The sequence below is a fragment of the Cumulibacter manganitolerans genome (assembly GCF_009602465.1).
Classification (GTDB): domain Bacteria; phylum Actinomycetota; class Actinomycetes; order Mycobacteriales; family Antricoccaceae; genus Cumulibacter; species Cumulibacter manganitolerans.
Genome location: NZ_WBKP01000033.1, coordinates 1 through 43,370 on the forward strand (window position 1 = coordinate 1; position 43,370 = coordinate 43,370).

Genomic DNA, 43,370 nt, shown 5'->3' on the forward strand with positions numbered 1-43,370 from the left:
CAGCACCGGGCGGCCCACGCCGCCGACGGCGAACCGCTCGAGCCCCAGCCAGCCGCGCAGTGCGGCGAACCGCTCCAGCGGCGTGCCCGGCCGGCCGGCCCACATCAGCAGCACGACGGCGATAGCGAGGACGGCCGAGCCGGCGAGCTCCCAGCCGGTGGCCACCGGCTCGCCGGGAGCGCCGACGAGCTCGCGCAACCGGCCGGCCAGCGGCGGCAGGCCGAGCACGCTCAGCGTGGCCGCGGCGACGGCGAGCGGCACGAGCGGGATCCGCAGCAGGGTACCGATCCGCCGGGTGCCGCGCTCCTCCTCGTCGTACCCCGCCTCGGCGTCGGCCGGCGTCCGCCGCCACAGCACGACGAGGATCTTCGCGGCGTAGGCGGCCGACAGGGCGGAGGCCGCCAGGCCGACGACGTACAGCGCGACCGATTCGTGCAGCGCGCCGGCCAGCACCGAGTCCTTCGTCGCCCACAGCGCGAGCGGCGGGACGCCGGCCAGCGACAACGCGCCGACCGCGGCGAGGACGCCGGTCGCGGGCCAGCGCCGGCCCACGCCGCGCAGCGCGGCGAGCCGCTTGGTGCCCAGCGCGCTGAGCCAGGCGCCGGCGACGAGGAACAGCAAGGCCTTCGTAGCGGCGTGCGCGACAAGCTGCGCCGTCCCGCCCGCCACCGCACCGACGCCCGCGGCGAGCACCACGAACCCGAGCTGGGCGGACGTCGACGCGGCGAGCAGCTGCTTGAGATCGCTCTGCGCCAGGGCGACCGCGCCGAGCAGGACCGCCGTCACCGCGCCGATCCAGGCGACCGTGGTCGCGGCCCAGGACGTCGCGGCCAGCAACGGCGCGACACGCAGCAGCAGGTACCCGCCCATCGCGACCATCGCGGCCGAGTGCAGCAGGGCGCTCACCGGGCTGGGACCGTCCATCGCCCGGGACAGCCAGAACGAGAACGGCAGCTGGGCGGCCTTGCCGAGCGCCGCGACGACGATGCCGGCGGCGACGACGTCCCGCCACGGCGACGCGGCGTCCGGCAGGTCGCGCAGGGCCAGGCCGGAGCCGCCGGCCAGGGCGGCCGCCGCCGCGACGTACAGCCCGAGGTCGGCGGCGCGGGTGGTGAGGAAGGCGATGAGGCCCGACGTGACCCGGCGCTCGGATCGCCACCAGAAGCCGATCAGGGCGTACGACGCGGCGCCCATCACCTCCCACGCGAACAACAGCGTCGGCAGCGTGGTGGCCGTGGCGGTAACCAGCGCGGCAGCGGAGAACAGCAGCATCAGCCCGTGGAAGCGGCCCGGCGCCGTCCGCACGTCCCCCGCCGCGAACACCAGCACCAGCAGCGTCACGACGGCGGCCGTCGGGACCAGCAGCACCGACGGCCCGTCGACCGACAGCCCGAACGCGCTGCCCGCGACGAAGGGAACCGCGACGGCGGGCCGTCCCGCCGCGACGACGAGGGACAGCACGACCGTGGCGGCCGCGGCGGCGATGCTCACCGGCGCGGCGAACCGGGCCCAGCGGCTCGGCGCGCCGGCCAGCACGGCGCCGGAGACCGCCGGCAGCAGCACCAACGCCCACAGCAGTGCCGTCACTGCTTGAGCTCCGTGGTCATGTCCGTCATGTCGGCGTTGCGCTGCCGGTGCAGCAGCGTGGCGACCGCGAAGCCGACCGCCATCTCGACCGTCATCGCGGCCAGCACCACCATCAGCAGCACCTGGCCGGACGGGTTCGGCGAGAGGAACCACCAGAAGCCGCCGGCGGCGAGCAGGACGCCGTTGATCATCAGCTCCAGGCCCATCATCACCATCACGACGACCTGCTGCGAGATCGCGCCGTACAGGCCCACGGCGAAGAGGGCCGCGGCGATGAGCAGCACCGTCTGCAGCGTCATCGGCCGGCACCTCCGACCTGCGGATCGCTGGCCGGACGGTGCTTGAGGTCGTCGCCGAGCCGGTCGTAGCGGGTGCGGGCCGAGGCGAGGACGACTCCGGTGATGATGGTGGCGAGCATGACGGGGCTGACCGCGATCATCACCAGCATCTTCGGGCCCATCAGGCTCTCCCCCAGCGCCACCGTCACGTCCGGGGCGGGCGCGCCGCGGCGGGACGGCCACGGGATGAGCAGCGCCCCGGCGCCGAGCAGCACGAAGGTGCCGGCGCCGATCGCCACAGCGGTGCGGTTCGAGTGCACCATGCTCATCGGCATCAAGGCGGGGTTCATGCCCATGTACATCACCATGTAGACGGCCATCACGGCCATCTCCATGACCATCATCAGGATGGTCACCACGCCCACGTATCCCTGGTGCAGCAGCAGGATCACGCACCCGACCGCGATGAACGACAACGCCAGCGCGTAGGTCGCGCGGGCCATCGAGTCGACGTAGAACACCGCCGCACCGCTGAGGACGGCGAGCGCGCTGAGCACCCAGAACACGACGTCCAGCAGCATGTCAGCTCCTTCCCGCGGCCACGACGGCCACCACGAGGTCCTGCAGCAGAACGGCGGGGAGCACGATCACCCACGCCGCCTCGAGCAGCTTGTCGGGCCGCAGCGCCGGCACCCGGCGGCGCACGGCCACCAGTAGCGCGAGCAGCACCGCGGTCTTGACCAGCACCCACGCCCACGCCGGCAACAGCGGCCCGGCGCCGCCGCCGAGGAACAGCGGTACGGCGACGGCAGCGCCCGCGGCCAGCAGCGCGTAGCGCCCGGCGAGGAACATCAGCCGGTCCACGCCGCTGAGCTCGGCGAGCACGCCGCCGGAGAGGTCTGGTCCGGCGGCGGTCGCGAACGGACCGCGCACCGAGAACGCCAGCACACCGAGGCAGTAGACGACGAACGCCACGGGCATCCAGACGACGTACCAGAGACCGGACTGGGCGGCGGCCACGTCGCCGATGCGCAGGCTGCCGGCCGCGACGGCCGGGGCCACCAGCGCGAACATCAGCGGCAGCTCGTACGCGAGTGCCTGGGCGAGGAAGCGGTAGCCGCCCACCAGGCCCGACACGGCGTTCGGTCCCCAGCCGGCGAGCCACACGAGCGCCCACATGACGACGTCCAGGGCGTTGAACCAGACGACGCCGATCGGGCTGTCGAGCAGCACCCGGGAGCCCAGTGGCACGACCGTCACCATCAGCAGCGCCACCGGGATCAGGCCGTAGACGCCGATCCGCCACAGCAGCAGGTCGGCTGCGACCGTGCGCCTGCGGCGCTGGCGCAGCAGCCGGGCGACCTCGAGGAGCGGGGCGACGGCTCCGCGGGAACGTCGCCCGGGCGCGGCGAGCACTCCATCCAGCATCGCCGCGAGCACTGCCGCGGCAGCCAGCAGCAGCGCGGCGGGCAGCACCCACCACGCCTGCTGCACGCCGGGGGCGATCAGTGTCGCGTCAGCCATTCAGGACCTCCCGCGTCGTCCGGCCGAGCGCCCCGGTCAGGTACGGAGCGACGGTCGCGACGACGATGCGCACCGACGCGAGCTCCAGCCCGTCGAGCAGACGAGGAAGCAGCGCCTCGACGTCGTACGCCGCGGTGTACGCGGGCAGCTCGTCGAGTCGCGGTACCCCGTCGAGTGCTGACGTGCCGCGTCGCGGCGGCCCAGACGTGGGTTGCATGCCGCGCGGGCCGAGCGCTGCACGGGCGTGATCGAGCAGACCGAGCAGCCTTTCGTAGGCATCACCGCCGAGCGCATCGGCGTACGGCGCGGGCAGGTCCTCGGGATCGAGGCGTCCGAGGTCACGCAGCATCCAACGCAGCGTGCGGGACCGCGCGACCTTGCCACGCAGCCGGTCGGTCTGCTCGGCCGCATCGGCTCGCCCCGTGTCGGTGGTCTCCGCGGCGAGGCAGCGGTCGCGGACGCGCCGAGCCAGAAGCCGGCCGGCCGGCCACTGCGCCAGGGCGAGCACCGCGTCGACCGCGTCGAGGTAACCCGCTGCCCTTTGCAGGTCGGTGAATCGAGCCGCCGGGTCGACCTCTGGAGTCTCGTACTCGACCTCCACGTCGCCGACCACGTCGCCGTGGAGGGTGCACTGCAGTACCAGCCCGGCCGGCCAGGACGTCAGGATGGGCCCCAGCTTCACGTGCAGGACGTCGAGCTCCAGGCCGTCGCGGTCGGGGGCGCCTTCGGCCAGGGGGATCCCGGCCGGCGCCATGTCCATATCCCCGTGGTCCATACCGCCGTGGTCCATGCCCTCGTGGCCACCGCTGCCGTGATCCATGCCCCCGTGACCACCGCCGCCGTGATCCATACCGCCGTGATCCATGCCCTCGTGACCGCCGCCGCCGTGGCCGCCGTGGTGCATGTCGCCGTGGCCACCACCGTCGTGATCCATGCCCTCGTGGCCACCACCGTCGTCCATGTCCCCGTCGTGCATGTCGCCGTGGTCCATGTCGTCGCGGCCCCCACCAGCGTCCATGTCCCCGTGGTCCATACCGCCGTGGTCCATGTCCCCGTGATCCATGTCCTCGCCCGCGGGGACACCGGCGCGGCTGCGGGCCGCAGTCCGTTGGGCCGCGTCATCGCGAAGCTGACCGAGGGCCTCGTCGAGCGCCCCGACGATCGCCTGCGAGGTCGGGATGCGGATACGAGCGCGGGGCCCGGGCAGCTGCTCGAAGACGGCATCCGCCCGCTCGGTGAAGCTCTCGTTGGGGTCTCCGCAGACGATGAGGACGTCGGCGTCCGCCGGAGACTCCGCGGCGACCCACCCGCGCAGCGCGAGCTGTCTCTCGGTGGCGGCGCGCACCACGAAACCACCCGGTGCCTCGACGAGCAGGACGTGCACTCGTGCCGTCGCCCCGCGAGTCAGCCAGGTTCTCAGGCCCACCTGAAGGCCCCCTCGCGCCGCGCCCAGAAGACCGCGACGAGCAGAACGCCGAGGAACACGAACATCTCGACAACGGACTCGATTCCCATCGTCCGCACCACGACGGCCCACGGGTACATGAACAGCATCTCGACGTCGAACGCCAGGAACACGAGCGTCGCGACGTACCACCGGGCATGGAAACGAGACAGCGCGTGCTCGGCCGGACGCCACCCGGACTGGAAGGGCAGGACGTCGATCGGGTCCGCCGACACCGCAGTGGCTCGACCTAGGAGCCACATGCCGACCACCGTCAGCACGGCGAGCAGCATCATCGCCGCCAGCCCGACGTACATCGCACGCCTCCCTCATCGTCCGTTGGCCCGACTCGCGGCGTACTTCGGTACCAAGACGCGGGTGTTTCGGTACCGAAGTACGCCGCGGGTCGGCTTGAACCACCCCGACCCTAGCGAAGAGGGGCAGCGCGACCCAGGGTCATCGAGCGAGCCACCTCGCGTCCACCGCCGCGCCGGTGTCCCTAGCCACGGTCATCGAGCGCCCGCGGGGTGCGATCCCGCCCAGGAGAGTGGGCACCAGAACGCGACGTCCGACCGGTCGTCCGGAAACCGTCGCGATTCCAGCTCGCTGCCCACCCGGAACGGCCAGCCGGCCTCAGCCGCGTCGTCTTCCGGTGGATCCGGAGCCGAGGACTCCTCGCGGCCAAGAAGAAGGTCACGTCGGTGGACACCCAGGGTCTCACCGGCTCGCTGGACTTCTCCAACGACGGCGCCCCGTCCGCGCGTGAGGCCTATATGCTGCGCCCGAACGCCGCGACGCCCGGCGGTCTGGACATCGAGAAGAAGCTCTTCGAGTCGCCCGAGGCCAAGGGCTACAAGGCCCCTCACCAGTAGCAGCAACCGGAAGGCTCGACAATGCAGTTTCAGATGGCGGAGCTGTCGCCGCGGCAGCGGTACAAGATCCTCGTCTCGACCGTCACTCCGCGGCCGATCGCCTGGGTGACGACAATCGGGCCGGACGGCGTGGTGAACGCGGCACCGTACAGCTTCTTCAACGCCGTCGGCGACGAGCCGCCGCTGGTCGTGCTGGGACTGCTGAAGGCCGCCGGTACCGGCGAGGACAAGGACACCGCGGCCAACGTCCGGGCCACCGGCGAGTTCGTGATCAACCTGGTGCGCGAGGACGACGCGGAGCGGATGAACCTCTCGTGCGTCGACGCGCCGCGCAACGTCAGCGAGATCGACTACGCGCAGATCGCCACGACAGAGGCGATCGAGGTCGCGCCGCCGTTGATCGCGACCGCCCCGGTGAGCTTCGAGTGCCGGCTGGTGCAGGCGCTGGACATCGGCCCGCGGCAGACCGTGGTGATCGGTGAGGTGCTCGTCACGCACGTCGGCGACGAGTTCATCTCCGATCCGGAGCAGCTGCACTTCGACACGCCCAGCATGAGCCTGATCGGGCGCATCCATGGGCCAGGCAACTACGTGCGGTTGACCGACACCTTCACCATGGACCGCGGCGCCTTCGACCCCGACCGGCTCGCCGCGCTGCGCCAGGCCGACGACGCTGAATCGGGACAGCCGGCCGCGATTTCCGACCAGGACGGTGGCCTGGCGCCGACCGCCGGCATCGTCGGCGACGGGGAACCCGCGTCGCAGCCCGGTCAGGCCGGCGGCCGGTAGTGGAGCACATCATGACCCTCGACCACGGCGACGGCGTCCGGCGGATCGTCATCGATCGGCCGGCCAAGCACGGGGCGTTCACGACGGAGATGATGGCCGCCGGTCTGCAAGCGCTCGAAGCCGCGGCCGCGGACGACGGCGTCCGGGTAGTGGTGCTCGAGTCGGTCGGCCGCAGCTTCTGCGCGGGCGCGGACCTGCAGTCCCTCGCCGGCGAGATCCCGGAGGGCGATCCGGGCAGCGTCCTGCTGCGCACGCTCGCGCACTACGACAAGCCGCTGGTCGCCGCGGTGCAGGGCGCGGCGATCGGGATGGGCGCCACCATGCTGCTGCACTGCGACTTCGTCGTCGCGACCGAGCGGGCGTCGCTGTCGATGCCGTTCGTCGACCTGGGCCTGACGCCGGAGGGCGGGTCGACCGTCGTCCTGCCGGACCGCATCGGCTACCCCCGCGCCGCGGCGCTGATGCTGCTCACCGAACGGATGAGCGCCGCCGACGCGGTCGCCTGCGGCCTCTGGTCGCAGATCGTCCCCGAGGTCGAGTTGGCCGATCGTGCCCTGGACATCGCCGGGCGGCTGGCCGCGAAGTCGCCGTCCGTCCTGCAGGCCGCCAAACGGCTGATGCGCGGCGCGTCGTTCACCGAGCGGTTCGACCACGAGACCGCCGTCTTCAACCAGTTCCGCACCGCCAAGACCTCCTCCTGACTGCAGCGACCGCCTCCCCGCGGTCGTCAAAGCACCGCCCGTCCCCACGGTCGTCAAAGCACCGCCGTCCCCACGGTCGTCGAGCGAGCGAGCCCGCTAGGGCGAGCGACGTCGAGACGCCGCAGGCCCGCGGTTCACGCACCACGGGCCTAACTCGTCGGGCGGCCCAGCGTCGGCGACTGGCTGTGGATTCCCGCTATCCAGCGGATCGCGTGATCGAAGCCGATCCGCCAGACTGGGAAGGAGTGTCCCCCGGTGGACGTCGTCTCGAAGCTCACCAGGTCGGTGGGCGGGATGTGCGAGGCGAGCAGGTCGGCCTGGCGGACGTCGCGCTTGTTGTCCTTGGCCGTGATCAGGTAGATCGACACCGGCAGGTGGTGCTGCCCGAGCATCGCGGTGACGTCGTACGCGGCCCCGTCGTGCCGATGCCGGAACAGCGGACCGGTCGTGCTGTCGAGGATCGGACGCACGTAGCCGGACAGGAAGATGATCGAGCCGAACTGGTCGTTGTAGTGCAGACCGACGTCCGCCGCGCCGAAGCCGCCGGTGGAGTATCCGCCGACGACCCAGTTCGCGCGGCCGGTCGCCGCCCGGTAGTGCTGGGCGATGTACTGCGGGACGTCGGATCCCAGGTAGGTCGCGGCCTTGGTGTGTGCCCCGGACGTCGCGTCGACGCACTCGCTGTCCCGGTTGGCGACCGGGTTCTGCGTCGGCATCACCGCGATCACCGGCGGCACCGATCCGTCGGCGATGCGCGCGTTGAGCTCGGCCTGCAGACCCATCGCCTGGGTCCACGACAGGATGCTCCCGGGGTAGCCCGTCAGCAGCTCCAGGACCGGGAAGGTCCGGCTCGGGTCGGCGAAGTACGCCCCGGGAAGGTAGACCTTGGCCGGCAGCTGATAGCCGGTCTGTGCGCCGTGGATGCTGATCGTCGCGACCTGCGAGCCGCTGGCGCTCGCCCGGTCCGCCGTCACCTGGTCCGCGGTGCGCGCCCACGCGCTGCCAGTAACCGCGTCGAGCGGCGGCAGCTCGGCCGCTCGCGTCCGGATCGCACTGACCTGCATGCCCGCGCTGGATCCGGCCATCGCCTGCCAGGTGGTGACCAGGTCGGAGCCGGCATTGATGAGCAGGCCGATCGCGCAGATCGCGGCCGCCTGCGCCGTGATCAGTCCCGTCGTCCGGCCGAGGAACCGCAGCCGCCGCCAGCGCAGCACGAGGAAGACCACGAGCAGCACCGGGATCACGATGCCGATCGTCAGGACCTCCCAGGACGCCGGACCGATGCTCACCACCCGCCCCCGATCTCGCGCCACTGCGCGTAGAACCCCAGCTGCTGGTTGAGCAGCACGAACATCGCGATGCCCAGCAGCACGAACCCGACGGTGACGCCGGCGGTGTGGCGCAGGAACCGCGCCCGGCCGGGGCGGTCCCAGGTGCGGACCGTGACGATGGTCGTCATCAGGCTCGCGACACCGCACAGCACTGCGGTGAAGGTGCTCATTGGCCCGAACACGGCTTGTTCTCCTCACGCTGCTTCCTTGGCTCAGAATCGCGCTCCACGCTGGGAAATCGCTGAGAACGCGGGCCCCTCCCGACGGGGCCCTCGTGGCGCTCGCGGGCGTCCGGGCGGGTGGTGCAGTGGGCCCTCGCCGGGCGTCCGGGCGGGTGGTGCAGTAGGCCCGTCCGGGCGTCCGGGCGGGTGGTGCAGTAGGCCCGTCCGGACGTCCGGGCGGGTGGTGCAGTGGGCCCCTCGGCGGGCGTCCGGGCGGGTGCGCGGCGCGCTCTTGGGGGCGCCTTAGGTTCGGCGCGCACAGTGGAAGTCCCCGACGAGACGAGGACGACGATGCAGGCCAGAACGCGACCCGAGGTGGCGGCACCGGGGCCGGGTGATCCGCCGTGGCGGCTGCCGGGCTGGGTGGCGCTGGTGGTCGGCGTCCTGCTGCTCGCCGCCACGGTGACGATCGGCGAGGTGGTGCGGTCGCAGGGACCGGCCCGCACCGGCGAGCTGGCGTTCGACGTGACCCTCTCGCACCACCGGGACGGCGTCGGGATCGTGCTCGCCGAGACGATCTCGATCGTCCTCGGCCCGATCGTCGGCCCGTTGCTGGTGATCGTGGGATGCATCGTGCTGTGGCGCCGCCATGCCCGGCAGACCGCGGCGCTGCTCGCCGTACTGTCGGCGTCCGGCTGGCTGGTCTCCGGGCTGGTGAAGGTCGCGGTGCACCGCAACCGTCCGCCGACCCGCGTCGTCCACGCACTGCTGCTGGAGAACGCCCCGGACAGCTTTCCGTCCGGCCACACCGCGTTGATCACGGCGGTGTTCGCCGCGATGTTCACGATCGCCTGGATGGTGGGTCGACCGATCGCGCAGCGCGTCGGGGTGGCGCTCGTCGGAGTCGTGGTCGTCGCAGCGGTGGCGACGTCCCGGCTGTACCTCGGCGTGCACTACTTCTACGACGTCCTGGCCGCCCCTCTGGTGGCTGTGGGGGGCGTCCTGGTCGCGGGCTTCGTCGCGCCTCGGCTGATGCTGATGCTCGCCGGTCGCAGCACGCACGCGGCGCGCTGGCTCAGCCTGGACGGGTTCGCAACCCGCCAGCCCTCGCGCTGAGCTCCCTGAGACTCCCTCCCTAGGCGCCGTTTCCGGCTGCAGCGGTGCTGCTCTTCGACCCGTCAGAGGGCGCTATCATCGCCGTATGACGATGCAACCGCTGGAGGACGCCGCAACGCCGCAGCCCGTGGAACGTTCCGCGCTCACGGCCGCGGCGTGCATGTTCCGCAGCCTGGGAGATCCGGCCCGGCTGGCGATCATCCAGCACCTCGCGCTCGGTGAGCACCGGGTGGCCGACCTGACCGCGCACCTGGGACTCGCCCAGTCGACGGTATCGGCGCACCTGGCGTGCCTGAAGGACTGCGGGCTCGTGACGTCCCGTCCGGTGGGCCGCGCCTCGGTGTTCTCCCTCGCGCGCCCCGAGCTGCTGACCCTGTTGTCGGCGGCGGAGACCTTGCTGGCCGCGACCGGCGACGCGGTCGTGCTGTGCCCGGTGTACGGCGAGGAGGCGTCCCGATGAGCGCCTCGGCCATGCCTGCGGCCCTGACCGACGAGCGTCGTCGCCGGCTGGGACGGCGGGCGCAGCTGCTGGCCGGCGCCAGCGTGGCCTACAACGTGGTCGAGGCGATCGTCGCGATCGGCGCCGGGACCGTCGCCGGGTCGGCGGCCCTGGTCGGTTTCGGGCTCGACTCGACCGTCGAGGTCTCCAGCGGGCTGGTCATCCTCTGGCAGTTCCGCCACCCCATGCCGGAGTCCCGCGAGCGGCGTGCGCTGCGGCTGATCGCGCTCTCGTTCTTCGCCCTCGCGGCGTACGTGACCGTCGATTCCTTCCGCACGCTGCTCCGCTCGGGCGAACCGGAGACGTCGATCGTCGGGATCGTCCTCGCTGCGGCGTCCCTGGCGATCATGCCGGCGCTGTCGTGGGCGCAGCGGCGTACCGGCCGGGCTCTGGCCTCCGGCAGCGTCGTCGCCGACTCGAAGCAGACGCTGCTGTGCAGCTACCTGTCCGCGGTGCTGCTAGGCGGGCTGTTGCTCAACGCCGCGTTCGGGTGGCACTGGGCCGACCCGCTGGCCGCGTTGGTCATCGCTGCGGTCGCCGTCCGCGAGGGCATCGAGGCCTGGAAGGGCGACGACTGCTGTGGGTAGCGCCGTCCCCCCTCGCGTGCTCGCGCCGCCACCTAGCCCCGGCCCGGGCCACCGGCCGACCGCACTCGTTCCCGAGCCGCCGCGTCCCCGCTCGTTCCGGAGCCGCCGCGTCCCCGGACGCTCAAGGTGCCTACCTGTGCACGCCAGACGCTGCACAGGTAGGCACCTTGGCGAGGGTCACCGTGGCTAGAGGTACCTGCGCGCGGGCGCCCGGGCGCTAGGCACCTCGCTCATCGCGGATCGCCGCGGCGGCTACCGCGAGCGCCGCACGCAGGACGGCGCTACTTCTTGCCCTCGTAGAGGACGCCGGGGATCTGCACCTGCTGCGGGTCCGGGGTCTTCTTGTCCTTCAGGTAGGCCTCGAGCAGGTCGGCGGTCTTGGTCGCGATGGCCGACCAGTCCTGCTTGATGGTCGCCTTGAACGGGCCCTTCTTGTCGATCTCGGCGATCGCGAAGTCCTGCCCGTCGACGCCGACGACCTGGACGCCGGAGACGTTGGCGGCGTTCAGCGCCTGGGTGGCGCCGAGGGCGGGCTCGTCCCAGCCGGCCCAGATGCCCTGGAAGCCGTTGGGATCGGACGTGATGAGGTCCTGCACCGACTTGCGGGCGTCGTCCACCGGGCCGGGGACGTTCACGTGCTTGGACGCGACGATCTTGATCCCGGCGGCGTCGAAGACCTTCTTCGCGGCCTCGGTGCGGGCCTTCACGCCCGGGTGCGGGTCGTGGGTGAGCATCACGATCGAGCCCTTGCCGCCGAGCAACTTGACGAGCTCCTCGGCGCTCTTCTTGCCGAGGTCGGCGTTGTCGCTGGTCACGTTGGCGACGATGCCGTCGGCCATCGCGGCGTCGATGGCGAACACCGGGACGCCGGCGTCCTTCGCGGCCTTCAGGCCGAGGCTCATCTGGGTCGGGTCGCCGCTGCCGAGGACGATCGCGTCGGGCTTCTGCGCGGCGGCGTCCTGCATCGAGCTGTTGAGCTTGTTGAAGTCGCCGGCGGTGTCGGTGACCGTGACGTCCCAGCCGCGCTTCTTGCCGTCGGCCTGGAACTTGTCGATGACGTCCTTGGTGGCGGCGTTGGCGAGGTACGGCGTGATGACCGCGACCGTGGTGGAGTCGCCGCCGCCCCCCGAGGAGGGCTCGCCGCTGGAGCAGCCGGTGAGCAGCAGCGCGGCGGGTACCAGCGCCGCCACGGCTCGGATGAAGACGCTACGCATGGTCGGGGTCCTTTCGGTCGGCCGCGGTCGCTGTCGACAGGCGGCGGAAGGTCTCGGCAAGAGTGCCATAGAGGTCGTGATGCACCGGCGCGAGGCGTCGATAGTCGGCGCTGCGCGACCCGGGGTCGGCGCGGTGCTCGTCGCGTGCGACCGCGTTGCGTGCAGTCGCGTCATGGGCGATCGAATCGCGCGCGGTCGCGAGAAGCGGTGCCGGGACGGGCTCGCCCAGCGCGCGGTACGCCGCCCGCGCGGCGCTGTGGGTGCCGGAGTCGACGTCCGCGATCGCGACGATCGGGCGGTCGAGGACGTCGGCGAGCACCTGCCGCCACGCCGCGGAGCGGACTCCTCCGCCGACGGCCGGCAGGACGCCGTCACCGACGCCGAGCTCGTCGGCGACGTGCCGGAACGCGAACGCGACACCTTCGAGCGTGGCGAGGTAGAAGTCCTCGGCGGTGGTGTCGGGTCCGGCGCCGACGAACGTGCCGCGGGCGTGCGGGTCGCGGACCGGCGAGCGCTCGCCGGCGAGCCCGGGCAGACAAAGCAGCCCGGAGGTGCGGTGGGTGGGCAGCTGCGCCTCGAGGTCGGCGAAGCTGCGCCCGGGTAGGAAGGTGCGGCGCGCCCAGTCGACCGCGGAGCCGGCGTGCAGGACGGCGGCGATCGCCAGCTCCGAGCCGCCGGGCATCGCGAGGCGGTGCATCGAGGGATGCGCGGTCCCGCGTGGACCGGGCTCGGAGATCTTCGCCAGCCAGCCGGTGGTGCCGAGGTAGAGGTACGCCGCTCCGGGCTCGTCACCGACGAGCCCGTCGGTCGCCGCGCCGGCGTCCCCCGCCGCGCAGACGAGCGCGATGCCGGCCGGCAAGCCGAGCTCCCGCGCCGCGGCCGCCGACAGCTCGGCGTGTACGGCGGGCTGGCGGAGCGCCATGCGCTTGCCGCGCGCCGTGGGGTCCTCGTGCGCCGCGGGGAGTAGGCCAGCCGCGTCGACGAGCGTGGGCAGCAGGGCGCGGTCGATGCTGGCAGCGTCGAGGACGTCTTCGTTCCAGTCGCGGGCGGCGAGGTCGAGCAGCCCGGTGGCCGAGGCGGTGGTGACGTCGCACAGCGCGGGCGCGCCGCAGCGCTTCAGCAGGTAGCCGGCCGGTCCGAACACGACCCCGGTGGCACGTGCCAGGGTTGCGGGCTCGTGGCGGCCCAGCCACAGCATCTTGGCGGCGACGTTGGACTGGTCCTGCACAGTGCCGGCGCGGTCGTCCCACCCCTGCAGCGCGGCGGCGAGCTCGGCGTGCTCGGCGCCCGCGCGCAGGTCGCTGTAGAGCAGCGCGTCGCGGACCGGCGTGACGCCGTCCAGGACGATCAGGTCCTGCATCTGCCCGGTGACCGACAGCGCCCGCACCTGCCCGACCGCGGCGCCGCACTGCGCAATGGCTGTGGCGCTGGCGGTCCACCAGTCGAGCGGGGACTGCTCGACTCCCCCGCCGCCCACCCGGTGGGTCGGGTACTCGGCGGTGCCGGAGGCGCGCACGGCGCCGTCCGGATCGATGACGGCAGCCTTGACGGCGCTGGTGCCGACGTCCAGGCAGAGGACGCTCATGCGGCACCCCTCGCCCGATCGGCCAGATCCTCCGGAAGCGGGTTCGCCGCACCCGGGCGGGCCAGGTGCTCCGGAAAACGACGAGATTGTGAGCCACTGGGCGTTCGGGGTGACCAGAGCCGCGGAATCGCGACGTTTTCCGGCGAGTTCGTGCGGTTCCCCCGCCAGATCGTGCGGTTCTCGGGCGAGCTCGTGCGGTTCTCCCGGCAGATCGTGCGGTTCTCCCGCCAGATCGTGGGGTGCCCCGGCCAGAGCGCGGGGCTTTCCGGGGCGGTCGTCCTCATCGGCGCTGCTTTCCGATCCGGCTGATCGCGACCGCGACGATGATGATCGCGCCGGTGAGCACCTGCTGGACGTAGTCGTTGACATGCAGCAGGTTGAGGCCGTTCTGCATGACGCCGAGGATCCCGATGCCGACCAGGGTGCCCAGCAGGTTGGCCTGCCCGGTGCGGATCATCGTCATGCCGAGGAACACCGCGGCGATCGAGGTGAGCATCATCGGGTCGCCGGCGTTCGGGTGCGCCGAGGCGAGCCGCGCGGTGAGCACGATGCCGGCCACGGTGGCGCCGAAGGAGCACAGCACGAAGGCGTAGATCCGCGAGCGGCGGACGGCGATGCCCGACAGCCGCGCCGCCTCGGCGTTTCCGCCGAGGGCGTACCAGCGGCGCCCGGCGGTGGTGCGGGTGGTCAGGAACCAGACGATGGCGGCGACCCCGAGCGCGATGAGCGCCGGGATGGCGATCGCGCCCACCTTGTTCTGGCCCATCGCGACGAACGACTCAGGGAGCCCGAAGATGGTGGTTCCCTTGCTGATCAGCAGGGCGAGCCCGGTGAAGGCCGTCATGGTGGCGAGGGTGGCGATAAACGCCGACAGGCCGACGTACGCGACGAGGACGCCGTTGATGAGCCCGGCGAGCAGTCCGACGGCGAGCGCGATCCCGATCGCAGTCAGAACAGGCATCCCGCCCTTGATGAGCGAGGCGGTGATCACGCCGCTGAGGCTGGCGAGCGCGCCGACGGACAGGTCGAAGTCGCCGACGATCATCACCACGGTCTGCAGGCTCGCGACGATGGCGAGGACGGCGACCTGCTCGAGGATGTTGAAGAAGTTGCCGGTCTTCAGGAACTGCTCGGGGCGCAGCACGCTGAAGGCGACCAGCAGCGCGACGAAGCCCAGCAGGGTTCCCGAGGCACGTAGCCGGGCCATCGCGGCGGCGCGGCGCATGGCGTACGTCGACTGCTTCGGCTCGTCCTGCGGCCCGTTGACCAAAGTGCCGTCGGGCTGCGTGTCGTTGTCGGTGGGGGTGGAGGTCACTGCTGGTGTCTCCCGTAGCAGTAGTTGAGGATCTCGTCTTCGGTGGCGCCGTCCGCGGGGACCTGCGCGACGAGGTGGCCTTCGTGCAGGACGGCGATCCGGTCGCTGAGCCCGATGAGCTCGGGGATCTCCGAGGAGACCACGACGATCGCGACGCCGTCGGCGGCGAGCCGGCGGATCAGCGCGTAGATCTCCGCCTTGGTGCCGATGTCGATGCCGCGGGTGGGCTCGTCGAGCAGCAGGACCGCCGGCTTCTGGGCGAGATACTTCGCGAGCACGACCTTCTGCTGGTTGCCGCCGGAGAGCTGCTCGACCGGCTGGGCGATGGACGTCGACTTGACCTGCAGCGCGGTGGACTGGGTAGTGGCGAGGTCGCGCTCGCGGCGTCCGGCGACCACACCGGCCGTGCTGACCGCAGCCAGGTTGGCGATGCTGATGTTCTCGCGGATGGTGTGGCCGGCGACGAGGCCCTGGGTGCGCCGCTCCTCGGGGACGAGCGCGATGCCGGCGCGTATCGCCCGCGGGACCGAGCCGGGCTTGAGCGGCCGGCCGTCGACGGTGATGGTGCCGTGCCGCGGTCGTTGGGCGCCGGCGACGGTACGCAGGAGCTCGCTGCGTCCGGCGCCGGCGAGCCCGGCGATGCCGAGCACCTCGCCGGCGCGCGCCTCGAGGGTGACGTCGCGCAGCCGGAAGCCGGTGAGGCCGTCGATGCGCAGCACCGGCGCGCCGGGTTGCGACGTCCGGTCGGGATAGAGGGAGTCCTGGCTGCGGCCGATCATCGCCGAGACAACCGTGTCGGGGGTCCAGTCGGTCATCGGCCGGGTCGCGACGACGCGGCCGTTGCGCATCACGGTGGCGGTGTCGCAGAGCGCGAAGACCTCTTCGAGGCGGTGCGAGACGTAGAGGATCGCGACCTGCTGCTCGCGTAGCTGGCGCAGGACGGTGAACAGCTGCTGCGCCTCGGCGTCGGTGAGCGCGGCGGTCGGCTCGTCGAGGATCAGGTAGCGGGCGTCCTGGGCGAGGGCCCGAGCGACGGCGACCATGGTCTGCTGCACCGGCGACAGCTCGCCGACCGGGGTGCGCATCGGGACGGTCTGGTTCAGCCGGGCGAGCTGCTCGGCGGCGTACGCACGCTGCTTCGCGGCGGAGACGATCCCGGCGCGGATGCCGACCCGCTGGCCGAGGGCGATGTTGTCGGCCGCATTCATCGTCGGGACCAGGCTGAGCTCTTGCGGGAGCGCGACGATGCCGAGCTGCTGTGCCTGGTGGACCGACCGCGGCGCGGGCTGCTCTGCCTGGTCGGGGCCGGTGGTGAGGTGGCCGGCGTCCCCGTGGACCAAACCGGACAGCATCTTGATCAGGGTGGACTTGCCGGCCCCGTTCTCGCCGAGGAGAGCGTGGATCTCGCCGGGACGCAGGTCGAGGTGGACGTCGTCGACGACGATCGTGCCGTCGTACGCCTTGGTGAGTCCCCGGACGCCCAGGGGCGCGCTCAGCGGGGACGTCGGCACGGCGGTTCCTTGCGGGGGCTCGAGAGGATGCGGCCCGGGGCCGACCTGGCAACACCTGATCTTAATTGGTGCCCCGGCGGCTCTCGGCGGCGCGGCCCTCAGCCCGGCCGGTCGGCGCCGCGGTCCCGGCGGCTCTCGGCCCGGCCGGTCGGAGCGCCGACCCTCGGCGCGCGGCCGCCGTCGTCGGCCCGGCCGGTCGCGGCTCCTACGGCGACGGGATCACGCGGCGCTGCATCAGCACCCGCAGCCAGTGGCGTACCGACTCCTCGGTATCCATCGTGTCGGTGAAGCCGGCCTGCTTGACCTTGATCGTGCTCACCAGCCGCGGCGCGGGCTGCTCGCGCAGGCCGTACCCGAAGTTGCGGTCGGCGAAGTGGTGCGACTCCCCCAGCACCTCGGCGATCTCCAGCGGGCGCAGCCCGTGCCGCGCGACGATGCGCTGCCACGTCTCGCCTGGGGCCGGCAGGAAGTCCGCGAGGCTGACCGGGTGATCGGGCGCGATGTCCACGCCGAGGGTGTCGGCGACCGCCGGCCACAGGTCGCGCCAGCTGAACACCTCCCCGTTGCTGAGGTTGAAGTACTCGAAGCGGGCCTGGGAGGCGTCGGCGGCCCAGAAAGCGGCGCCGGCGACCAGCCGGACGTCGACGGCCTGCTGCACGTAGCCGACGTGCCCCGGATAGCCGAACGGCGCGCCGGTCTCACGGCAGATCGCGGCGTACGCGCCGATGACCGGGATGACGTTCATCGCGACGCCGTAGTTGGGGCCCAGCACCGACACCGGCCGCAGGATGGTCCACGCGAAGCCGCGCCGATCGGCGAGCTCGCGCAGGTAGTCCTCCTGCAGCCAGTAGAAGTTGGCGTGATCATCGCGCGGGAAGCGCTCGCGCGCCGGGACCGGCATCGGGTGCAGGTGCCCGCCGTACGCCTTGGTGCCCTGCAGCAGCGTGACGTGCTCGAGCGCGGCGACATCGCTGAGCGGGCCGACGAGGTTGCGCAGCATCGCGAGGTTGACCTGCATCTGGTCCGGGTCCTGCCAGCCGGCGATCAGCCCGGGCTTCTCGCTGACCGCGGCGTACACGACGTGCGTGACGCCTGCGAGGTCGCGGACGGCGTTCCGGCAGTCCTGCGGGTCCTGCAGGTTCAGCGGCAGGTGTGTGAACGGCCGGTCGCTGGTCACCTCGGGACGGCGACGGGAGACGGCGACGACATCCCAGCCGCGGTCGAGGAACGCGTCGACGCAGGCGGTGCCGACCAGGCCGCTGGCCCCGGCGATGAGCACTGTCTTGGGCATCCGGGAGGTCTCCTTCGCAGTCGTCACAGCAAAGGCGATCATCCCGCATGCCGGCCTCCAGGGACACCCGATACGCCGCCCAAGCCGCAGGCGCGGCCGTCGGTCGGCGCGCCCCCGGCAGCCCGCGACGCCGGTAGCCCCGCTCGCCGTCGACGGCCGTCCGGACCTGCGCCGGACGAGCGGACGGCGGCGGGGACGCCGGCGCGGTCACGCGACGGGCACTCCCTTGGCGAGCGCCTGCACGTCCGCGGTGGTCAGCGGCTGTCCCCCGATCCCCCAGTCGCCGCTGGCGACCTCCTCCACGACGCACCAGGTGACCTGGCGCATGTTGTCGCCCTCGATCTGCACCATGGTGTCGGTGAGCTTGCGGACGATGTCCTGCTTCTGCTCGAGCGTGAACACACCCTCGATGACCTTGACGTTGATGAATGGCATGGCGTCCTCCCGGTGGCTGGATGCTCCTGACGCGGAGCACTTCTCACGCTAGGGACGCCGAGGCGCCGTCGCTTCCGTGCTGCCCGCCAACCTGCAACCGGCCGGCGTCTCCGCGATGGCGGGTACTACCCAACGCTGAAGCCATGCCGTGTCAGGTCAGCGACGACCGACGCTCCAGGTCGGGCAGCTGGGCGGCCGCGGCGGCGCGCGCGGACTTCCCGGTCAGCGCGAGCTTGGCGTAGATGTTCGACAGGTGCCGCTCGACCGTCCGCGGGCTCAACGACAGCTCGGTGCCGATCTCGACGTTGTTGCGACCGCGCGCGACGAGGCGCAGCAGCTCGAGCTCGCGGCCGGTGAGGACGGCGGCCGGTCCGCTCGGCGCGCCGCCCCCGACGAAGGCGGTCACCTCGGTGAGGAACTGCGGCCACGCGGGCTCGTCGGCGAGCAAGATGTGGTTCGCGCTGTGCAGCGGGACGAATCGCGCACCGGGGATGAGCCCGGCCAGCAGGCGGCCTGCTCGAAGGGCACGGCCCGGTCCGCGTCGGCGTGCAGGACGAGGGTCCGGCAGGTGACCGCCTCCGCCGCGGCGCTGACGTCGAGGGCGGCCCGCGCACGGGAGCTGGCAAGTGCGGCCTCCGGCGACATGGACCGCTGCTGCAGCTCGTCGAACCAGCGCAGCTGGGCCTCCGATGCGCCGGGGATGAAGGTCGAGGTGAAGACCCGGCGGTAGACCGAGTCGGCGCGGCCCCACCCGACCGCGATCAGCTGCTCGCGCAGCGCGTTCCGCACGCTGCTCCTCGGTGACGGCCCGCGCGGTGGCGCCGCGGGCGTAGGCGCCGTAGAGGACCAGGTTCTCGACCCGCTCGGAATGCGTGCGGGCGTAGTCGACGGCGACGGCCCCGCCCTGCGACATGCCGAGCAACGTGAAGGTGCCCAGTTGGGCGGCGTCCACGACGGCCTCGAGATCGGCGCGCCACGCATCGAGGGAGTACTCGGCGGGGTCGCGGTCGGACAGCCCGCTGCCGCGGTCGTCGTACCGCACGACGGTGAACCGGTCGCCGAGCTCGCTGAGCCAGTGCCGCCACAGCGGGCTGGACCAGTCGTAGTCCAGGTGCGTGAGCCAGGTGCCGACGCGCACCAGCGCCGGGCCGCTGCCGTGCCGCGACCACGCGATATGAGTGCCGTCAGCGGACGTCGTAAAGGACGCCTCCATCCTCATCGATCGAGTATCGCAGCAGAAGCTGCCCAGGCCCGACGTCCGACGTTCCACGTGCTACGCCGACGCACCACGACGGGCCGCGTCACCGCGGTGTCAGGCGGATGACCGGCAGCTCCCGGTCGGTCTTCTTCTGGAAGCCGGCGAACCAGGGCGCCTTCTTGGTGAACCGGCGCCACGCCTCGGCCCGCTCAGCACCGTGCAGCTGCACCGCGGTCACGGCGATAACGCGGCCGTTGACGTCGATGCGTACCTGGTCCGGGTGGGCCGCCATGTTGTGGTACCAGGCCGGGTTGGTCGCCGTACCGCCGGCCGAGGCCACGACCAGCCACCCCTTGTCCGCGTCACGGACCCCGTAGACCACGTGCGCGCGTTCGATCCCGCTTCGACGCCCGATCGTGGTCAGGACGATCGGACGAAAGCCGATCACGCTGACCACCCGCCGAACGGTCCGCTTCATCAGCTGCCGGTCCATCCACGCGTTGACCCGATCCGCGACCGGCCCGGCGGACGCGGTCACACCACGTGTTCCGGCTCTGGTGTCGAACCCGGGAGGCACGGCTATCACCTCTTCCCTACCTGAGAACCACGCTCCCGCGCGCAGGTAGGCGTGGGCCAGAGGCCAACGTCCTCCACTCCGAGGACCAGAACGCGGCCGGACGCCGACGCGCCACGCGGCAGCCCGTGCCGCAAAGGAGCGCCTCTACGAGGACCGCTGCAGGCGAAGCCCGCGAGCTAGGCCTGAGCGTGGCCGGTACGGCGTGACCACAGCAGGACCGGGACCAGCAGCAGCGCGAGAAAGCCGCCGGCGATCGACAGGCCGCTGTAGGACGTCGCGGACATGACCATGCCGGACGCCGCGCCGCCGCCGGCTCCGGCGAGCGCGATCAGCACGTCGATGGTGCCCTGGATCTTGGGCCGGTTCTCCGGGACGGTCGCGTCGACGACCAGCGCGGTGCCGGATATCAGCCCGAAGTTCCAACCGAGACCCAGCAGCGCGAGCGCGAGGATCAGTAGCCCGAGCGAGTCCCCCGGCGCGAGCGCGGCGACGACGCCGGCCAGCAGTAGCGTGATTCCCGAGGCGACGGCCATCGGCGTCCGGCCGATCTTGTCGACCAGGACGCCGGTGACCAACGACGGCAGGTACATCGAGCCGATGTGCACGCCGATCACGATGCCGACGTCGGCGAGGCCGTGGTGGTTCGCGCGCATGTGCACCGGCGTCATCGTCATGATCGCGACCATGGCGATCTGCGACAGGATCATCACCGTCGCGCCGACGTACGCGCCGACTCCCGGCTTGGGAATGACCACGGGCTCGTCGGTCGGCGGCAGCGACGCCTTCGCGTGCTCCTGCAGCCGGCGGGCGAGGAGGAACGGGTCCGGGCGCAGCAGGGTGACCAGCACGGTGCCGGCGGCGAGGTACGCGACGGCAGCCAGCAGGAACGGGCCGGCGAGCGCGGGGATCCCGAGCCGCACCGCCAGGCTGCCCATCGGCTCGATCAGGTTGGGGCCGGCGACCGCGCCGAGGGTCGTCGAGACCATCGCGATGCTGACCGCGGTGCCGCGCCGGGCCGGCGCGGCGAGGTCGGTGCCGGCGTACCGCGCCTGCAGGTTGGTGGCGGTGCCGGCGCCGTAGACGAACAGCGAGAGGAACAGCAGCGGGATGCTGGCGGTGACGGCCGCGACGATGACGCCTATGGCGCCGAGCCCGCCGGCGCCGAACCCGGCACCGAGCCCGAGCCGGCGGCCGGAGCGCTGGGTGAGCCGGCCGACCAGGAACGCGGTGAGCGCGGAGCCGAGGGTGAACAGCCCGGTCGGCAGGCCGGCGAGGCCCTCGGTGCCGAGCATCTGCTCGGCGAGCAGCGCGCCGACCGAGATGCCGGCCGCCAGGCCCGCGCCGCCGAGCACCTGGCTGAGCATGACCACGCGCAGCGTGCGCCTCTGGACGCGCTCGGGGTCGACGTGGACGCCGTCGATCGTCGCCGGCGAGAGTCCTTCGAGCGCTGCCACGGTGTCGGTGTCCTCCATTGGTGCGCCGCGTGTGCAGCGGCGTCGTCCCCCATCATCGCCGATGCGCGACCGGGCTCGGACGTGCAGGTGCGCTCACCCGCACCGGAGCACGACGCAGCTGCGCACCCTCGGCATGAACCGAACGCCGCGGCGGGTCAGGACTCCTGCAGCAACGCCGCGACGTCGCGGCGCAGTACCTTGCCCATCGGGTTCGTCGGGAGGGTCTCGAGGACGAACACGCGGCGCGGGACCTTATACGGGGTCAGCTCTCCGCGGACGTGCGTCCGCAGCGCGTCGGTGTCGACCTGTGCGCCCTCGGCGGCCACCACGGCAGCGACGACCTCCTCGGCTCCGTCGGCGCTGCGGATCCCGACCACCGCGGCATCCGCCACGGAGGGGTCCCGGCGCAGGACGTCCTCGACCTCGGACGGGTAGACGTTGAATCCACCGGTGACGATGATTTCCTTGATCCGGTCGACGATCGTGATGAAGCCGTCGGCAGCCATGGTGACGATGTCACCGGTGCGGAACCAGCCGTCGTGGAAGGCGGCCGCGGTCTCCTCGGGCATGTCTCGGTAGCCGTCGAAGAGCTGGGGCCCGCGGACCAGCAGCTCGCCACGCTCGCCGAGCGGGACGTCGCGGTCCGCATCGTCGGGGTCGACGAGGGGGACGTCGGTGTCGGGGAACGGGACGCCGATCGAGCCGGGTCGGCGAGTCGTCGCCATGGGGTTGCCGATGACGACCGGGGAGGTCTCGGTCAGGCCGTACCCCTCCACCAGCAGACCGCCGGTCGCAGCCTCCCAGCGCTCGACGAGTGGCGCATGGACGGGCATCGCGCCGGACAGCGACCACTTGATCCCGCGGATAGAGACGCCCCGCTTGTCCGCCTCGTCGACGATCTTCGCGTACAGCGGCGGGACCGCCGGCAGGAACGACGGAACCTCGCGCTTGATCGCGTCCATGACCACGTCGATCTCCGGCTTGGGCAGCAGCACCAGCTTGGCGCCGAGGGACAGGCCCAGCAGCACGCTGACCGTCACGCCGTACGCGTGGAACAGCGGGAGCGCGACCATGACGGTTTCCCGGCCGGGCACCATTCCTGGGACCCACGCCTGCCCCTGCAGCACGTTGGCCACCAGGTTGCGGTGCCGCAGCGGGACGCCTTTCGGCTGGCCGGTGGTCCCGGAGGTGTAGAGCAGCAACGCGACGCCCTCGGCGAACGGGCGCGGGTACGCATCGTCGAGCGGGTCGCTGGCCAGCAGGGTCTTCCAGGGCAGCGCGTTCGGGGCCGGCGCGTGCAGCTTGTCCCGGGCCGCCCGCGCCTTGGCGAGGGGCAGCCGCAGCGCCAGACGCTTGGCGAGCGGAAGCTCGGTCGTGAGATCGACCGCGACGACGTGCTCGAGCGCGGTGTCGGACCGCAGGGATTCGATGACCGGGACGACCTTGTCCCAGACGATCGCGACGCGGGCCGCGTGGTTCACGAAGGGCGCTCGCAGCTCGCCGGCGGTGTAGAGCGGGTTGTGCTCGACGACCATGGCTCCCAGGCGCAGGACGGCGAGGAAGGCGATCACGTTCTGCGGACAGTTGGGCATCACCAGCGCGACGTTGTCGCCGGCCTTGACGCCCAGCGCGCGCAGTCCTTCGGCGACCCGACGCACCGCGTCAGCCGTCTCGGCGTACGTCCTCGACCGGCCCAGGAAGTCCAGCGCCGGTCGTCCAGGGTGCTCGCGGACAGCTGACTCAACCAAATCGATCACCGTTGTGTCGCCATATTCCAGCGAAAGCGGGACGCCGGGAGCGTAGGACGCTGCCCACACGGGGACCTGAGCTGACATCGACAGGCCTTTCCGGCACAGGACAGATGGAGGATGACGACGGTTCAAAACTACCTCGGGTCGAGGGCGTCGCTTCCGCCGAGCAGTGCAGAGCTTCCCACGGTGCCGGCCCGCTGCGCTGCCTGCGCGCGTACGGCGGAGCTCGGACCCGGGCAGCGTCAGCGGACGCGTGCTGAGCGCGGTGGCCGAAGGCCGCTCTCCTTGAGCTCGAGCTCGCCGAGGGCCCGGATGATCTCCGGATCCTTGGCGCGCCAGCGACCGGCCGGGTCGTCGTCGATCCGGGCGAGGACGTGCATCGGCTGGGTGGCCAGGGCGCGCAGCGCGAACAGGTCGAGGTCGGCGTTGGAGTCGATGAACCGCTGGCCGGCGCTCGCCCGGCGGGCGAAGCGGTAGCGGCGCGGGAGGTAGTACGCCGCCCAGATAACGATCGGGATGGCGGCGATCAGCAGGCCCAGCCAGAACGCGAGGGTCGCAACGGCGTCCGCGGTGTTGCGGCCGGCGTCCGCGATGCCGTCGGCCGCGTCGCGGGCGGCGTTGAACGGCGTGGCGACCTCGTCACCGACGACCGGCACGCCCTCGAGCTTGTCGCCGGCGTCATTGAGCGCCTTGCTCAGCCCGGTGGCCGAGGCGTCGATCTGCTGGCCCGGGGTCGTCAGCGACATGGTCGCGTCGTGCACGACGTTGCCGAGCCAGATCCACAGCACGACCCACCCCACGAGGAGCAGGTCACCGGCGATCTGGCGGGTACGGCGGACCGGGGTGGCGGCATACAGTCTCATGCCCCCATCGTGCCTGGAGTGCGCCCGGTGGCGTGGCCACTCGTGCAGCCCGGGTTCATAGAGTGGGCGCATGGACGACGAGCTTCAGCAGCAGCGCACGACGTTGCTCGAGCTGCGCGTGGACGCGGCGGAGCGGCTCGCCACGACGTCCCGGATGCTCCAGTCGCTGCTCGCCGACCGGGCGGGCGCCAACGACGACGACGAGCACGACCCGGACGGCGCGACACTGTCGTCGGAGTGGTCGCGGCTCACCGGGCTCGAAGAGGCGGCCGCGGCAAAGCTCGCGCAGGTCGACGACGCGCTGGCGCGGCTGGACGCCGGCACCTACGGCATCTGCGTCAGCTGCGGGCAACCGATTCCGGCGGCGCGCCTGGAGGCGCGTCCGTTCGCCGAGCGCTGCGTGCGGTGCGCGGAGAAGTTCGTCGGCTGACGAGCGGCCTACCCCTGGCCGTCCTTGGCCTTGTCGCGCAGCTCGTTCTTGCGGATCTTGCCGATCGACGTCCGGGGAAACTCGTCGACGAAGTGCACCTCGTGCGGCACCTTGAACCGGGCCAGGCTGTCGAGGCAGTGCGCGCGGAGCTCCTCGGCGTCCACGGACTGCCCCGGCACCACCTGCACGAAGGCGACGATGCGCTCGTCCCTCCAAGTGTCGGGCACGCCGACGACGGCCGCGTCCGAGACGGCCTGGTGCGTCGTCAGCACCCGCTCGACCTCGGCGGAGGCGACGTTCTCGGCCTTGACCTTTATGACGTCCTTAGTGCGGTCCAGGAAGTAGAAGTAGCCGAGCTCGTCCATCATCATCGTGTCGCCCGTGCAGAACCGGCCGTCACGGTTGGTCGCGGCGGTGATGTCCGGGTCGCGGTAGTACTCCTCGAGCCGCGGGCTGCCGATGTAGCGGGCCTCCCCCGGCTGGCCGGCCGGCACCTCGCGGTCCTCCGCGTCGAAAACCGCGATGTCGATGCCGGTCTGCGGCAGGCCGATCGACCGCGGGTTGCGCGGTAGGTAGGGCGGGCAGCGGGTGCCGATCGTGGCGTCCTCGGTCATGCCCCACAGGTTGATCAGCGGTACGGCGTAGCGCCGTTCGAACTCGTCGATCTCCGCGTCGGCGAGCGCCATGCCGAACAGCATCATCCGCAGCGAATGCCGCGCGTCGCGGGACTGCTCCGGCAGCTGCATGAGCTGGCGGATCGGGTTGGCGACGAGGCTGCCGACGGTGATGCCGTAGGTGCGGACCTGCGCCCAGTACCGGGTGGCGTCGAACGCCTCGGCGAGGACGAGGGTGCTGCCGGTGACCACCGCGCACAGCAGCGACAGGCTCATGGCGTTGATGTGGAAGAGCGGCAGCACGCAGAGGCTGCGGTCGTCCGGGCGGAGCCGTTGGTGCTGCGCGTTGACCTCGCCGGAGAGCACGAGCGCCTGATGGCTGAGCACGACGCCCTTGGGGCGAGCCGTCGTCCCGGAGGAGTACATCAGCACGGCCGGGTCGCTCGCCGCGACGTCGACCGCCGGCGGCTCATCGTCCCTCATGTATGTGGCTAGATCGTCGGTGCAGATGACTTCCGGCGTCTTGCCGCTGGACAGCTTCGCGGCTTGGGTGGCAACCTCCAGCCGGCCGGGATCGCAGATGATCGATGCGACCTCCGCATGCTCGAGCACGTACTGCAGCTCGTCGATGGCGTACGAGGCGATTGTGGGTGTCGCGATCGCGCCGAGCCGCGCGATCGCGAACAGCCCCACGACGAACTCGGGCCGGTTCACCATGTGCAGGACGACGTGGTCGCCCTTACCGACGCCGCTGCGCGCGAGCCCCGCAGCCAGCCGGCCGGCTCGCTCGTGCAGGTCACCGTACGACAGCTCGGTCCAGCGGCCGTCGGTTGATTCGAAAATCAGCGCGATGCGGTCGGCATCCACCTCGGCGCGATGCGCGAGGACATGGTTCAAGGTCAGGTTGCCGGTGGCCAGCATGCGCGTGATCCTTTCGCAGAGTCCCGTTGCGCGCCAAGTTACCCAAGCCACATCCCGATGGCGAGCGGCGAACGATGTTAGCCATACGAGTCGCCGCATGATTTCGGCAGCGTCGCGAGGCGTCGCCAACCGCTCGGAGGTCGCGCCCGAACGCAGACGCCCAAGATCGGCAACGACACCTCATCCTCACCGCCGACCTACCGGGAGACGTGGGGCCGTTCCGGTTAGAGTGACCGAGTCAACGCGGATCGACGAGCTTCCAGTTACGGACACGCTCCCCCGCACGCTTATGTCGTGCTGCCCGGGAGTTTGTTGTGTCGTCGCTGCTGCGCTGTTCCGCAGGCAGTTTCTCCGCACTCGAACTGAACCTCGAGGCACGTCTTGCAGAGCAGATGAAGCACTCCACCGGGCGGTATCCGTCGCCTGGCGAGCGGCGATCCTGGGCTCGCAGCCTGCCGGTTCTCGCATCCGACCTGTGCGATGCGGGACTCGCTGAGGTGGAGATGCTTGTCGAGTTTCAGCTGCCACTCACGAGCAAACGCGCCGACGTGGTCCTGGCGGGGCTCGACCACAGCGGCAACCCTGCCTACATTGTGATCGAGCTTAAGCAATGGTCGGAGGCGGAGCGCTTTGAGGACAGCGAAGAACTAGTACTGGTGGGCGGATATGGAAGTCGGCCGGTCACCCATCCCACGCGCCAGGTTAGCAACTACGTCGAGTACCTCAGCGACTTCACCGCGACGCTGGCGGGCAAGGCCGACGCCGTTCGAGGGATTGCCTACCTCCATAACGCAACCGACAACGGCGTGAGTGATCTGCTCGAGGTAGCTCAGGCACCGGAAGGGCGATTGTTTACGGGGCAGCGCCGCGCGCTGCTACGTGAGTACCTGCAGCAGGTCTTTTCGTCCGCGAGTGGTGCGAGGGCCGCTGACCAGCTCTTGGCAAGCGCGATTCGACCATCCCGCCAGCTGATGGCAGTCGCAGCCGACGAAGTGCAGAGACGTGAGATGTTCACGCTGCTTGACGAGCAGAGGGACGCGTACAACTACGTGCTGCACCATGTCAAGAAGGCGTCGCATCTGAACACGAAGACGGCCGTGATCATCTCGGGTGGGCCTGGCAGTGGCAAGAGCGTCATTGCCCTTTCGCTCATGGGTGAACTGAGCCGGCAGGGACGGACGGTCATCCATGCGACCGGCTCCCAGTCCTTCACCAAGACTCTGCGCAAGGTCGCCGCAGCGCGAAACCCGCGTGTGCGAAAGACCTTCCTCTACTTCAACTCATTCATGTCGATGGAGCCGAACTCGCTCGACTGCGTGATCCTCGATGAGGCGCACCGAATCCGCGAAACATCGGTAAATAGATATACGCGCGCGGAATTGCGGACGGAACGCCCGCAGATCGACGAACTGTTGTCCGTCTCGCGCACCCCTGTCTTCCTTTTGGACCAGTTTCAAGTTGTGCGTCCGGGCGAGATGGGCACGATCGCCGAGATCCGGACGGCTGCGGCAGCCCAAGGCATCGATGTCATGCAAATCGACCTCGACGATCAATTCCGATGTGGTGGTTCCTTGGAGTACGTCCGTTGGGTCGAGGGGATCTTGGGGCTGGGCGGGGCGCCTATGCACGCCTGGCCAGGTGATGAGCACTTCGCCGTCGAGGTGATGGAAAGCCCCGAGGAACTGGAGGCGTGGCTCGCTGCGAAAAACTCCGCCGGCTACGGGGCTCGTATGAGCGCGGGCTACTGCTGGAGGTGGAGCGATCCCCGTCCCGACGGCTCACTAGTGCCGGATGTGCAGATCGGCTCGTGGTCGAGACCATGGAACTTGAAGGGCGACCGCTCGATCGGGGGCGTACCTCCTGCGCCGCTGTGGGCGACGGACGCGGCCGGCTTCGGTCAGGTCGGCTGCATCTACACCGCGCAGGGGTTCGAGTACGACTTCGCCGGTGTAATCATCGGCCCTGACCTCGTATGGCGTGACAACTCGTGGCAAATCGTGCGCGCCGCCAACAAGGACCCTGCGTTGCGGAGCCTGACCCAAGTCTCCGATGAGCAATTCGACCGACTCGTCAAGAACGTCTACAAGGTTCTCTTGACGCGCGGCATGCAGGGCGTCGGAATCTACTCACCTGATCGCGAGACGCTCGACCATATCGCCGGCCTCATTTAGCCGGACTTCTACTCCGTGCCCGGTCAAGGGTTACCTGCGATCACAAGCCGGAGGTACAAGTCGGCGACGACGTATCGGGTGAGCTTCATGCGATACGTTCGAGCGGAAGCAGCTAGATCGCGCGCCCTACAGCGCCCCATGTTGATCAACGTGGGCCGCATCGATCTCGACTTGCGGGAATCGACGCACGTCGTCTCTCAACGCAGCACGAAAGGCATTCCAGATGAAGATCGACGGGAACGTCGGCGGACCGGTCAACAGCGACGCGGTCGTCAGCCTCACCGACATCGCTGCGCAGGCCCAGGCTGCGGAGGAAGTCGGGTACGACGGGGTCTGGACCGCCGAGACCAGTCACGACCCGTTCCTCCCACTGATGGTCGCCGCGGAACGTTCCTCCAAGCTCACGCTCGGCACCTCCATCGCGGTGGCCTTCGCGCGCAACCCGATGACGGTGGCGACCACCGCCAACGACCTGCACGCCTACAGCGAGGGCCGCTTCATCCTCGGCCTCGGCACCCAGATCAAGGCGCACATCGAGCGCCGCTTCAGCATGCCGTGGTCCGAGCCGGTCAAGCGGATGCGCGAGTTCATCGGGGCGCTGCACGCGATCTGGACGTCCTGGGAGACCGGCGACCCGCTGCGCTTCCACGGCGACTTCTACCGGCATACCCTGATGACCCCGATGTTCTCCCCCGGCGTGAACCCGTGGGGGCGCCCCGCGGTCATGCTCGCCGCCGTCGGACCGAAGATGACGGCGGTCGCCGCCGAGGCCGCCGACGGGCTGCTCGCGCACGGGTTCACCACCGAGCTCTACATGCGCGAGGTGACCATCCCGCAGGTCGAGGCCGGGCTGCGGACGTCGGGCCGCACCCGCGAGCAGTACACCGTCAGCTACCCGGGGCTGATCGCGACCGGCACCGACGAGAGGTCCTTCGAGGCCGCCTGCCGCGGCGTCCGCGGGCAGATCTCCTTCTACGGCTCCACCCCGGCGTACCGGGGCGTCCTCGACATGCACGGCTGGGGCGACCTGCACGAGGAGCTGCACGCGCTCTCGCTGCGCGGCGAGTGGCAGACCATGGCCACCCTCATCGACGATGACGTCCTGAACACCTTCGCGGTCGTCGGCGAGCCGGAGCAGATCGGGCCGGAGGTCCTGCGCCGATTCGACGGCCTGGTCGACCGGTTCAGCATCTACGCGCCGTACGACCTCGACGACGCCGTCCGCGCCCGGATCGTCGCCGACCTGCACGCGTAGGGTGTGCGGTCATGGTTGACGACCGGCTGAAGGTCCGCTCGTACCCGCAGCGGGCGCGATACGACCTCCAGTTCGCCGCCGAGGTCCTGGACGCCGGGCGGATCGGCCACCTCGCGCTGACCCGCGACGGCTTCCCGCATCTCGTCCCGATGATGTTCGTGCGCGTCGACCGCGCTGTGCACGTGCACTGCCGCGCCGGCACCCAGCTCGCGACCGATCTCGCCGGCGGCGCGCGGGTGGCGTTCGCGGTGACGATCGCGGACGGCGTGGTGCTCGCGAACGAGGTGCGCTTCCACTCGATGAACTATCGGTCGCTAGTCGTGCACGGCGTCGCTGAGGAGGTCACCGACGAGGCGGCCAAACGGGCGAGCTTCGACGCGCTCGCCGAGCACGTCTGGCCGGGACGCCGCGGGCTGTCCCCCGCCACCACCGAGCAGCTGAGCACCGTCGCACTGTTCGCGATCCCGCTCGTGGAGTTCAGCGGCAAGCAGCGCACCGGTCCCCCGCTGGCCGGCATCACGCCGCGGCCAAACGTGTGGACCGGGCACGTCGACCTGCACGAGTCCCCCGGCGCCTTCCACCGGGCCGTCGACGGCGCCGACGCGCCGGAGCCACCCTGGCCGTTCTGACCGCACGTGCTGCGGGCGAAAGTCAGACGAGCTCGCTCAGCGACGGGGCGCCGGCTCGAATGGGCCGATCTGACGCTGGTGCAGGTGCGCCACGAGCTCGCCGCGCGTGCCGACGCCGACCTTCTCGAAGATCGACTTGATGTGATCGCGGACCGTGTGCGGGCTGAGGCCGAGCTCGCGCGCGATCTTCTGCGTGGTGCCGCCCTGCGCCACCCGGCCGACCACCTCGATCTCGCGCCGGGTCAGGCCGTAGCCCTCGAGGATCATCGGGATCACGTCGGCAGGCCGCGCGGGCTCCACCACGATGGCGACGTTGCCGTCCGGTCCGCTCAGCGGCGCCGAGGTCACCCGCAGCCAGCGACCGGCGGCGCCGTACATTCGCGTGGCCAGGGTCGACGAGCTGCCGCTCGAGCGGGCCCGGGAGGCGACGGCGCCGAGGATCGTCGGCAGCTCGCCGTCCATCCCGCGGGTGCGCAGCGCCTCGAGGAGGGGCTCGGCGGCCGGCGAGGCGCTCACCAGCTGGTTCGTCGGGCCGACCACGACGACCGCGCAGTCGCTGCCGCCGGCGTCCGGACCCATCGCGGTGACCGCGGCGCGAAGCAGCCGGGCCGCGACGGGAGCCAGCGCCTCCACGGCGGCGGCTTCGGCCTCCGGGAACGGCCCGTCCACGGCGGCGCGGACCAGCGAGGCGACTCCCCAGCAAGACGAGCCGACGCAGAACGCCACCCGCAGCTCGTCGGCCGCCCCGAGCGGGCCGTAGATCTCCCAGGTGGACGCGCGGGTCACGTCGCCGTCCGTGGCCTCCACGAGGGTGGCGACGTACCGCGGGCCGCGCGCCAGGTCGACGAACTTGTTGAACCCCGGCACCAGGATCTCGTGGTGCCAGTACGGCTGGCAGACCGCCGGCTCGAAGCCCTTGATGGCCGCACCGGATCCCGGCAGCAACGTCACCGGGTCGACCGTCATCACCGCCGCCCAGTCGAAGCGGGTGACCAGCTCCAGCGCGTCCAGCACCTCCCGGACGGCGGCGTCCAAGTTGGCGTCGTGCGCCCTGGCCAAGCGGTCGCGGGCCCGGGCGAGCGCGTCCTCCATGAACCGACGGTAGTCCCGCAGGCCGTTCGCCACACCCCCTCAATTGCGGGATTCAGCCGCCGGCTGTGCCGTCCTAGCGTCAGGACCACAAAGACCCTTAAGGAGGACCCGACATGACCCCGCATGCGATGGACCAGCTGATCGAGGCGCACCTGGCGGCCGAGAACGCCGGCGACCTGGACGCCGCCGTGGCCGTCTACACCCCCGACGTCGAACACGACGTGGTCGGGAACCCGGACGGCGCCAACCACGGCGTCGCGGCCGCCCGCGACTTCTACGGCCACCTGCTCTCCGACATCCACACCGAGACGATGGAGCCGGTGCGAACCCTCTACGGCGAGGACCACTGCACCATCGAGCACCTGTGGAGCGGGACCGTCCCCGGCACATTCATGGGCGTGCCCGGCAACAACCGGCACATCTCCTTCCGGCTGCTGCACATCTTCGAGTTCCGCGACGGCCTGATCAGCCGGGAGAACGCCTGGCTCGACGCGGGTGCCATCGTGCAGCAGCTCAGCGCACCGTAGAGCTACCGTCTCGCTGTCGGGGTCTCGGGTGAACCGAGGCGAGGAGGCGCGGACGCGTACGCTGCGGCCATGGATTTCCAGGGCTTCCCCGTCGCCGCGTTGGACTTCTACGAAGACCTGGAGCTGGACAACACCAAGTCGTTCTGGGAGGCGCACAAGCAGGTCTACCTGGAGTCCGTACGCCGGCCTATGGAGGCGTTGATCGAAGCGCTCTCGACCGACTTCGCAGGCGAGAAGGTCTCCGTCTTCCGTCCGTACCGGGACGTCCGGTTCGCGAAGGACAAGACGCCCTACAAGATTCACCAGGGCGCGTTCGTCAGCGTCGGGCCGCGCACCGGCTACTACGTGCAGATCGGCGCCACCGGCGTACGGCTCGCGTCCGGGTTCTACGACGCCACAGCCGAGCGGCTGCGCCTGATCCGCCGCGCGATCGACGACGAGCGGCACGGCGCCGCGTTGGAGAAGATCCTCGCGAGGCTGAAGCGCGCGGGCTGGGAGATCGGCGGGACGACGCTCAAGACGGCGCCGCGCGGCTGGGATTCATCGCACCCGCGCATCGACCTGCTGCGCCACAAGACGCTCACCGCGCGCCGCGACTACGGCTTCGACGACGTCATCCACACGCCCGAGCTCGTCGACCGGATCCGCGCGCACTGGCGGGAGACGACCCCGCTCATTGAATGGATCAGCACCCACGGCTGAGACACTCGGGCTGATCCGTTCGGTGGACTGGTTCAGCGCGGGCGTCCGCTACCCGATCGCACGCGCTCATATCTGCCTCCGATCAGATTTCGCCTGGTGCCGACGCGCCGTATGGTGCAGCTATGGCGAACTCAAGCTCACTCAGCGAATTGATAAGGACCTATCGCGCGGAATCACTCAACGATGACCCGACGGACACCGCACCAGCGGGCAGCGAACCGAGCTGGGACTACTGCTATCGCTGGTTCAACTTCGACGGCCGCGCGCCCCACGATGAGCGTCGTGACTGTCTAGAGCTCGGTTACTACCTGGCGAACTGGGGGATGTTCCGTGGTTCGGGAGTTTTGATGAGGACAAACCTCGCCGCATTGCGAAACACGATTTCCGTCATCGATAGTCACCACGCGGACATGCGAGACGTTGACATCGTAGGCTCCGACGACGAGTGGGCCGCGCTCGATGCCACGTATGAAGCGCTCGAGAGCGCGCTCCCGGGAAACCCGTCGCCTACGCTCATTACAAAGGTAATGCTCGGCGTTTGGGGATGCGTCCCTGCCATGGACACCTACGTTCTGGCCGGCATCAAGGACCTGAGGAGCCGCGCCCGCAAGACTGGGCTCGAAACCTTCAACAGACGGTTTTACGACTATCTAAGCCTTCTTCGTCATACACACGCCGACGAGATAGAGGAACATCGAAACGCCGACCTGCATTCGTTCGGCGAGCCTTCCACCTCGGCTACTCGGCTACCGGCTGGCAAGATCCTCGACATGTATCTCTTTCAGGTCGGCAGGAAGACCTCGTGAGTGCCTGATTTACCAAGAAGGGCTATGCCGCAACCCCCGAGGGATCATCGCCGATCGCCGACCACCATCGTCGGCGGTTCAGCGACCCGCCGGTCGACTTAATCCGCCACAAACAGTGCTGCATGGGCGCAGGCGAGAGTATCGCCTGAGCCAGTCCTGCAGCGTCCCGGAGACTTGCTCACCTCGCCGACCGACAGACCACCCTCGCCGTCGTAGCCTACTTCCCCGTCTGGGCTAGCTTCGCTTCGATCAAGCCGCGGCACAACTCCTCCGGCACATCCTGGTCGTAGGGAATCTTCAGGAATCCGGCGCCGTGCTCGTACCCGGCCTCGGTCACCTCGTTCTGGTGCTCGACGAAGAACTCCGGGTCGAAGCGCAGCGAGCAGTGCTTGCCGAACGCCTGCAGCATCCACTGCTGCCCTTCAGCGACGTACGCCGGTTGGTTGAAGCGCAGCTCCTCGCTCACCCGCGGCTGGTAGCTTCGGCTGATCTCCCGCAGCTTGTCCAGGTGCGGACGCTGGTGGGGCTCGAGCGAGCTGAAGAAGTCCTCGACGCTCTTTCGCTTAGGTGCTGGCATTCCCTGAGGTTAGCGTCGGCGACCTCGACGTGCCTAGTCGCTGAAGCTGGGCAGAGCAGAAGGGACCGGCGGCCTCCTGTCGGCTGCCACCGGCCCCCTCGGGGGCTCACTGGTCACCAGTCGTCCCCTGCGAACGACGAGTCGCCGTGCCCCCTCGATGCGGGAAAACATCGCGCGGCGACGCTCCATGGAATCCCCCGATTTCCCGGTGCTGTCGTTCTGTGGACTAGGAGCCGGCGCGGGGCGCCCTGATACGCGCATCGCGAAGTTTTTTCACAACCCGTCACCGTGGCATTGGAACGGCCCCACGATGCCGGTTCGCTCAGACGCCTCGCGCAACGCCAGCGCCGGCGGCCGACCCGCGGCCAACCCGTCATGGATCGCTCCCAGCAGCGCGCACGCGTCGTCATCGGCGACCAGGACCGGAGAGGCGATGACGCACCGAACCCCGGCATGCAACCACGCCTGCGTCATGCCGATTGCCTCGGCACCCCAACGCACTGTCGATCGTCCGAGCTCGCACGCAGAGAGGATCACGATGTCGGGTACGTCGCGGACCCGGTCGATGTCGTAGCCGAACAGGGCACCGTCGGCGAGCTCGAGCCCGGAGAAGAGTGCGTTATCGGCGGCATGACGGCCGTGCGCAGCGACATGCAGGACGTCAACCATGCCGGCGAGCTCGGCGACCCTCTCGACTGTCGCGTCGGCGTCCCGGATCAGCACCGGCCGCTCCCACGACCGCGCCGCCTGTTCCACCTCGGCCACGCCGCGATCGACGCGCACGCCCACCGCGAATCCCGCTCGCGCCTGCGCGCTCCCGCCGGCCGAGCGGCCACGCACCCACTGCGTTGCCGATGCCGCCAACGTGAACGTGCGACCTCGCATCGCCGGCAGCATCGCCCAGGGGATCCCGGACAGCAGGCCCGGGACGCAGAGCACCACTTTCGATGCGTCGGCCACCGACAGCGGGCCGTCGAGGATCGCCGCCGACAGACCATCAAGCCGCCGGGCCAGTGATCGCGCGATCACCGCAGCGACCGGACTGTCGCGCACGGCGGCGCTGACGTCGAGGTCCGACCGCAGCCCCGGTAGCACCCTGCGGATGCCCTCGACGTCCGGGATGTCGACCACCACATCCCTCGACGATGTCGACACGACACACACCATCCCCGCGGGGCTGAACACGTACGACAGCATCGCGGTGTCGTCATCGAGCGCGCGGCGTACGGCGTCGAGGTCGACCAGGTCGGCCGCCTGTGTCTCTCGGGACGACGACCAGTGGTGCTCGCGAACCCGGTCCGCCAGCTCGACGGCGCGCGGGTCGGCGAGCCAGTCGGACCCGGCGAGATCGGCGCGCAGCATGCGTAGCCCGGCGAGCTGCTCGGCGACCTGGGGATCGCGCGCAGGACGCAACGGCGCGTGGCGCTGGGTGAGCCGCCGTGCCCGCTCGGACCATTCGAACAACACCTGCGGCCGATGGGCACGGACGGCGGCGCCGAGCCCGGCCATCATCAACCCGTTGCCGTGCATGCGCAGCGACGTCTGCAGGTCCAGGCTGCCGAACCTCGACCGCCACGCCTCCAGCTCGTCCAGACCCTCGGCCGCGGCGCGCAGCGCGTCCCGGTCACGTCCGGCGCGGACCGCCCGCTCGACCCGGATCTCATGCCGAAGCAGGCGCACCTCCAGGCTGTCGGTCTTCCGCGGCGGCCGCGGTCGGCCGACAGCCTCCCCACGTCGCGCGCGCCACAGGTCGTGCGACAGGCGCAGCGCCGCCGCGTCGTTCCGCAACCGCGCGCCGTCCAGCTCCGCCGCGACCCGCTCGACGTCGCCCGCGCTCCATCGGCGGCGTCCGGCCGGGATCGTGCGCCCCTCGTCATCGGCGCCTCCGGCGGCCAATGACGCCCGCAGCGCGACGCCCTCCGCCCGAGCCCGCCACGACTGGTCGTCCACGGCAGCGAAATGGCGCGCGGCAGCCCGGGCGGTCCTGGCTGCGGCCGCCGCATCGTGCCGAAGCAGCGAACGCGCCAGGTGGAACTCGGCCTCGGCGCGGGCGTGCGCCATCCGGTTCGCGGCGAAGACCTTCGCCACGTGCGCGAGGGTCGCCTCCGCCTCCCGGACCTGACCGGCGTCCCGCAGGACCTCCGCGCGGTCCATGTCACCGATGGCAGCGTTCCCCGGCGAGATCGCCGCGATCACCGGTCGCGCGGCGAGCATCTCCTGCAACGCCACGATCAGATCGCCGCGCAGCAGCGCGACGTACCCGAGGTTGTGCTCCGCCTCAGCCACCTCCGCCGGCGTCCCGTGGATGCGATACAGCTCGGCCGCGGAGGCGAGATCAGCGGTGCTGGCCACCAGATCACCGCGCTGCATGTAAAGCACGCCGCGGTTCATGCGCAGGTTGGCGACGGCCACCGGATCGTCCACTATGCCGTCGATCGCCCGTCCAAGCCAGGGCAGCGCCTCGTCGAACCGTCCCTGGTTCATCAGCAGGCTGCCGAGCTGGCCGGCGAGCACGCTCGCCGTGCCGGCGCTGACCCCGTCCAGCGCGAGCGCCTGGGTGCAGAGCTGCTCCCCCGAGACCGCATCGCCCATCTGCGACACCACCATCGCCAGCGTTCCCGCGATCCGCGCCGACAGATTCGGCTCCGCGGCGAGCGCCCGCGCCTTGGTCAGCGTCCGATGCGCAGCCGGGTACCTCCGGTCGTTGCTGAGCTGAAGTCCCCGCTTGTACAGCTCGCCGGCCGAGATACTCACGCGCTCAGCATGCCCTGCCGCAGCCCGAAACGGCGAGCTCCCGGCTCACCGCGTCTCGACGTCGCTCGTTCCTCGCTCGCTCGACGACCGTTGAGACGCTCCCGGCTCACCGCGTCTCGACGTCGCTCGTTCCTCGCTCGCTCGACGACCGTTCGGGCGGGCGACCGCTCAGGTGCCTTCGGCGCGGGCGGTGCGGGCCGCACTGATCGCGTCGGGTGCCGGCTCCGCGGCGTTCGGACGATCACCGAGCACCGCCGCGACCTCGCCGGCAACCAGCGGCGCCGCGAAGGAGGTGCCACTCCAGACGGCGAAGCCCCCGCGGAAGTCCTCTGGGCCGATGGTCAGCCGCCGCAGCTCGTACTTGTCGTCGCGCGCCGACGGCTGCAGGCCGCCGCTGAACGCCGGCAGGATGCTCACGATGGCCGCGCCCAACGCCCAGGTGCGCACCCACGGCCCGACGTTCGAGAACAACGCCGTCGTGTCGCAATTCGGGTTGAGCGCCCCGACCGAGTAGTGCTCGGCGGCGTCGGGGTCCGGGTCGATGCCGTTGTCCGAGCCCGGCCACGCCCAGAGCGACGCCGGGAACGTTGGGCGGTCGGTGGCGTCGTTGCCGGCCGAGACGACGACGGTCGTGCCGAGCCGGCGCAGCGCGTGCAGCAGGTCGTAGAGGTCCCGCGAGTAGAGCCCGTCCTGCGGTGTCTCGTGGTAGTAGCCCAGCGACATGCTCAGCACGTCGATCGGCCGGCCGCCCTTGCGGCGGTGGCGGTACCGGTACTGCAGGACCAGCAGGTCGGTGATCACCCTGATCAGGTGTGACTCCTCGACGATGCCCAGCGCGTTCGCAACCCGGATCGCCAGGATGTCGGCGTCTGGCGCGGTCTGCCGAATGATCCCGGCGATGAACGTGCCGTGCCCCGACACCGGGTCGATCTCGCCGTCGAGCGGTCCGTACAGGTCGGGATAGACCTCGGGGTCGGCGTCGTCCGTGAGCCCGATCGATCGTCCGTCGACCTGCGGGTCGCGATCGACGACGTCGTCCGGCAGCCAGGTGTGCTCCCCCGCCCCGGTGTCGAGAACCGCGACGGTCGCGCGGCGCCGTCCGCGCTTGATCGGTGTCCGCACCGGCCCCGGGCCGACCCACGCGACGGGCTGCCGCCCACCGGACCCGGCCTCGGCGTACTCGCCCACCGGGTTGGTTCGCGTGTACGGGTTCGTCCGAGTGAAGGGGTTGGTTCGGGTGTACGGATTGGTGCGGGTGTAGGGATTCAGACCGATCGGGTCGATGGCGAGCACGTGATCCAGGGACACCCGATCCACCCCGGCCGCCCGCAGGACGTCGCCGATTCGCGAGGGATCAGCCCGACCGTCCCCGAACGCCTCGACGAGCGCGTCGCGCCGGATCCGCTGCAGTACCCGCCACGCGTCCGGCAGCGACGGCGACACCCCGCGCTCCAATTCGTCGGGAGTCGTCAGCTGCACGCGCAGGACGTACGGCGCACCGGCGACCTCGGCGGCCGGCACCCGTGACTCGGGAGCCAGGGGTGTGCCATCGAGCTCCTGCGGCGCCACCCCCCACCCGAACGCCGCCGCGGCGCGGGCCACCCGCTCGATGGTGTCGCTGAGCAACGCGTCGACCTCGCCGCCGTTGACCAGCAGCCGATGCGGCACGTACACCGTCGGGAACGCCTCGATCCCGTCCACCGGCTCGGCTCCCGGGTCCAGCAACGTACCCGGGGTGATCGAGCCCCGCGCCCGGTCCTGCCAGGACCATCGTGGGGGCTGCGGGGAATCGCCTGCGCTACCTGCTGGCATGGCTGCTCCTTCTGTCGTATATCAGGAATCTGCGGCGCCACTGGCGAGCGTCGGAGATCGTGACCTGCCGGTCGGTGACTACACCTCGAACCCGGACGTGATCACCGACGTCTCGCCGCCGGACGCCCCGGGCTCGAGGGTGACGCGTAGTCGAACGATGCCCGCCGGTACGTCGTCGAAGGCGAACCGCCCGTCGTCGACCTCCGCGCGCCACTCCCTCGAATCCTGAATGAGGTGCACCTCGGTAGCGACACCGGCGATCCAGCCGTCGATGCGGCGGCCGCCGGAGACCGACTCACCCACCTGGATCAACAGTGTCGTCGAGCCGTGGGTGAACCGCAGGATCAGCTGGTCGGTATCAGCGCGCACTGCCGAGGTGTCGGACTCCACCAGCGTCAGCAGTGCGTACTCCTCCGACAGCCCGGCCGACGCCACCGCCGCGATCATCCGGTCGGCGAGGCCCTCAGGAACGGGGTCGCCGATCTCCCAGGTGCGCCGCACCGCCTCCAGCAGCGCCCGCTCGTCGTCTGGCCGTTGGCTCGTCATGCGGGCTCCTCCTCAGCGATCGCGGCACGCAGCTTGTCCAAGCATCGGCGCCGTGTGGGACCGATCGATCCGACCGGCATACCGAGGGTGCCGGCGATCTCCCGGTAGTCGGGCCGCTCCTCGAACGCGACCACCCGCAGCAAGTGGCGACAACGTCCGTCGAGCCGGCCGACCGCCGACCAGACGCGCCGGTCCCGGTCGGAGAGCGCTGCACTGTCCTCGGCCGAGTCGACGGCCGGCAAGTGCGCCTCGAGGACCACCGGCTCGGACGGCGCCGCCTGACGGCCTCTGCGGGCGACCCGCCAGGCCTCCCGGCGGGCGCAGGTGGTCAGCCACCCCGCGACCGCACGCTCGTCGGCGATCGCGTCCCGGCTTCGGACGAACGTGAGCCACGTGGCCTGGACGACGTCCTCGGCCTCCGCCTGCCCCAGCCCGTAGGAGCGCACGACGTGCCACAGCACCGGCGTCATGCCGCGCACCAGATCATCCATCGCCCGCGGATCGCCGTCGCGTACCCGCAGGAAGTCGGCGGTCGCGCGCGCCCACGTCGATCCGGGCGTCCGCTCGGGATCGTCCGGTTCGTCATGGGGTCGCGCGGCGGGCTCACTCACGATGCTCATTGTGACCACATCGATCAGGAGTGCGCGAGCACGTGGCCTGATACATAGACCCCGTCCCACACTCCCCCGCGCCTCGGCGGTGGGCCGTGGGACGACGCCTCGGCGAGGCGCGTTCCCGGTGTCTCGTGAGAGCGGGGCTTCCGATGTCTCGGTGGACGCCGCGGCGGGTCCGGCGGAGAGTGTCGCCGAGGCGCGCCATTCTGCGGTGGAGTAGGACACGCTAATGGGGAGTTATCGTGTCCTACTCCACCGCAGATCGGGAAACGACGGACCTCGGTGGCTCAGTGGGCGGGTCCGGTCAGCCGGCTTCGATGCCTCCGCCGACCGTGAAGGCCGACCCCGTGCAGAAGGACGCCCGGTCCGACAGCAGCCACACGACCATCTCGGCGACCTCCTCCGGCGTGCCGTAGCGCGACATGGGCACCCGCTCCATCCGCTTCGCATTGACCTCCGGCAGCGCACCGGTCAGCGCGGTCATCGGCGTCGTGACGTAGCCCGGGCACAGCGCGTTGATCCGGATGCCGGTCTCGGCGTACTCCAACGCGGCGGCCTTGGTCAGCCCGATCACGGCGTGCTTGCTCGCGGTGTACGGCGAGGCGCCCGCCAGCCCGATCAGCCCCGCGACCGAGGCGGTGTTGACGATCGCGCCGCGGCCACGCTGCTCCATCCGCTGCAGCTCGGATCGCAGGCAGAGGAACACGCCGTCCAGGTTCACGCTCGTGACATCGCGCCACGCCTGCAGCGACGTCTGCGCCGTGAGCGTGCCCGGCGCCCAGTCGCGGCCGCGCGCGACGCCGGCGTTGTTGAACGCGCCGTCCAGCCCGCCGAACGCGTCGTCCGCCGCCGACACCATCGCCTCGACCTGCGCCTCGTCGGTGACGTCGACCTCGAGGGCGATCGCCTTCCCGCCCGCCGCGGTGATCTGCTCGACGGTCTCGTCGGCACCGCTCTTGCTCATGTCGGCCACGACGACGGCGGCACCTTCGCGCACCGCCGCGAGCGCGGTGGCCCGGCCGATTCCCGACCCGCCGCCGGTGATCAGCACCGACTTGTCCTCGAGCACCCTTGTCATCTGCGGCCTTCTCTCTCGCTATGGCGGCAGCGACACGGGCCACTGCCTATCGCGGCAGCGATCCGGAGCGCTGCCTCCTCGACGCCCGAACACTATCGTCACCGCGCGCTTCGGGACAGAATCGTGGGACGGCGCCGACACGCGCCTCGTGCCGCGCATGCCGGCGGCCGGCGACGAGGAAGTGCGGAGACGACATGCGGCGAGACCTCACCCGGTGGCTTCGCCGGCTCATCGCGCCGCTCTCCCGCACGCGGCTGTTCCGGCGTACCGCACCGCACTGGCTGCCGCCGCTCGAGCGCGCGCTGGCGCGGCTTACGGGCGGCCGGCTTCAGGTGAGCGGGATCCTCGTGCCCTCGCTCGTATTGCACTCCACCGGTGCACGCACTGGGACGGTCCGCGACACGGTCCTGATGTATACGCCCGATCCGGACGGCGGGGCCGTCATCGCCGGCACCAGCTTCGCGCGCGAGCGCCATCCCGGATGGTCCCACAACCTCATCGCTCACCCGGACGCCGAGGTGAGCGTCCGCGGCCGGCGGTTCCCCGTGCGCGCCGCGCTCATCACCGACGAGCGTGAGCGGGGCGCCACGTGGGCCCTCATCGAGCGGCAGTGGCCCGGCTACCGCGCGTACGAGCGGGACTCCGGACGTACCGTCCGGCTCTTCCGCCTCCATGCGACCGACGACCCGCCCTCCCGATTTCGTTACCGCTGACTCGGTGAGCGGGCCGTGGGTAACGAAATCGGCGCGGGTTGGGGCTACGACTTGCCGGACTCGACGATCTGCTTGATCGACGCCAGCGTCGCGGGGATGCCGCTCAGTGCGGCGTCGCGGCGGATCTCGAGCTCGGCCTCGGCCTGCTCGCCGTACGTCTTGTCGAAGAACTCGAAGCCCTTGTCCTGCACCTGCCACGACTCCATCAGCGTCGTGCCGTCGCCCTCGGGCGCGAGGGTGTACGACCAGCGGACCGCCGCGCCGCCGACCAGCCAGGTGAACTCGCGCGGCTTGTCGGCCGCGGTCACCAGCGACTTGGTCTCCCAGACGCGGTCACCGGACTCGTTGCGGCCGTGGAACCAAGCGCCCTCCTCGGGGCCCGTCGCCGGCTCCGCCCACCAGCACTCGCGGCAGATCGGGCTCCACTCGCCGGTGCGCTTGATGTCCGTCACGACGTCCCACACCTGCTCGGGCGTGGCGTCGATGAAAATCGACTCCGAGTGGGTGTAGCGATCCTGGTCCGCCTTTTCCATTGCCGTCATGGTGCAGCTCTCCCGTCGACTTCTCGCCGGTAGGTCCGGCGTCGTCGACATCCTCGCACGGACTCCGGTCACCGGCATTCGACCGCACCACGTCTTGAACCGCCCCGGCGTTTTCGGAGGCTCTCGGTTGGGTCTCTATCCGGTCGGAGCGAGACGGTTTTGTGCAGCGTAGTGGGCGGCCTCGGCTTCCAGGGGCGTGAGGTCGTCGACGGCTTCATTGATGCGCTCGTTGTTGAACCACCAGACCCAGTCCAGGGTGCTCAGCTCGACGTGCTCGAGGTCGCGCCATGGCCCGTCGGGGCGGATCAGCTCGGTCTTGTAGGTGCCGATGAGTGATTCGGCCATCGCGTTGTCGTATGCATCGCCGACTGACCCGACGGAGGCGTCGACGCCGGCTTCGATCAACCGGCTGGTGAACGCGAACGAGGTGTACTGGCTGCCGGCGTCGGTGTGGTGCACCAGGCCTGCGAGATCGTCGATACCGTCGCGCTGACGGGTCCAGATCGCGTGCTGCAGAGTGTCCAAGACCAGGCTGGTGTCCATCCGCTCAGCGGCGCGCCACCCACAGATCATCCGCGAGTAGGCATCGAAGATGAACGCGACGTAGACCGTGCCGGACCACGTCGCGACGTAGGTGAAGTCCGCGACCCACAGCTGATTCGGCGCGGTGGTCGTGAAGTCGCGATCGACCAAGTCCGCCGGCCGGTCGCCGCACGCATCGGGGACCGTGGTGATGAACCGCTTGCCTCGCATCGCGCCGATCCAGCCGTGCGAGCGCATCAGCCGCTCGATGGTGCATCGCGCGACGTCGTGGCCCTCGCGGCGCAAGTGCAGCCATATCTTGCGCGCCCCGTACCGGCGCACGAATCGCTTGGTGCGCGCCAGGCGGATCAGCTCGGTGACCTCCTCATCACGCACGGCACGCTTCGAGGGCGCGCGATCACGCGCGTCGTAATAGGTGGAAGGGGCGATCCTGACTCCGTGCTCGCTCAGCACGCGACAGATCGGCTCGACCCCAAACACCTCGCGGTGCTCGTCGATGTAATCGACTAGAACCTGTGTGGGCGGTCGAGCTCCGCCGCGAAGAAAGCCGAGGCCGACTTCAAGATCTCGTTCGCCCGCCGCAGCTCGGCATTCTCCCGCTTCAGCTCGCGGATCTCCGCGAGCTCCTGCGTGGTCTTGCCCGGCCGCGAGCCAGCGTCGATCTCACCCTGACGGATCCACCGCCGCAGGCTTTCCGGCGACTTGATACCCAGCTTCTGGCTCACCGAGCGGATCGCCGTGAACTCGCTGTCGTAGCTGCCCTCTTCCAGAGCCTCAGCGACCATCCGAATCGCGCGCTCCCGCAGCTCACGGGGATACTTCGTGGGACGTGCCATGACCTCATCCTCCATTAATGAAGTCTCCGGACATCCCGGGGCGGTTCAATCACGCAGAGAGGCACTCCGTAGGTGAAGCGTAGCCGTGTTCCGAATCTGGTCCTTGATCCCGTCCGCGAGTCGCT

Annotated in this window: 43 protein-coding genes and 1 other annotated feature; of the genes, 14 read left to right on the forward strand and 29 right to left on the reverse strand. The window is 70.6% G+C overall.

Going from position 1 to position 43,370, the window contains the following annotated elements; all coding sequences use genetic code 11:
* From F8A92_RS12185 to F8A92_RS12210, 6 genes are all read right to left on the reverse strand, one after another.
* Nucleotides 1–1,587: proton-conducting transporter transmembrane domain-containing protein (locus tag F8A92_RS12185; protein WP_153505441.1), on the reverse strand; the 1,587-nt coding region annotated here is incomplete at its 3' end.
* Nucleotides 1,584–1,886: an NADH-quinone oxidoreductase subunit NuoK gene (locus F8A92_RS12190; protein WP_153505442.1), complete on the reverse strand. Its 303-nt coding sequence runs from the start codon at nucleotides 1,884–1,886 to the stop codon at nucleotides 1,584–1,586. The genes F8A92_RS12185 and F8A92_RS12190, both read right to left, overlap by 4 nt.
* The gene (locus F8A92_RS12195) at nucleotides 1,883–2,446 is read right to left on the reverse strand and encodes an NADH-quinone oxidoreductase subunit J (protein WP_153505443.1); all 564 of its coding nucleotides are present in this window, start codon (nucleotides 2,444–2,446) and stop codon (nucleotides 1,883–1,885) included. Before F8A92_RS12195 ends, F8A92_RS12190 begins: the two co-directional genes overlap by 4 nt.
* A 1-nt stretch (nucleotide 2,447) precedes the next feature.
* Nucleotides 2,448–3,389: an NADH-quinone oxidoreductase subunit H gene (locus F8A92_RS12200; protein ID WP_153505444.1), complete on the reverse strand. Its 942-nt coding sequence runs from the start codon at nucleotides 3,387–3,389 to the stop codon at nucleotides 2,448–2,450.
* Entirely contained in the window at nucleotides 3,382–4,815 is a 1,434-nt protein-coding gene (locus F8A92_RS19085; protein WP_228389406.1) for a hypothetical protein, read from the reverse strand. The genes F8A92_RS12200 and F8A92_RS19085 overlap by 8 nt, the downstream gene beginning before the upstream one ends.
* Nucleotides 4,806–5,150 (reverse strand): NADH-quinone oxidoreductase subunit A, encoded by a 345-nt coding sequence (locus F8A92_RS12210; protein ID WP_153505445.1) that lies wholly within the window; start codon nucleotides 5,148–5,150, stop codon nucleotides 4,806–4,808. Before F8A92_RS12210 ends, F8A92_RS19085 begins: the two co-directional genes overlap by 10 nt.
* A 384-nt stretch (nucleotides 5,151–5,534) precedes the next feature.
* On the opposite strand from F8A92_RS12210, the gene F8A92_RS12215 reads away from it, so the two are divergent.
* From F8A92_RS12215 to F8A92_RS12225, 3 genes are read left to right on the forward strand one after another with little or no spacing between them, the layout of a single operon-like run.
* On the forward strand, nucleotides 5,535–5,705 hold the full coding sequence (locus tag F8A92_RS12215; RefSeq protein WP_153505446.1) for a hypothetical protein: 171 nt from the start codon (nucleotides 5,535–5,537) through the stop codon (nucleotides 5,703–5,705).
* Between the two features lie 21 nt (nucleotides 5,706–5,726).
* Complete coding sequence (locus F8A92_RS12220) at nucleotides 5,727–6,494, forward strand: flavin reductase family protein (RefSeq protein ID WP_153505447.1); 768 nt, start codon at nucleotides 5,727–5,729, stop codon at nucleotides 6,492–6,494.
* Between the two features lie 11 nt (nucleotides 6,495–6,505).
* A complete protein-coding gene (locus F8A92_RS12225) occupies nucleotides 6,506–7,195 on the forward strand; it encodes an enoyl-CoA hydratase/isomerase family protein (protein WP_153505448.1) in 690 nt (229 codons plus the stop codon).
* 149 nt (nucleotides 7,196–7,344) lie between these two features.
* Here the strand turns inward: F8A92_RS12225 and F8A92_RS12230 are convergent, their stop codons facing one another.
* A complete protein-coding gene (locus tag F8A92_RS12230; RefSeq protein ID WP_153505449.1) occupies nucleotides 7,345–8,484 on the reverse strand; it encodes an alpha/beta hydrolase in 1,140 nt (379 codons plus the stop codon).
* Nucleotides 8,481–8,708, reverse strand: coding sequence for a hypothetical protein (locus F8A92_RS12235; protein WP_153505450.1), 228 nt, complete (start codon nucleotides 8,706–8,708; stop codon nucleotides 8,481–8,483). Before F8A92_RS12235 ends, F8A92_RS12230 begins: the two co-directional genes overlap by 4 nt.
* 330 nt (nucleotides 8,709–9,038) lie before the next feature.
* Here F8A92_RS12235 and F8A92_RS12240 point away from each other — a divergent pair, with 330 nt between their 5' ends.
* The 3 genes from F8A92_RS12240 to F8A92_RS12250 all read left to right on the forward strand — a co-directional run bounded on the left by F8A92_RS12240 (nucleotide 9,039) and on the right by F8A92_RS12250 (nucleotide 10,889).
* The gene (locus F8A92_RS12240) at nucleotides 9,039–9,803 is read left to right on the forward strand and encodes a phosphatase PAP2 family protein (RefSeq protein ID WP_153505451.1); all 765 of its coding nucleotides are present in this window, start codon (nucleotides 9,039–9,041) and stop codon (nucleotides 9,801–9,803) included.
* Nucleotides 9,804–9,888: 85 nt separating this feature from the next.
* Nucleotides 9,889–10,263 (forward strand): ArsR/SmtB family transcription factor, encoded by a 375-nt coding sequence (locus tag F8A92_RS12245; RefSeq protein WP_153505452.1) that lies wholly within the window; start codon nucleotides 9,889–9,891, stop codon nucleotides 10,261–10,263.
* On the forward strand, nucleotides 10,260–10,889 hold the full coding sequence (locus tag F8A92_RS12250; protein ID WP_153505453.1) for a cation transporter: 630 nt from the start codon (nucleotides 10,260–10,262) through the stop codon (nucleotides 10,887–10,889). The genes F8A92_RS12245 and F8A92_RS12250 overlap by 4 nt, the downstream gene beginning before the upstream one ends.
* A gap of 281 nt (nucleotides 10,890–11,170) precedes the next feature.
* Here the strand turns inward: F8A92_RS12250 and F8A92_RS12255 are convergent, their stop codons facing one another.
* From F8A92_RS12255 to F8A92_RS12305, 11 genes are all read right to left on the reverse strand, one after another.
* A complete protein-coding gene (locus F8A92_RS12255; protein ID WP_194291474.1) occupies nucleotides 11,171–12,103 on the reverse strand; it encodes a sugar ABC transporter substrate-binding protein in 933 nt (310 codons plus the stop codon).
* Nucleotides 12,096–13,688: an FGGY family carbohydrate kinase gene (locus F8A92_RS12260; RefSeq protein WP_194291475.1), complete on the reverse strand. Its 1,593-nt coding sequence runs from the start codon at nucleotides 13,686–13,688 to the stop codon at nucleotides 12,096–12,098. Before F8A92_RS12260 ends, F8A92_RS12255 begins: the two co-directional genes overlap by 8 nt.
* Before the next feature lie 280 nt (nucleotides 13,689–13,968).
* Nucleotides 13,969–15,003, reverse strand: a complete 1,035-nt coding sequence (locus F8A92_RS12265; protein WP_228389407.1) for an ABC transporter permease — start codon at nucleotides 15,001–15,003, stop codon at nucleotides 13,969–13,971.
* Nucleotides 15,000–16,514: a sugar ABC transporter ATP-binding protein gene (locus F8A92_RS12270; RefSeq protein WP_228389408.1), complete on the reverse strand. Its 1,515-nt coding sequence runs from the start codon at nucleotides 16,512–16,514 to the stop codon at nucleotides 15,000–15,002. Before F8A92_RS12270 ends, F8A92_RS12265 begins: the two co-directional genes overlap by 4 nt.
* Before the next feature lie 205 nt (nucleotides 16,515–16,719).
* The gene (locus F8A92_RS12275) at nucleotides 16,720–17,805 is read right to left on the reverse strand and encodes an NAD-dependent epimerase/dehydratase family protein (protein WP_153505456.1); all 1,086 of its coding nucleotides are present in this window, start codon (nucleotides 17,803–17,805) and stop codon (nucleotides 16,720–16,722) included.
* 207 nt (nucleotides 17,806–18,012) lie between these two features.
* The gene (locus tag F8A92_RS12280; RefSeq protein WP_153505457.1) at nucleotides 18,013–18,240 is read right to left on the reverse strand and encodes a tautomerase family protein; all 228 of its coding nucleotides are present in this window, start codon (nucleotides 18,238–18,240) and stop codon (nucleotides 18,013–18,015) included.
* A 151-nt stretch (nucleotides 18,241–18,391) separates the two neighbouring features.
* Nucleotides 18,392–19,459 (reverse strand): alpha/beta fold hydrolase, encoded by a 1,068-nt coding sequence (locus F8A92_RS19295; protein WP_323368436.1) that lies wholly within the window; start codon nucleotides 19,457–19,459, stop codon nucleotides 18,392–18,394.
* An 82-nt stretch (nucleotides 19,460–19,541) separates the two neighbouring features.
* Nucleotides 19,542–19,976 (reverse strand): nitroreductase/quinone reductase family protein, encoded by a 435-nt coding sequence (locus tag F8A92_RS12290; protein WP_228389409.1) that lies wholly within the window; start codon nucleotides 19,974–19,976, stop codon nucleotides 19,542–19,544.
* 215 nt (nucleotides 19,977–20,191) lie between these two features.
* Complete coding sequence (locus F8A92_RS12295; RefSeq protein ID WP_153505458.1) at nucleotides 20,192–21,487, reverse strand: MFS transporter; 1,296 nt, start codon at nucleotides 21,485–21,487, stop codon at nucleotides 20,192–20,194.
* Nucleotides 21,488–21,624: 137 nt separating this feature from the next.
* Entirely contained in the window at nucleotides 21,625–23,304 is a 1,680-nt protein-coding gene (locus F8A92_RS12300) for a long-chain-fatty-acid--CoA ligase (protein ID WP_194291476.1), read from the reverse strand.
* A gap of 158 nt (nucleotides 23,305–23,462) precedes the next feature.
* The gene (locus F8A92_RS12305; protein WP_153505459.1) at nucleotides 23,463–24,083 is read right to left on the reverse strand and encodes a hypothetical protein; all 621 of its coding nucleotides are present in this window, start codon (nucleotides 24,081–24,083) and stop codon (nucleotides 23,463–23,465) included.
* 70 nt (nucleotides 24,084–24,153) lie between these two features.
* Here F8A92_RS12305 and F8A92_RS12310 point away from each other — a divergent pair, with 70 nt between their 5' ends.
* Nucleotides 24,154–24,513 carry a TraR/DksA family transcriptional regulator gene (locus F8A92_RS12310; RefSeq protein ID WP_153505460.1) on the forward strand — a complete coding sequence of 120 codons (360 nt, stop codon included), beginning with the start codon at nucleotides 24,154–24,156 and terminating at the stop codon, nucleotides 24,511–24,513.
* A gap of 8 nt (nucleotides 24,514–24,521) precedes the next feature.
* On the opposite strand, the gene F8A92_RS12315 is transcribed toward F8A92_RS12310, so the two are convergent.
* Nucleotides 24,522–26,048 carry a class I adenylate-forming enzyme family protein gene (locus F8A92_RS12315; RefSeq protein WP_194291477.1) on the reverse strand — a complete coding sequence of 509 codons (1,527 nt, stop codon included), beginning with the start codon at nucleotides 26,046–26,048 and terminating at the stop codon, nucleotides 24,522–24,524.
* 314 nt (nucleotides 26,049–26,362) lie between these two features.
* Here F8A92_RS12315 and F8A92_RS12320 point away from each other — a divergent pair, with 314 nt between their 5' ends.
* The 3 genes from F8A92_RS12320 (at nucleotide 26,363) to F8A92_RS12330 (ending at nucleotide 30,103) form a co-directional block, all read left to right on the forward strand.
* A complete protein-coding gene (locus F8A92_RS12320; protein ID WP_153505462.1) occupies nucleotides 26,363–28,219 on the forward strand; it encodes a DUF2075 domain-containing protein in 1,857 nt (618 codons plus the stop codon).
* A 223-nt stretch (nucleotides 28,220–28,442) separates the two neighbouring features.
* Complete coding sequence (locus F8A92_RS12325; protein ID WP_153505463.1) at nucleotides 28,443–29,474, forward strand: LLM class F420-dependent oxidoreductase; 1,032 nt, start codon at nucleotides 28,443–28,445, stop codon at nucleotides 29,472–29,474.
* 11 nt (nucleotides 29,475–29,485) lie between these two features.
* Nucleotides 29,486–30,103, forward strand: a complete 618-nt coding sequence (locus tag F8A92_RS12330; protein WP_153505464.1) for a pyridoxamine 5'-phosphate oxidase family protein — start codon at nucleotides 29,486–29,488, stop codon at nucleotides 30,101–30,103.
* 36 nt (nucleotides 30,104–30,139) lie between these two features.
* Here F8A92_RS12330 and F8A92_RS12335 read toward each other — a convergent pair whose 3' ends face one another.
* Entirely contained in the window at nucleotides 30,140–31,195 is a 1,056-nt protein-coding gene (locus F8A92_RS12335; RefSeq protein WP_153505465.1) for a helix-turn-helix transcriptional regulator, read from the reverse strand.
* A gap of 113 nt (nucleotides 31,196–31,308) precedes the next feature.
* Here F8A92_RS12335 and F8A92_RS12340 point away from each other — a divergent pair, with 113 nt between their 5' ends.
* From F8A92_RS12340 to F8A92_RS12350, 3 genes are all read left to right on the forward strand, one after another.
* On the forward strand, nucleotides 31,309–31,722 hold the full coding sequence (locus F8A92_RS12340; protein ID WP_153505466.1) for a nuclear transport factor 2 family protein: 414 nt from the start codon (nucleotides 31,309–31,311) through the stop codon (nucleotides 31,720–31,722).
* A gap of 69 nt (nucleotides 31,723–31,791) precedes the next feature.
* Nucleotides 31,792–32,424 (forward strand): DUF2461 domain-containing protein, encoded by a 633-nt coding sequence (locus tag F8A92_RS12345; RefSeq protein ID WP_153505467.1) that lies wholly within the window; start codon nucleotides 31,792–31,794, stop codon nucleotides 32,422–32,424.
* 122 nt (nucleotides 32,425–32,546) lie between these two features.
* Nucleotides 32,547–33,230 carry a hypothetical protein gene (locus F8A92_RS12350; protein WP_153505468.1) on the forward strand — a complete coding sequence of 228 codons (684 nt, stop codon included), beginning with the start codon at nucleotides 32,547–32,549 and terminating at the stop codon, nucleotides 33,228–33,230.
* A gap of 217 nt (nucleotides 33,231–33,447) precedes the next feature.
* Here the strand turns inward: F8A92_RS12350 and F8A92_RS12355 are convergent, their stop codons facing one another.
* The 6 genes from F8A92_RS12355 to F8A92_RS12380 form a co-directional block, all read right to left on the reverse strand.
* Complete coding sequence (locus tag F8A92_RS12355) at nucleotides 33,448–33,807, reverse strand: iron chaperone (protein ID WP_153505469.1); 360 nt, start codon at nucleotides 33,805–33,807, stop codon at nucleotides 33,448–33,450.
* A gap of 273 nt (nucleotides 33,808–34,080) precedes the next feature.
* Nucleotides 34,081–36,561, reverse strand: coding sequence for a CHAT domain-containing protein (locus F8A92_RS12360; RefSeq protein ID WP_228389410.1), 2,481 nt, complete (start codon nucleotides 36,559–36,561; stop codon nucleotides 34,081–34,083).
* Nucleotides 36,562–36,729: 168 nt separating this feature from the next.
* A complete protein-coding gene (locus tag F8A92_RS12365) occupies nucleotides 36,730–38,373 on the reverse strand; it encodes a S8/S53 family peptidase (protein ID WP_153505470.1) in 1,644 nt (547 codons plus the stop codon).
* 78 nt (nucleotides 38,374–38,451) lie between these two features.
* The gene (locus F8A92_RS12370) at nucleotides 38,452–38,919 is read right to left on the reverse strand and encodes a hypothetical protein (RefSeq protein WP_228389411.1); all 468 of its coding nucleotides are present in this window, start codon (nucleotides 38,917–38,919) and stop codon (nucleotides 38,452–38,454) included.
* The gene (locus F8A92_RS12375) at nucleotides 38,916–39,530 is read right to left on the reverse strand and encodes an RNA polymerase sigma factor (protein WP_228389412.1); all 615 of its coding nucleotides are present in this window, start codon (nucleotides 39,528–39,530) and stop codon (nucleotides 38,916–38,918) included. Before F8A92_RS12375 ends, F8A92_RS12370 begins: the two co-directional genes overlap by 4 nt.
* Before the next feature lie 307 nt (nucleotides 39,531–39,837).
* Complete coding sequence (locus F8A92_RS12380; protein WP_153505472.1) at nucleotides 39,838–40,611, reverse strand: SDR family NAD(P)-dependent oxidoreductase; 774 nt, start codon at nucleotides 40,609–40,611, stop codon at nucleotides 39,838–39,840.
* Between the two features lie 194 nt (nucleotides 40,612–40,805).
* Between F8A92_RS12380 and F8A92_RS12385 the strand changes: the two genes are divergently transcribed.
* Complete coding sequence (locus F8A92_RS12385; RefSeq protein ID WP_153505473.1) at nucleotides 40,806–41,324, forward strand: nitroreductase family deazaflavin-dependent oxidoreductase; 519 nt, start codon at nucleotides 40,806–40,808, stop codon at nucleotides 41,322–41,324.
* A 44-nt stretch (nucleotides 41,325–41,368) separates the two neighbouring features.
* Here F8A92_RS12385 and F8A92_RS12390 read toward each other — a convergent pair whose 3' ends face one another.
* Nucleotides 41,369–41,857 (reverse strand): SRPBCC family protein, encoded by a 489-nt coding sequence (locus tag F8A92_RS12390; RefSeq protein ID WP_228389413.1) that lies wholly within the window; start codon nucleotides 41,855–41,857, stop codon nucleotides 41,369–41,371.
* Nucleotides 41,858–42,001: 144 nt separating this feature from the next.
* Nucleotides 42,002–43,245 (reverse strand): IS3 family transposase gene (locus F8A92_RS12395; RefSeq protein WP_153505475.1). Its coding sequence is split into 2 segments (ribosomal slippage): nucleotides 42,002–42,957 and nucleotides 42,957–43,245, totalling 1,245 coding nucleotides; the frame shifts between segments, so codons are not numbered across the junction.
* Nucleotides 42,830–42,958 (reverse strand) — a sequence feature (AL1L pseudoknot). (Overlaps the previous gene by 129 nt.)
* Nucleotides 43,246–43,370 lie beyond the last annotated feature (125 nt).

Excerpts from the sequence above, each read along its gene's own strand:
- F8A92_RS12190 (WP_153505442.1), bottom strand. The coding sequence starts at position 1,886 with ATGACGCTGCAGACGGTGCTGCTCATCGCCGCGGCCCTCTTCGCCGTG.
- F8A92_RS12195 (WP_153505443.1), bottom strand. The coding sequence starts at position 2,446 with ATGCTGCTGGACGTCGTGTTCTGGGTGCTCAGCGCGCTCGCCGTCCTC.
- F8A92_RS12200 (WP_153505444.1), bottom strand. The coding sequence starts at position 3,389 with ATGGCTGACGCGACACTGATCGCCCCCGGCGTGCAGCAGGCGTGGTGG.
- F8A92_RS12210 (WP_153505445.1), bottom strand. The coding sequence starts at position 5,150 with ATGTACGTCGGGCTGGCGGCGATGATGCTGCTCGCCGTGCTGACGGTG.
- F8A92_RS12220 (WP_153505447.1), top strand. The coding sequence starts at position 5,727 with ATGCAGTTTCAGATGGCGGAGCTGTCGCCGCGGCAGCGGTACAAGATC.
- F8A92_RS12225 (WP_153505448.1), top strand. The coding sequence starts at position 6,506 with ATGACCCTCGACCACGGCGACGGCGTCCGGCGGATCGTCATCGATCGG.
- F8A92_RS12240 (WP_153505451.1), top strand. The coding sequence starts at position 9,039 with ATGCAGGCCAGAACGCGACCCGAGGTGGCGGCACCGGGGCCGGGTGAT.
- F8A92_RS12245 (WP_153505452.1), top strand. The coding sequence starts at position 9,889 with ATGACGATGCAACCGCTGGAGGACGCCGCAACGCCGCAGCCCGTGGAA.
- F8A92_RS12250 (WP_153505453.1), top strand. The coding sequence starts at position 10,260 with ATGAGCGCCTCGGCCATGCCTGCGGCCCTGACCGACGAGCGTCGTCGC.
- F8A92_RS12255 (WP_194291474.1), bottom strand. The coding sequence starts at position 12,103 with ATGCGTAGCGTCTTCATCCGAGCCGTGGCGGCGCTGGTACCCGCCGCG.
- F8A92_RS12260 (WP_194291475.1), bottom strand. The coding sequence starts at position 13,688 with ATGAGCGTCCTCTGCCTGGACGTCGGCACCAGCGCCGTCAAGGCTGCC.
- F8A92_RS12275 (WP_153505456.1), bottom strand. The coding sequence starts at position 17,805 with ATGCCCAAGACAGTGCTCATCGCCGGGGCCAGCGGCCTGGTCGGCACC.
- F8A92_RS12280 (WP_153505457.1), bottom strand. The coding sequence starts at position 18,240 with ATGCCATTCATCAACGTCAAGGTCATCGAGGGTGTGTTCACGCTCGAG.
- F8A92_RS19295 (WP_323368436.1), bottom strand. The coding sequence starts at position 19,459 with ATGAGGATGGAGGCGTCCTTTACGACGTCCGCTGACGGCACTCATATC.
- F8A92_RS12295 (WP_153505458.1), bottom strand. The coding sequence starts at position 21,487 with ATGGAGGACACCGACACCGTGGCAGCGCTCGAAGGACTCTCGCCGGCG.
- F8A92_RS12300 (WP_194291476.1), bottom strand. The coding sequence starts at position 23,304 with ATGTCAGCTCAGGTCCCCGTGTGGGCAGCGTCCTACGCTCCCGGCGTC.
- F8A92_RS12305 (WP_153505459.1), bottom strand. The coding sequence starts at position 24,083 with ATGAGACTGTATGCCGCCACCCCGGTCCGCCGTACCCGCCAGATCGCC.
- F8A92_RS12310 (WP_153505460.1), top strand. The coding sequence starts at position 24,154 with ATGGACGACGAGCTTCAGCAGCAGCGCACGACGTTGCTCGAGCTGCGC.
- F8A92_RS12315 (WP_194291477.1), bottom strand. The coding sequence starts at position 26,048 with ATGCTGGCCACCGGCAACCTGACCTTGAACCATGTCCTCGCGCATCGC.
- F8A92_RS12325 (WP_153505463.1), top strand. The coding sequence starts at position 28,443 with ATGAAGATCGACGGGAACGTCGGCGGACCGGTCAACAGCGACGCGGTC.
- F8A92_RS12330 (WP_153505464.1), top strand. The coding sequence starts at position 29,486 with ATGGTTGACGACCGGCTGAAGGTCCGCTCGTACCCGCAGCGGGCGCGA.
- F8A92_RS12335 (WP_153505465.1), bottom strand. The coding sequence starts at position 31,195 with ATGGAGGACGCGCTCGCCCGGGCCCGCGACCGCTTGGCCAGGGCGCAC.
- F8A92_RS12340 (WP_153505466.1), top strand. The coding sequence starts at position 31,309 with ATGACCCCGCATGCGATGGACCAGCTGATCGAGGCGCACCTGGCGGCC.
- F8A92_RS12345 (WP_153505467.1), top strand. The coding sequence starts at position 31,792 with ATGGATTTCCAGGGCTTCCCCGTCGCCGCGTTGGACTTCTACGAAGAC.
- F8A92_RS12350 (WP_153505468.1), top strand. The coding sequence starts at position 32,547 with ATGGCGAACTCAAGCTCACTCAGCGAATTGATAAGGACCTATCGCGCG.
- F8A92_RS12355 (WP_153505469.1), bottom strand. The coding sequence starts at position 33,807 with ATGCCAGCACCTAAGCGAAAGAGCGTCGAGGACTTCTTCAGCTCGCTC.
- F8A92_RS12365 (WP_153505470.1), bottom strand. The coding sequence starts at position 38,373 with ATGCCAGCAGGTAGCGCAGGCGATTCCCCGCAGCCCCCACGATGGTCC.
- F8A92_RS12370 (WP_228389411.1), bottom strand. The coding sequence starts at position 38,919 with ATGACGAGCCAACGGCCAGACGACGAGCGGGCGCTGCTGGAGGCGGTG.
- F8A92_RS12380 (WP_153505472.1), bottom strand. The coding sequence starts at position 40,611 with ATGACAAGGGTGCTCGAGGACAAGTCGGTGCTGATCACCGGCGGCGGG.
- F8A92_RS12385 (WP_153505473.1), top strand. The coding sequence starts at position 40,806 with ATGCGGCGAGACCTCACCCGGTGGCTTCGCCGGCTCATCGCGCCGCTC.
- F8A92_RS12390 (WP_228389413.1), bottom strand. The coding sequence starts at position 41,857 with ATGGAAAAGGCGGACCAGGATCGCTACACCCACTCGGAGTCGATTTTC.